The sequence below is a fragment of the Variovorax sp. 01T432 genome, assembly GCF_056398605.1.
Window position 1 is genome coordinate 1 of sequence record NZ_JBFTPS010000042.1, and the last position, 54940, is coordinate 54940.

Here is a 54940-nt window from a genome sequence, read left to right on the forward strand (position 1 = left end):
CTGCCGGCCGTCGATCAAGCCGATGATTTGTCCTGCACCTTGTGCTGCACTACGATTCATCTCGGACCCCCGATGGTGTTTGTGAAGACCTCGGTCTATCACGCATGGGCACTTCGATGCCGTATCCATTCGGGGGTCCACCTTGCCCGCCCGGCAAGGGGAGCTCCCAGAACAGTCACGCTACTCATCTCCGTGCTCCTGCTCTTCTTTCCCCGTAGGGAGGGAGGCATCCATTACATCTCCTTATGCAAAACGACAGCGTGGCCATGCCGGGATCGATCCTCGGGTAGTGGTTCGCTCTCTTGCACGTAGGCGAGCGTCGCATCCCGCCCCCTGAACATTTGCTGCACCGCACACCCCCAATAAATGGATGGAGTCCAGAGCGGCGTTGTCAGATAGACGGATAGATGCCGGCACCCATTTGATCAAGCAGGTCGATCACGAGATCCTCGTGATCCTGCAGTGGCTGCGAACTCTTGTCGTCCCAGACCTCGCTGGAATGGATGCGATTGCCGAACAGCACGATCACCTCGCAGCGGTTGTCCCGCTTGGACATCCAGTGCAGGCCTTGGGCATCCGGCATGTTCTGCCAGATCCACAGCGCCCACGTGCGGGTTCGGGGGTAGTCGTCCTTCTCGCCTTCAAGGAGGGCGGAGGGTGTCAGGCCGCTTGCCTTGAGGCCCCAGGTCGTCAGGTTGACGAGGTGCAACGGTGACGTACCGATGCGGCTCAAGCGCAGATCGTTACGGTAGTCGGCCTCCAGATCGTGCTGGTAGCCGACTGATGGCGTGGGCACGTCGTGCAGGACGACCTCTGAGATAGCGCCGCGCTTGTCGCTGGCTGCATAGATCGTTGGGATCGTCTTGTTCGTGGCCGGATCGACGAGGGGGCTGAAACGCGCGTTGCCGAGTCCCGATGCATTGAAGGCGGCCGGCGCGTACTTGCCCGGATGGACCCGATACCAGACTCCCGCTGGGTGCGGGAGAAGGCGAAACGGCTTGGGTGGCGGCGGAAGCAGTGCGGCTGGACTAGCCATGCACCGCACCCACCACGTGATCTTCTGCGGCGGCCACGACAGCTTCCGGGTCGCGCGCGATCACCTCACGTGGACGCTTGCCCTTCAGCGCTGAGCTGGTCGACTCAAACCAGGCCGCAACCCTGAAAGGTGAGTAGCCGTGCAGAATCTCCAAGACCTTCTTCACGGCCGGCAGGGGCTGCCAAGTCGGATCGAAGAGGTAGGAGGGGTAGATCTTCCTTCCGCGATGGTCGACGCCGAAGATTCTTCCGCTGTGCTGCCAGCGGTTTACCGTTGCATGCAGATTGGCCGCCTTCGGATCGAGTTGCCGGCCAATTTCGGCGGCCGTATGCCACTCGGTTCCTTGCAGAACGGCATCGATGGAGCGCTTCTCAAGCTCGACGCGCATGGCCGACGGGCGCCTGGGCTCGATCTGATCCACCAGGTCCTGCATCGACTGGCGCTCGAGTTCGTTGATCACCTCGCGCACTTCCATGGTGAGCTTGCGCTCCTTGGCTGCTGCAAGAGTCTCGGCGAGTTGGTCGATGATGAGGCGGCTTGCCGCACGCATGCCGTCGATACGGTTCAGGAGCGCCCGAATGGCATCATTGGGCTCTTTGGTGGCGGACCGGCTCATGGCTGTTTTTCTGTGAGATTAATGAGCCGATTTTACGCCTCACGTTTCTCACGCGCAAGCCAGCCCGCTGGCGGGTGAAAGGGTCTCAGCGACGCCCAGGGAGGGTCTGGCTGCTCTCTCAGTGACGAGGACGTTTGAGTGCAGGCCGGCCGTCGTTCGGAGAAACATGCGGCGCCCATCGAGGAGGACGCTGGAATCGCCCTGCGGGTCCGGTTGGGCTGGCGGCATGCCATGGGCGGCCAGCGCCTCGGCGCATCCGAGGCAGTCACCGCCCTTGACGGGCTCGTTGAGCGAAGCCCACGACAGGGTGCCGCTCACAGGCGTTGGACGGGAACTCGGGGTACCAACGCGCGAAGTCATCACGCAGCTGGCCGTCGACGACGCGGACTCGCACCTGCAGCAGCAGGTGTGCACTCTCTGGCTCCCATCGCATCTGCTGCGACTTGGACATGCGCTTGTCGATCAGCTGGTTGACCGCGGACTCCACAAACAGCCTGGAGATGCGCCGGCCCGCTCGATAGCGACGCCCATAGTCGGCAGCGAATCCGCGTTGTTGTTCAGGTAGGGCCACTATCCGAGTTCGAGGCTGGAGCCGTCGAGGCTGGAGCTGCATCGATGGCCCGTGCCCGCGGCGAACGGCGCTGCGGTGGCGCCGGGATCAGGGGAGGCCGACGTCTGTAGCAACGGTTGGCACCTTCAGTTCTACGCAATCCGATCCGCAGGGCCCCCGTTCGATCGGGTCGGGTCGGCGCGCGGGTCGATGCAGCACCGCTCGGCTCGGCGTGATCCGCAGCATTTCGCCGTCCGGGGCCGCTTGCCCGTCGACGATCAGGGAGTAATCGGACTCTTCCCGCGGCGGCCAGATGAGCCCGACGGCGGGCCGCTGGATCAGGTTGTCACGGGTGCGGCGGCCGATGCCGTCAATCACTAGTACGCTACCTTCGAGCATCGGCACCACTGCGACCGCATGCGGGGCGCCATGCGCGCTGGCCGTCAGCAGGTAGGCAAAGCGGTACCGCGTCATGACCTCCGCCAGGTTTGGCAATTCGACTGGAATGCTCATGTTTGTCACCATCGGTTGGGCGTTCGCGCCGAACGGCTCTTGCTTGCCGGCCTAGGCCCTGGGAGGCCCGATGGCGCGCACAAATGGACTGATTCGATTATCGGCCTAACGCCTCTGTCGACGCCTGGCTCCGCCCGCTTCGGCGTTGAACACCGGACATCTCCGGGCACATAGCGCCACTCAAGCTTTGTCGGACTTCTCCTTGCCCGAGTCCATCGTCCTTGCCACCGCACTCACCTGGGCGGCTCCAGTGCGGAAGTATCCCGCCACGGTATCCGTGCTCCGATGCCCCGTCATGGCCATCGTCTCCTGCAGCGGCATGTTCTGTCTCCCGGCCTCCGTGACGAACCCCGACCGTAGCGAGTGCACCGAGAAATCCTCCCCCAGCGCACAGCGCGCCTTCACGAGGTCCCGAACCGCTGTCCCCGAGAGCCCGTCGGCGCCCAGTTTCCCGTTCTTCAGGATGCGCCGGAAGAGCGGCCCCGAGGCAATGCCGCTCGCCTTGAGCCAGGCATCGATCGCCGCGGCCGCCGACCCGACCACCGGTTCGACGTCTTCTGGCTGCACCCTCCAGCCGGAAGTCAACGTGAGGTCTCCCTCGCGTTCAGCTACGCTTGTCCGTGGTGAACCATGAATCCGTCGCCTTGCGTTCCCATACGGCAAGCTGCTTCTCGGCTTCGTCTTTGGCCATGCCATAGCGCTCCTGGAGCTTACCGGCGAGCTGATCACGGCGGCCGGCGACAATGTCTAGATCGTCATCCGTAAGCTTGCCCCATTGCTCCTTGGCTTTCCCGGTGACTTGCTTCCAGTTGCCTTGAATTCGATCCCAGTTCATAAGGCTCTCCTTCGTTGTTGAATTAATTAATTGCCAGCTCGCGCTGCGTGTAAGGCTCAAGGGCGCACGGCAATCTCGTTCTTGACAGCCTTCACGCCGTTCACGCCGCGCGCGATGGTCTCGGCCGTGGACCTCTCGCCGGCGTTCTTGGCGAAGCCGGAAAGCATGACGGTGCCGTTGAGCGTCTCGACCTTGATGCTGGATGCATCGACAGCCTTGTTCTCGACATAACGACCTTTGATCGAGGTGGTGATGGCTGCGTCGTCGACATAAGCGCCCACGGACTCTTGCCCCCGTGTGACCGCACAGCCCGACGCAGTGAGCAACGCCACGGTGGCGATCGTGGTGGCGATGATGGTGCGAATGAACATTCTGAATCTCCATTAAGAATTGCTACCTGGCCCCTTAATCATTTGAGCATCGAGGTTTGCCATCGGCACATTTGTGCATCGGCAATGCCGCCGCGCAACAACATGTTTGACCGACGGCTAAATAATGAGATCGACCGCCATTCGTGATGTTGATCCACATCAAGCATCCCCGATGGGACGAGCACTACAACCATGTTGCCTGGAACCTGATTCCTATGACCCGAGGTATCAGGGCTACGGAACCGATTTGGCTTGGCTGCAACTGTTAGGAGAACGCCATGAGCTTAGGCACCATCTTGTTGATCGTTCTGATCTTGATACTGATCGGCGTCTTCCCCGCGTGGCCGCACAGCAGTAGCTGGGGATACGCACCAGCTGGTGGTGTGGGGCTGATCGTGATCATCCTGGTCGTGCTGTTGTTGATGGGACGACTGTGACAGGCCGTCCTCTCTGAACTTCGGCACGAATTCGACGTGAGTGAGCGTCCTGTCCTGCCTCCAGCCGCGCCGTCATCCGCCATGGCAGGCCTACATCGGGACCATGGCGTCCCACCCAAAGGAGATCAACGTGCCTGACGACAAGACTAATCGCGGCCCACAGGACCGCGCCCGCATCAATGTGAACGAGGACCACGAGGTCCGCTACTGGACGAGAGCTCTAGGCGTCACCGAAGAGCAGCTTCGAGCTGCCGTCGCCGCGGTCGGCGTCAGTGCGACAGCGGTGCGAGATCATCTAGGTTTGCCTCCCAAGAAGTAGCGTCGGCGGGCGCGCGGTCACAGGCCGCCTCGGAGTTCCCCCTTATGACTGACCGGGAGTAGGAGAACGCGCGCACGATGCTCAGTGCTCCGCTGAGGACCCTTTCGGCAGACGGCCGATACAGAACGGTGCCGCCTGCACCCATAGTGGTTGCACGGTCTCGGCAAACCCATCGAGGACTCCGGGACTGCGAAGGCCCTTCGTGCGGATGAAAGTCGACGGAGGGCCTTTTGTTAGGGCTGTGAGCGCCAGGGCCATGTCGCCGTCCTCACCTTCAACCGCCCGACGCGCCTGAATGCGATCGGCCGCAAGCTCAGGGAAGAGATACGGGGAGCGATGCATCGCGTGGAAGCCGACGCGAAGGTGCGCGCGATCGTGATCACGGGCGCGGGGGCGGCCTTTTGCGCGGGCGGCGACATCAAGGAAATCATCGAGGCCCAGGGCGCCGGTCGCCGCGCCTTGACGGAGAGGACGCAGTCGACGCGCGACGCCGCACTGCTTGCGATCTTCGAGGCGTGCAAGCCGGTGATCGCCGCCGTCAATGGCGTTGCGGCCGGCGCGGGCATGAACCTCGCGCTGGCCGCGGACATCCGAATCGCTTCCACGACCGCTCGCTTCCAACAGGTCCATGTCAAGCTCGGGCTGCCCCCCGACACCGGCGGTACCTGCCTGCTTCCTCGCGTCGTGGGTCTGGCCAAAGCCTGCTAACTGGCGTTCACGGGCGACGCCGTCGATGCCGATGAGGCTCTTCGCCTGGGCTTGGTGAGCCGCGTGGTGGCGCCGGAGGAATTGATCCCCGCGAGGAGCCTGGAACTGGCCAGGCGGATCGCCGAGGGGCCGCCTGTCGCAATCAACTTGTGCAAGCAATCCATCTATCGCGGGGTCGAGGGCAGCCTTCGCGGTGCCCTGGCGCGCGAGGCTGCCGCCTTCAACGCCTTCGCCGAAACGGAGGATGCGGAGGAAGGGCTGATGGCCTTCTTCGAGAAACGTCATCCCCGGCTCCAGGGACGCTGAACAGCCGCGCGGCAAAGCTCCAACGGCTCAAGTCGCCGAAGCCCTCTTCCGCTCTTCGAGAAATTTCCAGCGAGGTCCCGAGGGGACCGGGCGCCTATGCCTGAACAAGGCGTCGGCGAACGGAGATGAGACGGTGAGTCATGCCAACGATACAAACACTCACACCATTGTCCTATCGACCTTTCGTATATTTGCGTCGGATTTCGCCAGCAGTCGCATGGGTCTCGCAGCTGACGGTTCCGTCTAGGAGCAGCGGCCGAATCCCTTCTCGTAAGTCACCCAGCGCACTGATTGAGATCAGGCTTCGTTTGGCCGACCAAGTGGAGAACGTCGATCTGACCATTCTCGGATATTGGCATCCCAATACACCAGATCATCGCGAAAGGCTGGCCATCGCCGCTGAAATGGGAAATCGCATTTTCGGTCCCGATACCCATTGGATTGAAGAGCGCCAAGCATTCTCCCAAGGGATGCCCATCTGTGCGTCGGGCGTGGCCCATGAGGTTGGGGACATTGAAATGCTGTCCGCCCGTTGCAACGCGGTGCCTCGCGGCGTAACCTCGTATTTTTCGCGCTCTGCCAGTTGGAATCATCTATGCAGGACTTTCTGAGGTCGATCGCGTTGTTGATCGACGAGCCCGATCCTGGGTGCTTTTGCTGGGTTCTTTTGGAATCCAAAGGCAGCATCGAGCGATTTGAGGTGCTCGGCACAGGGCAAGTAGTGCGAGATAACTACGACGCGGCCCTTCGCGACGGTATCGCTGCCTTGCGTGCGTTGAGGGACGGCGTGCATGGGCCTCGCACGACCATCAGCGATACCGGTACAGGGAATCCCTCGGGGTGGACGCCTTTGGCATAGCTGACCGACTGCGGTACCTCACCGCGCTACCCCGCAGCGGTCCAGCAGATACTTCCCCCTGATCAAATCCCGGCCTCACCGCAGCATTCAGCAACGTCGTTGGTAGTCGAGCGGTTACCTGCCACGATTTCGCTGCACGACCTTGTATTCGGGCGCGTGTATGCGACGTACGGCGCCGTTACATCGGTGCGATCGTATGGCGCTGGACCGTAGACAGCGTGCGTCCGACTGCCTGGGATGCAGCTGGGGCGTTGGTCGCTATCGCGGGCATGGCCATCATCGTCTTACAGCCGCACTGAGTTCATCACGGCTGCAGCCACCATTGGCCCCTCGATGCTTTTGCCCAAGAAAGACGGCCCAAGCTATCCTAAGAAGCTCACCCCCCAACAACATGGGTTGCGTTCCTCGTCCAGGGAGAGCACTTTGCCGCGTTTGAGAGTGATGGCGATTCGACACGCAGAGAAGCCGACCCCCGACGGAGCGGTCCAAGGCGTGACCTTGAATGGTGTTTCGAATCCCGATGAACTCAGCGTCAGAGGATGGCAGCGAGCTGGGGCCTTGGTGTCTTTCTTCGCGTCATCATTCGGCGCGCCACGGCGCGGAATCGAAAGGCCGGAGTTCCTGGTCGCGCCCGGCACTACTCCCACCGAGACAAGCGTTCGATCTGCCCACACCCTCCAGCCGCTTGCCGAGTACCTTGGCCTGGCCGTCTCGACGCACTTTCTCAAGGGGCAGGAGGCTGAGCTGGCGACTGCAATCGACGAGTTCGTCGGCGGGGTGGTGCTCGTTGCTTGGGAGCACAAGGCCCTCTGCGATCTCGCCAACGCCATGATGGGCGGCGACGAGCGCACCCCCCAACGATGGCCGGACGATCGATTCGACGTGGTCTGGGTTTTCGAGCGCGATGACGCTTCTGGCGCATGGCAATTCAGCCAGGTGCCGCAGCTCCTGCTCGCAGGCGATAGCGATGAGCCCATCTGACCGCCGGAATGGCCAACTGTGAGCGGGCCATTCCGGTCATCGACGGCAGTGCACCGCAACGCACCTTCAGCTGTTCCTGTGACTTTGCTGGCCGGCCTTGACGTGCTGCTCGTCGGAGCCGCCGCGCGCGCCGGACCCGCTGCTGTCGCCCCTGCCCGTGTTCTCCTTGTTGCTTTCGGCAGGCTTGCCCCGTTGCTCGTGGGATCCGCCTCGGCTTCCCGAGCTTGAGCCCGAACCCGTGCCCTGGATGTGCTGGTTGTGCCCTTCCGGGTTGTTGCTAGACATCTCGACTTTCCCCTTGCTGGAAAAAAGCGCGAAGGCACCATTGCTCCGCGCATCGACCAATCTAGGTGGGAGCGTGCGCACCGCTGTAGGAATCGCGGCAGTGCTCAAGGCGGAATCGTCGTAAGCGACGCACTCTGGGTGTGGCCATGCTGTCGCTGAAAACCGGGACGCGAGCGCCCCCCATTCACCGGCCGGTCTTGCGCGCCTCGAGCACATGATGGTAGGCGGCCACATAGCCCGAGGCCATCGTCGTGGATGCGTACTGCAACGCGTTGGAAAGCCCGTGCCTGCGCAGTTCGCCGAAGCGGGGCGCAGCCTCCTCGATCTCTGCTGCAATCGCCGCAGGGTCGGTCGGGTCGATGTAGACCGCACCATCGCCGCCGATCTCGTTCATGGGCGCGAGGTCTGACGTGAAGACCGGGCAACCGCAGGCTTGCGCCTCGATGACAGGCCAGCCGAAGCCTTCGTGCAGGGAGGGGAAGAGCAAGGCGGTGGCGCACGAATAAAGAGCGCGCAGCTCCTCGTGGGAGATCTTCTGAACGGTGGTCACCCGGTCCGCCAGGCCGTGCCGAACTGCGATCTCTGCCAGATCAGGGGCGAGCTGGGGCCCGACGAAGAGAACTTTCTGGACCACCGCGGGTGTGCCGGTCTCGACCGCACGTCGATGCAGTGCGGCGAAAGCTTCCACGACCATGCGGCGATTCTTGCGTGGCAGGTCACCCCCTACGTGGATCAGGTACTTGTCTGCAGGCGTCAGGCCAAAACGGCGAAGGAGGGGCTCGGCCTCCCGCAGGGCAACAGGCGAGAAATCGTCATTCAGCCCATTGAGCACGGTATCGACCTTGCCTTCCTCGGCAAGGCCGAGGGCGAGGAGGGCGCGCTGGGTCAGGTGGGATGCGCAAGCCACCAGGTCGGCGCGGCCCAGGCCTCGTGAGATCAGGCGCTGAAAGAGCCTGCCCGTCCAACCGACATGCCAGCCCTCGATCATGCCCAGTGACGCCTGTACGGCAATGACATCATGGCAGGTAATGACGTTGGGCTTGTCTCGTACCCAGCGCACGTACATGCTGTTCGAGTGATCGCCAATATGCACCACATCGGCCCAGCGCACATGCGCTGCCAACGATGGGGTGAAGAGGATGAACTTGTCGACATAGCCCAGCCATTTCCACCAGCGGGATGTGCGCGCAACTCGAAGCACGCGTTGCGGCGGGATGACGACACGCAGTTCGCAACCGAGACGCGGAAGCTCGCGTTCGAGGACCCGCGTGAATGCCTGCATGCTGGTCTGATCGTCCGCGACGTAGTTTCCTATGAACAGCACTTTCATGGCGGGGAAGGCAGGGGTCGTGTCAATGGCTATGGCAGGTCCGTGTTGCTGCTCTCCCGATGTGGACTTCAGCGCCGGCGCGCCTTCATTGAATCACGGCGGCGCTGACGGCCGCCCATGCATCGACCTTCGCCTTGGCCAAGCATCGCAATCTGTTGCGCATTTCCGACGGCGCGCTGCGCCCGCTTCCGAGTGAAAGCCGTGCCTTGAACTGCTTGTCGGCGAAGAGGTCGGCGTGACCGAACACCCGGTCGACCGCGCGGTCGACCTTGATCGAGATGGAAACACCTCGATATTCGAAAGCGTCTGAACAGTCTGCTTGCATGATCCTGTCCTTCAGTTGCCACGAGGCCGATCGCTGACGGAGTCCAGTTTGGCTTTCCACCAGGACGCCGAGGTGAGCCGCATCGCAGGCACCTTACCTGGAAGGGTCCATCGGGCGAGCTCTTCACGTCCTTTCGCGGTAATCGCGAGCACCTGGGCTGCGTCGGCTTTGCCCGAGAGCGTCAGGGGGTCCGTTGGGGCGGGTGTAAGGGCGATCACCAGACCGGCAGCCCGCAGGAGCTTGACCTGGTCGATCTCGGCGGCGGTACGGAATGTGGCGGGCAGCCGCGTGCCGGCGAGCTGTCTGAGCATGTCCATGGCCATGACAGATCCTCCATTTCTCGATGACCAAACAGAAGCGACTTCGAGATAAGGCGCCGCCGGCCGAGTTTCAAGAGGGGAAAGCCCCCCAGGCGACCCCGCCAACGCTCAGGAATGGGCCCATCATCGGGCAGACCCCTCAAACAATGTTACCGGAAACGCCCGGTGTTGAGCTCGTCCCGAGCGTCCGGTGCCCCTCGCGGAAAAATTGATGAAAGCTCACAGCCGTCAGAGCTAAGACTTCACAACTGCTAGAAAAAGTACCGATGACAGAGCTTTTGGCCGATTGTTTGAGGTCCGATTTCAGCGTCTACTCGGGCGCGTAGGCGCTGCCAGAGAGTGTCAGGTTGACGCCGCCTTGCTTAAGACTGGAGCAGCGCTAGTTGAAGGAGGAAACACCATGAACCGGCAAACAGAACAGCTGGCGCGCAAGTCCGTCGCGCGCTCTACCCAGGAGTGGCAACGCGGGTTCGTCGTCGAGTGGCAACGGCTTGCGGAGGGTTGCGCCGACTTGGACGAGACCGCTGATCTTGCGCTTGAACTCTACGCCACCCACGGCCCGCGTGATCCTGCCGAGGTTGCACGCGAAGAGTGGGGCACGACGCCAGATTGAAAGGACCCGCAACCAGGACTGGGAGAAGTATCCAGTGCCCGTACGCTGGGCGGCGGGTTTAAGGTCAGACCGGCCTGCCGTCGGCCCATCCTCATGCCTTCGGGTCGATCCCACGGATGGGTGTCCGGGTCAAATCCTTTCCGATTTCCACGCGCTTCTTTTCGTTGGCCTCGTCGCGGAATTCACTGGGTTCCTTTTCAGTGGCCTTCTCCATGTTGCGCTTGACGGCTGCGCGCTCGTCATCATCGTGCTTTTCGTCATTCTGGCTTTTCATCGCGATCTTCCTTTCATGTGCTGACGCGCGCGATCCTTGATCGCATCACGGCCCGCCGGACGTCGTCTTGGGACTTGGTTCGGGACAGAGCGCTGCCCCGCAGTTGTCTTGCTCGCATTCGGCAAGCTCAGAAGCCGTAGAACTTATCGACGTTTGCTCGATAGTTGGGGTCGAAGTCCGGGACGTTGTCATTGGCGTACCGCGGCGCAGTCTCGAGCTGCGTCTTGTCCAGAGGAACAACGTACCCGTCCTGGGAGATGTCGTACTTCAACATCCTCCACGGGATGGGATATCGCTCAGTGCCCATTCCCAGAAAGCCGCCAAACTCCAAAACGGCATAGCGAACTTGGCCAGAGAGCTTATCGATCATCAGGTCATCGATGGTTCCGAGCTTGTCGCCAGCAGCGTTGTAGACCTTGCTTCCTTCGACGCGATCGGAAGAAATGACATCGGAAGTTGCCATTTAAATACTCCTCGTAAAACCGCCGGCGTCGCTGGGTGGGTGCGGCCAAGAGTGCAAAGCCCAGCAAAGTTCGGCATCCCACGAAGCCGCACACCCGAGCATCAGCCACATCGCCCACTTCATGTAGGTGCGGACACCAGAGCTGAAGCCCTGGTCTCGATATCGATCCGGAGCACCTCCGCGGGATGGGATGCGCGCGGCTGCATCGCTCCCAGCCCGTGGTCGCGCTCAGAGTTCAGGCGGCGCTAGTCTATAAAGCATCCGCAAGCTGAGCCTCCCTGCTCGACAAACAGGCAACCAGATCCGCAGCGCACTGAATGTGATGGACGGAGAGAAAGAGTCACACTCGCACTGCAGGAGCGGTCTCAACGACGCCCAAGCCTTAGGCCTGGGCGCCTCCCATTCATTGCTTCATTGCCTTGATGTCGGCCTTGCCTCGCTCCTCGTCGGCCTTGGCCTGCGCCACGCAAGCCTTCTTTGCATCGTCCTTCTGGTCGTCGCATCTCTCCTTCGCGACGTTGTAGGCGGCCTCGACCTTGGCTTCACGCACATTGCGCGCATTGGCATCGCTGGGCCTGCGTTTCTGTTCAAGCTCGGCCTTGGCAATCTTTTCCTTGCCCTTGGCTTCCTCGACACAGACGTCCTTGGCGTTCCCCTTCATGGCGTCGCAACGCGCCTTGTCGGCCTTGTAGTCGGCCGCGACCTTCTCGCTTGTGGCCTTGTAGTCTGCGTCGGACATGGTGGGCGTCGCAGGAGGCGCAGGGGTCGGGTTTGTCTGCCCGAGCGCTTGGCCCGCAGCCAAGCAGCAAGAGGCGACGGCGACCGACAATAGAAGCTTCTTCATGGTGATTTCTCCTTGCCGTTGAGTCGGATCTGAGTTCCGACATCGCTAGCAAATGTCGAGCGACTCATGCCCGGCGTAGGACGTGCCGTGGAGCGCTCGTAGGTACATTCCGAACGGGACTTTTCGAGGGTGGGATAGTCGGCGTCAATGCCGATGCGCTCCGCTCGGAAGACCGGCCTGTAGGCGTTCGGCCCATGGCGATCCAGCACCATGACCGACTAGACGAGAAGGGCTGGAGGCATATACCAACGTTAGGCAAAGCTCAACGAAGCTCGCCGGACAGGTTTGCGGCCATGGAACTCGAAGGACGTAGGGCATTGCGCCCCAAGCGCAGGCAGTCACGACGCCTTCCTTTGGAGGGCGATATGAACGACTTCCAGCTGATGCAGGAGGCGGTCACCTCGTATACGTACACGACGAAGCCCGGCGCCCCTATGCCCACGTCGTTTTCAATGGAAACCCACGATGGTGACGACTATGTCGTTCTTCGGGGCGTTTCCGCCGTGTTGGCTGTTTACCTCGTCCGCAAGGGCAAGATGCTCCGGAAAGTCCCCGACTGGAGGCAATCGACCAGATAGACGGAGGCGAGCTCAGCGCGCCGACAGCGTGGTGCCGTGCCAATAGGGCACAAGCCTGGTGCGCTCTTCGTCGAAGCGGGCGTTCAGCTGCTTTCTCTCTTCCGACTGGGCCCGCATCAGGCGGACCTGCGCCCGGAGGCTTCGCATGTTGTCTTCGAGTCTTCGGCGAACTGCGTCAGGCGCCCGCGCGATGTCCCTCTGATAGAACTCCAACTCGTCGTCGATCTTCTTGCGTTCCTCGATCAACTCGGCAGTCCGCGCTTTGGCGATGCGCGTGATCGCATCGGCCTGCGCCAAGGCTTCATCTCGTTCGTGCTCGAGGGTGCTCTCAGTGGGGTAACGCATTCGCAAGGCGAGTTCCCTGCGCCGCTCGTTCAGGCGCTCTGCGGCGTTCAAGCTCTCTTGCCGTTCATGAGCCTCACGTGCTGCGGCCTCGGCTTCGGAGTAGGTCGGGCCGAGCGTCCGCAAGACCCCTCCAGTGGAGCGCAGTTCACGCTGTTCGCGGTCGACGCAATCGGGAATGGGACGGTCGGAGGTCAGCATGTGTCCGCGGGCGTCCTTGCAAGAAAAGACATGCCCGCTTGACTGCTGCTGCGCACCGGCAAGGCCGCTGCCCAGCAGCCAGAGGACCACTGCTACGGCCATCGATCGACGATCTGTCTCGCGCCGCATGCTCACCACCCCGCCAACGACTTGAGGGACCAGGCGAAGGCGAACATCACTGCCACGACCAGGATGGAGTTGAGCCACACATGAGACGCGGCTTCGGAGGCCCTTGCGCTTCGCCTTTGGTCTGGGAACCATTGGCTTGTGCGAACGGGCTTTTCGGTCCACCAGCCCAGGTTGGTTTGGTAATCGTCGTTCATGCAGGCCAGTGTAGTTACGAGTACTACTAAAGGATGCACTCGATTAGCGACTGCGACGGCGGAAGTGTGAGGGATTTAGGGATTTCGCCTCCCGCGGGAGGTAAGGAGTGGCGGTGTATGTCCACACGGCGCGTGCTCGCCCCTCTGCGCTGATGGCGAGGTGCATCCTTAGGTCGCTATCTGCGCAATTCCCTACCCCCATACGACAAGGCGCTCGCGCATGCGCCCGCGGAGATGCGCCCTCTAGGCATGGGGGCTTCGGCGGTGCGCGCGTGAAAGGCGATTTGCTTTGCACATAACGGGCGCTGCCGAAGGTGACTAATGGCAATCGGCACATGTGAAATGTCGCCGCCTTCACCCACTGGAGGGCGCTTTCTTTGGCCTGCGAAGAAGCGATTGAGGCGTTACGGCTGCGCAAGCCAGGGGCGGCAGACGCTCTGATGAAGATATCGCGCGAGCTGCAAGTGCGAGGGCGCGATATCGAAAAACGCGCCGCAGCCAGCCGCCCGACGATTCAGGAGGCGGAAGGGGCATAGTCGCGCTCTCCAACATCCGAGACGTCACCGATGCCCGCCGCAACGACGGGTTTTCCGAAAGGGGCCAGGCCTTGGAGTACCCGCACCGCCGCCGCTCCGGCGATCAACGCTTGTGAATAATCGAATGCGGCCGTTGTTGCGGAGTCAACGGGCTGGTAGCTCAGGCATTCCTCGGATTCGGCGTCGACAGCTTCCATGACGACCCAGTAGAACTGTCCGTCTTCAAGTTCAAGGACTGTGAGGGCCAGGTCGCGTGTGGTCATATTCTTGTTCCGGACTCGATATGTTTCGGTCGACAAATTGTCGCGTCGAGCATCGGCAGTACCAAGGAAGTACTACACGCCGGCGACATGTATCGAGCGCCCGGACGGATCAGGTGGAGAGCATTCCGCTCTGCGCTGATCTGCCGATCCGCTGCTGCGCGGAGGGGCAGTCGGATCGATCGCCGGGTGGCGCACTCCGACGCTCCCGCGCAGCCTCATGAAGATCGATATGGCCCGGCAGCGGGGTCTCCGCCCTCGGGCAAGTGCTCCGCGGCCTCGGCCCACAACGGCACGATGGTCGGGAGGATCTTCAATAGCCCACGAGACGCGTTATCCGACGTGCGCCGCCGGGACTGGAGCAGGCGCAAGATCGCACAATCCAATTTTTCATGCCATGTGTTGAAGAGATTGACCTTCAACTGCGCCGCCCGCGCACGTTGCCGAGCGAGGAGCGCAGTTAGCAATTCCATCATAGCGGAGTGAGCGCCGTCGGAGCAGAAGCAGTTGCCGTCATTGACGGCTCCGACCGGACTTCCATGGTCTTGGGGGCACCTCGCATTCGAGTGTCTAAGCTATGCCACCAAGACTCCGCACGGAGTTCGAACTCGCGAAGATCACCGTGAATCAGCGATGCGACTCAGAGAATTGCGAAAGAAAACGACCGCTCAACGTCAGTACGAATGTGCTGAATGCGTTCCCTGTTAAGCCGCTCGGCGGCCTCCGGGTCGCCAGCCTCGATTGCCTTCATGAGCTTCTTGTGTTCAACGATCGCAGCCGCCATACGCCCGGGTATCAGGGCGGTGCGGTTGCCCATGAGACGGAGGCGATTCTCGATCGCCATCACGTATTGGATGAGCGTCTCGCTGCGAGAGCACTCGGCCAGCGTCCTTCGGAATTCGAGCGCGGCATCCAGGTACTTCGACACATCGTGGGCCTCTTCGGCCTTGGCCATGCGCTCCAGGATCTTTCGCAGGCGGGCTCGTTGTTCCGGCTTAATCTCCTTGGCCGCGCGCCGCGCCACGAGTCCTTCCAGAACCTCCCGGATGTCGAGCAGTTCGATGATCTCCGACGGCTTGAGCTGGGCGACGGTGACGCCGACGAAGCGTGTGCGGGAAACAAGCCGCTCCACCTCCAGTTGGCGAATGGCTTCCCTGATGGGCGTGCGGCTCACGAGGTATTCCGCCGCCAGATCCTGTTCGGTCAATTTTTCTCCAGGCTTGAGTTCGCCGGCCAGGATCGAACTTCGAATCCGGTCGCAGACTTGCTCGGCCGACAAGGTCGGCGTTTCTCGCTTTGCACGAGGTTGGGGCCTTGGCTCATTCATGCCCGAGGTTATACCCCAGGGGTCTGTCGTCGACTTCAGCATCTGGCCGTGCGCTCCTTCAGGTATTCGGGCGCTTTCGCGGGCATCTGAAGCAGCAGCACCTGCAGGCCCCGCGGCCCGGCTTCGATCAGGCCGCCCGGCTCTGCGGCCGCCACATGACGGCTCTCCCAACCGGTAAGCCACCTGCCTTCATGGCGCATGCTTCCGGAGATGACGAACTGGAACTGGCCTGAGGGTGCGGGCACCGGCGCCTCGATGTGTGAGTCTGAAGGCAGGTACCACACGCAAGCCTCCAGATGATCAGGCTGCGGAGAAATGAGGTGAGTCAGTCGGGGCTCCGCAAGCCGCCCGAGAACGTCAACCGGCAAGGCCTCGAGCGGTGGACTTTGCATATGACGCTTGGGGCCGCGAATCATCTTGTCCCGCGCGCTGTCGATGAAGTTCGCGCCGATCTCGTACACCGCGCGGATCGTGAAGTAGCTCAGGCCTTGCGGGCCCGCTACGACAGGACCATAGCCGGTGTACGCTCCGGCGTAGTGGACCGAGCCATGCCGCACGTGATGCGCGCCGAGCTTGCCCGAGCCAGCCATCACCACCTGGAACTGGTTCTGCGTGTGGAAGTGCGAGGCCAATACCGAGTCAGGCGACTGTTCCACGAGGAAGACGGTCGGAGACCACAACGGATCCTTTCCGCCGTCCATCCATTCGCTGCGATGGAATGAAAACCCGCCGGGAAGGGCGCGCGCGTGTCGCGACATCCGCGCGCGTTCCGAAGTGCCGATCAGCATCGCGCGTTACTCCAGCTTCGCGCCGGAGCGCTTGATCACGTCTGACCAGCGGTTCACTTCGGCCTGAAGGAAGCTCTTGAACTCACTCGCCGACGACGTGCGCGGTCGGCCACCGAGCATGACGATCTGCTTCGAGAAATCCTCGGAGCGAACGATCTTCGCGAGGTCGGCGCTGAGCTTGTCGACCTCGTCCTTTGGCGTTCCCGCGGGAGCGAGAAGACCGACCCATGGAACGAGGTCGAAGCCGTCGATGCCGCCTTCCGAAACGGTGGGCACATCCGGCAGCAGCGTGGAGCGTTCCTTCGAACTGATCGCGATGGCGCGGATCTTTCCGGCCGTGATCAGGGGCAGCGCGGGCGCAATCGTGTCGAACGACACCTGCACCTGGCCGCCGGCCAGATCCGACAGCGATCTCGAGGCGCCTTGATAGGGAATGTGTTCCATCTTTGTGCCACTGCGCCGCAACAGCTCCGCCATGGCCAGGTGCGAGACCGAGCCATTGCCGGGCGACGAGAAGCTGAGCTTCCCGGGGTTCGCGCGCAGATAGTCCAGCAACTCCGGCAGGGACTTGACGGGCAACGCGCTGTTGACCAGCAGCAGCAGCGGTGCTTCGTAGATCAGGCCGATGGGTTCGAAGTCCTTGATGGGGTCATAGCGCACGTTCGTGAAAAGGAACGGGTTGCCCGCCAGCGCCGCCGAGGCCGACAGCGTGAGCACGCTGCCGTCCGCCGGCAGCTTGGTCACGGCCGCCAGTGCGATGCTGCCCGATTGGCCCGGCATGTTCTCGACGATCCATGTGCGGTTTGTCATCTTTCCGAGCCGCTCGGCGAGCAGTCGGCCGACGCTGTCGACGGACTGGCCCGGCGGGTAACCCACGATGATCTTGCCGACCGGCGGGCCCGCGAATGCAGCCGAGCCATGCAGGGCTCCGAGGAGCACCAGAAACCTGAACATCGCAGTCAGTACGCTCTTCATCATTTGTCTCCATCATTTTTGAATGTCCTGAAGCGCAAGGATCGGCTAGCGTTTCCTCATCATCTGGATGACGGAAGAGAAGTCGAGCCGCCCTTGGCCTCCGTGGCAATGGATCGCATAAAGCGAGGCTGCGGCCGCACAGAGCAGCGCCGGCGAGTTGGAGGCCATCGCGGCTTGCTCGGCCAGGCGCAGATCCTTCAGCATCAGCTCGGAGGCAAAGCCGCCTTCGTAGTCGCGGTTCGACGGCGATGTGGGCACGAGTCCGCGCTCGGGCGAATAGCTCGTCAACGCCCAGCACTGGCCCGATGAGGTCGATGCGATGTCGAAGAACTTCTGCATGTCGAGTCCGAGGTTGCGCGCCAGGTTCAACGCCTCCGACACCGCCACCATCGAGATGCCCGTGATCATGTTGTTGCAGATCTTCGCAGCCTGCCCCGCCCCCGCCTTGCCCGCATGGATGATGTTCTTTCCCATCGCGCGCAGCACGGGCAGGCCCCTGGCGAAGGCGTCGTCCGAGCCGCCGACCATGAAGGTCAGCGTACCGGCGGCGGCACCGCCCACGCCGCCCGACACCGGGGCGTCGAGCGAGAGCACGCTGCGCTCCGCCAGCGCCTTGTGAAAGCCAGCGCACGAGGCGATGTCGATGGTCGAGCAGTCGATCGCCACGCAGTTGCGCGGATAGGCGATGCCTTCGTTCACCATCACCTCAAGCACGTGCTTGCCGCTTGGCAACATCGACACGACGAAGTCCGCAGCTTCGATGGTCGCGTCCACGCTCTGCTGCGGCTTCATGCCGTGCTCCGCCGCCTGGCGCAAGACGGCCTGGCTCATGTCGAAGCATTTAACCTCGTGGCCCGCGCTGCGCAGGTTCACGGCCATGGGCATGCCCATGTTGCCCAGTCCGATGAATCCGATCACTGACATGGTTTGTCTCCTTTCAGTTCGTGGGGTGGCGCTTCAGGTGAGGCTGAAGATCACGGTCTTCTTGTGCGTGAAGTGGTCCAGCATGGCTTCGAGCGACGCTTCGCGGCCCAGGCCCGACTGCTTTATGCCGCCATAGGACAGGCCCGGCTGCACGACAATGTTCTGGTTGATCTGCACGAAGCCCGCTTCCAGCCTGCGGCTGGCGTCCAGCGCGGTTTTGAGGTCGCGCGTCCAGATCGTGGCAGCGAGGCCGTAGTCGCTGTCGTTGGCCTGTGCCAACGCCTCCTCGTAGTCCGAGAACTTGATGACGCATGTGACGGGGCCGAAGATCTCTTCACGCGCCAGGCGGCTCTGGTTGTCCAGGCCGGTGAAGATCACGGGGCGCACGAAGAGACCGTCCTTCAGGTCGGCGTTCGTCGGCAGTGCCGAGCACTCGTGGCACGTCGCGCCTGGCGTGCTGCGGCCCACCTCGATGTACGACCTGACTTTGTCGTACTGGTCTTTGGAAATGATGGTGCCGATGTCGGTCGTCTCGTCAAGTGGGTCTCCCATCTTCATCGCGTCTACCTTCGCCTTGACCTTTTCGACGAAGGCGTCGTGCACGCTGTGGTGTACGAAGATGCGGCTGGCGGCCGTGCAGCTCTGGCCCTGTCGCGTGAAGCGCATTCCGGCCACGGCGCCCGCCACCGCCTTTTCGATGTCGGCGTCACCCATGACGATCATCGGGCTCTTGCCACCTAGCTCCAGAGTCACGGGAATGAGTTTTTCCCCCGCGGCCTTGGCAACGATCTTTCCGGTCTCGACCGACCCGGTGAAAGTGATCTTTCGCACTTTGGGGTGCGCGACGAGCGGCGCGCCGCAATCGGGCCCGAAGCCCGAGACGATGTTGAGCACGCCCGGCGGCAGCAACTGGTTGAGGATCTGGCACACGCGCAGTACGGCCAGCGGCGCTTCCTCGGCAGACTTCACGACCACGCTGTTGCCCGCGACCAGCGCCGGCGCAATCTTCAGCGCCATCAGCATCATGGGCGCGTTCCACGGAATGATCACGCCGACGACCCCGACAGGCTCACGCGTGGTCACCGTGAGCATGTCGGGGCTGAAAGGAACGGACTCGCCCTTCAGTTCCGACCCGAGTCCGCCGTAAAACTGCAGCGAGTCGGCTACGACGGAGGCCTCCACGCGACTCTCCGTCCTGAGTGCCTTGCCGGCTTCCAGCGCAACGAGACGTCCAAGTTCCTCGACGTGTTCGCTCAGCAGGCGCGCGCACTCCGCAACGAGGTTGCCGCGTTTGCGCGCGGCCATCGCGGCCCACGCGGGCTGAGCTGCGTGGGCGGCCTCGACGGCGCTGGCGATATCGCTCGCATCGCTCGCCGGCGCCGAACCGATCGTGCTGCCGGTGGCCGGATTGATCACGGGAAGTGTCTTTCCGGAGTGCGCCGGCACGAGCTTGCCGTTGATGAGGTTGACGCCGCTGAGTGTGCGCGCGAGACGCACGGGATCGACTTCGCGTTCGATGGTGTGTTCCATGGTATGTGTCTCCGATGTGGCGAGCGCTCAGCTCTTGATGTCGGCGACCACGGGCCAGCGCTTCTTCACCTTGATGATCCGCGCGCTGCCGCGCCGAACATAGCGCTTGGTGTCGTCGACGCTGGCTTGATAGTCCCATACCGGCTGGATCGCATCGGGCAGGTCCTTGATGAACTTGCGGCGCGCCTGGCTGTTCAGCACGCGCGATTTGATGTCGTCCGCATCCCAGCGCGACTGCACCTCGGCCTTCAGCGCGGCCAGGACGTCGGGGAGCTTTCCCGCCACGTTACGAAGTTCGTCGGGATCGGCTTTGAGGTCATAGAGCTGGTCGGGGTAGCCGTGCGTGTAGACGTATTTGTAGTGCCCCTTGCGCAGCATGCAGCACGGGCCGGTCACTCCCTCCGCCGTGTATTCCACGAAAGCGGCGGCGTCGCCGTGTTCGGCCGCGCCTTCGATGACGGGCTTGAGCGAGCGGCCGTCGATCGCCTCCACCCATTCTGAAGATTCCTTGCCGGTCGCGAAGGCCATCAAGGTCGGAAGCAGGTCGACATGCGACGCGGGCTCCGAGATTCGGCGCGGCGCGGTCGCGCCGGGCGGTTTGAACAGCAGCGGCACCTTGGCCGACCAATCGAAGAACACGCGCTTGAACCACATGCCTCGCTCGCCCAGCATGTCGCCGTGGTCCGAGGTGAAGACGACGATGGTGTTCTTGTCGAAGCCCGTGCGCTCGAGGGTCTTCAGTAGGTTGCCGACCTTGTCGTCGATGTAGCTGACCATCGCGTAGTAGGCGTGCCGCGCGCGCAGGATCTGCTCGTCGGTGGCCGTCTGCTTGTCCAGGCCGTGGGAGTACTGGATCCATTGGCTCAGCATGTCGCGCTCTTCCATGGGAATGTCGCGCACGTTGGGCAGGTTAATCTCGGCACGGTCGTAGCGGGCCAGGTACTCCGGCAGGATGTGAAAGGGCGGGTGCGGGTGGGTGTATGACACACACATGAAGAAGGGCTGCTCGTCGTCGCGAGCCAGGTCGTACAGACGCTGGATCGACTTGGTCTCGACCTCTTCGTCGTAGTCCAGTTGCAGGCTGCGAAAGCACTCGCCGCTCTCGTCGACGGTGCTCAGGTTGTGGCCCGGCGAATAGAAGCTGAACTCTCCCTCCTTCCAGTCCGCCGACCAGCCGAAGTCAGCCGGGTAGATGTCGGTGGTGAGGCGCTCCTGGAAGCCATGCTTCTGGTCCGGGCCCACGAAGTGCATCTTGCCGCTGAGGATGGTCTTGTAGCCCTCGCGGCCGAGGTAGTAGGGGAGTGTGGGCGTCGACGCCTCGAACTCGCACGCGTTATCGAAGGCGCCGATCTTGGTTGCGAACTGGCCGGCCAGCAACGAAAAACGCGCCGGCGCGCACAACGGGAAGTTGCAGTACGCGTTTTCGAACACGGCCGACTGTTCGGCCAGCGCTTGCAGGTGTGGCGTCTTCACCGCCGGGTTGCCGTGGAACGGCAGAACCGGCGCCGAGAGCTGGTCCGCCATGATCAAAAGAATGTTGGGTTTCTTCATCGATGTCTCCGTTGGTTGGTCCGATATTGCATAACCGTTGTATGCAATATATAGTCTGAAGCGTTGATGCACAAGTATTTTTTGGAGACAACCATGGCACATTCAGAGCTTCCACTGGCCGGCGTTCGGGTGCTCGACCTGACGCGCGCACTGGCCGGCCCCTTCTGCACAATGATCCTTGCGGACCTCGGCGCGGACGTCATCAAGGTCGAGCCCATCGGCGGCGACATGATCCGCAACTGGGGCCCTTTCGACCGCGGCACGAGCGCCTATTACCTCAGCGGCAATCGCAACAAGCGGGGTGTGGCGCTCAACTTCCGCGATCCGCGCGCGCTAGAACTGTTGGGACAACTTGCAAGGCAGTCCGATGTGGTCGCTGAGAATTTCCGTCCCGGTGCCATGGAGTCCATGGGGCTCGCCTATGAGAGCTTGACCGAAGCGAATGCGGGGCTGATCTACGCGAGCATCACCGGCTTTGGCCGCACCGGTCCGGCGGGTCAGCGCCCCGGCTTCGACCAGATTGCGCAGGGCTATTCGGGCCTGATGAGCGTCACCGGTTCGGAAGAGTCCGGCCCCATGCGCGTGGGCGTCGCCATCGGTGACCAGACCGCTGGCATGTGGTGCGCGATGGGCGTGCTCGCTGCGCTCAACGAACGCCAGCGCACGGGCAAGGGCCAGCGCGTGGAGACGTCGCTGCTGGCAGGGCTGGTCGGTCTGCTCAGCGTGCAGGGGCAGCGGTACCTGAGTCTCGGCGAAGTGCCAATGCTTGCCGGCAATACGCATCCGGTTATCTCGCCCTATGGCGTGTTCCAGACTGCCGACGGTCCGTTGAACATCGCACCTGCGACCACCGACATGTGGCGCAAGCTCTGCACCTTGCTGGATCTCGACGCGCTGGTGGACGATCCGCGGTTCGCCAGCAATGCAGCGAGGATCGAGCATCGCAACGAGTTGAAGATCCTCATCGAGGAGAAGCTCAAGGCCAACACGCGGGACGCATGGTCCCGCCTCCTCCTCGGTGCGGACATTCCCGCGGGTCCGATCAACAATCTGGCGGACGTGTTCGCCGACGAGCAGGTGCTGCACAGCGGCCTCGTCGAAGTGGTCGAGCATCCGGAGCTGGGCAGGCTGCGCCAGGTGGGATCTCCGATCAAGCTGGAGGCGATGAACGGTGCGTCCATCCGCAGGGCGCCGCCGCTTCTAGGCCAACACACCTTCGAGGTGTTGCGCGAGTATGGCTACAGCAACGTCGACATCGACGCCCTCGCCGCCGAAGGCGCCATTGCACAAGACGTCGGAAGGGTTTCGACATGATGACCTCCGGCAGGCCGGCATTGCAGATCGAAGGCAGCGTGGCAACCATCACACTGCGCCGTCCCGGCGAACACAATCGCATCGATCCGGATGACCCGCAGGTGGTGTTGCGCCATCTGGAGGAGATCGACAAGTCTCCAGAGGTGGCCGTCCTTGTCATCACCGGAGAAGGCGAGAAGACCTTCTGCTCCGGCTACACGCTGACGCAGATCAGTTCTCGGCTCGACCGCAGCTTCGAAAATATGCTGGACCACCTCGAACAATCAAAGGTGCCCACGATCTGCGCCATGAACGGAAGCGCCTATGGCGGCGGCACGGATCTGGCCATGTGCTGCGATTTCCGAATCGGGGTTCAGGGCAGCCGCATCTTCATGCCAGCGGCTAAGTTCGGCTTGCACTACTACCCCGGCGGTTTGCGGCGTTTCGTCACCCGCATCGGCCCCACAGCCACGAAGAAGATCTTCCTGACCACGCAATCGCTGAGCGCGGAAGAGCTGTTGCGCATCGGGTATCTCACCGATCTGGTGGCGCCCGACGCGCTCAAGACTCACGTTCAGGCCTATGTGGATGCCATCCTGCAGTGCGAACCCGAGGCGGTGAATTCCATGAAGCAGCACATCGACGCCTTGGCGCTCGGCACATGGTCTGAAGTTGCAGGGCGCGCCGCCTATGAAGACTCATTGGGTTCGCCGGCCACTGTCCAGCGCCTTGCCAATCTGAAGTGATCGGCGAGAGCCCAATGGCGGCAGGCGCCGCACGCTTCAGCTGCGGTACGAGGCCCCGCGTTCGCGCTCCAGCTTGCGAAGCAAGCCCGGCCACTCGACCTTGCCGCATTCCAGAAAGCCTCCAGCGCCCAGCATCTTGCGACCCTGGGCGCGCGTGTGCCGAATGGTTTCTTCCGAGAGTTCATGCGGCGTGGCATTGCCAGCCAGACCATCGATCTGGTATTTGCACGCCGTCTCCAGCCGATGCATCCAGCAGAACGCCTCGCCGACGCTGCGGCCCACTGTGAGAGCGCCGTGGTTGCGCAGGATCAGGACCCGACCAGCGGGACCCAGGTCGCGTACCAGCCGTTCGCGTTCGTCTTCATCCAACGCCGCGCCCTCATAGTCGTGGTAGCCGAGAAAGTCGAGCATCACGACCGCCTTCTGACTCAGCGGACGCAGACCCTCGACTTGCATCGCCACCGCATTGTTGGCCCGCGTGTGCGAATGCATGACGCAGACCAGATCAGTCTGCGCCATGTGGATCGCGCTGTGGATGATGAAGCCAGCCGGATTGAGCAGCGACGGGTCGCCATCGACCACCCGTCCGTCAATGTCTACCTTCAGCAGCGAGGATGCACTCATCTCGTCGAACAGAACGCCCAGCGGATTGACCAGGAAGTGATGCCCCGGCCCCGGCAGGCTGACCGAGATATGCGTCGATGCCAGGTCGGACATGCCGTACAGATCGGTCAATTGATAGCAGGCGGCGAGCTCGCATCGCAGCCGCCATTCCTCGGTGCTCATACCGGTGGGAGCGGGCTCCATGCCAAGGGGTGGGTGCGCTGCGCTCAATTCGACCTCCCGGAAGCAGCCTGAGCGCTGCCCAGCTCCTTCGACATGGCGATCCATTTGGCGAGGTCACTCTTGACGAATGCCAGCGTCTCGACGGGCGGCGCCGTTTGCACGAGCAGGCCGACCTCGGCGAGGCTGGCCTGCGTCTCCGGCGAGGCCAGCGTGTCGTTCAACGCCTTGGCCAGCGCCGCCACCACATCAGGCGGAAGATGGGCCGGGCCCAGCAAGGCGAACCAGTTGGAGATGTCGAGATCGGCCAGGCCCTGCTCGTAGACGGTAGGCACATCGGGGAGTGCCGCCAGACGCGCCTTCGAAGTCACCGCCAGCGCCCGCATCTTGCCGCTCAGCACATTCGGCAACACCAGCGGGGCCGTCACCGACGTGATGCCCAGATCGCCACGCATGAGATCCACCATCACATCGGGTTGTCCACGGTAGGCGACGTGGGTCAAGTCCACCTTCTGCTGGCGCTTGAACAGTTCCATCGTGAAGTACGGCGTGGTGCCAAGGCCGGGCGAGCCGTAGTTGACCTGTCCGTGCTTTGTTCTCGCGTAGGCGACGAACTCCTGCAAGGTGTGCGCGGGAACTTCGTTGTTCACCACGATGGCTTGCGGGATGGTGCCGATCATTCCGACCGCGCTGAAGCTCTTCAATGGGTCCCAGGTCAAGGGACCATCGTTCGGCGGTGTCATGGTCGTCGGTCCGCTCGCAAGGACCAGCGTATAGCCGTCGGCGGCGGAACGGGCGGCAAACGAATAACCGATGCTGCCGGCCGCGCCTGTCTTGTTCTCCACGATGAAGCTCTGCTTGAATCGATCGGCGAGACGCAGCGTAACCCGCCTAGCGATCACGTCCACGATGCCGCCCGGAGGAAAGGCGACCACGACCGTGACGGGCCGCTCCGGATAGGACCCGGCGGCCGCCTCCGTCGCGCAAAGCCACAGGCCCGCGCTGCAGACAAGGACCGCTTGCGCAATCCTGCGTCTGCGTTTCGTCGATGGAATGGGAACGGACAGGTTCAGCATGGCGCGTCTCCTTCGGAGTGGGATTGCGAATCGATCAGTCATCATTCTTGAAGCCCGACGCCTGCACGACCGGGCGCCAGAAAACGCGTTCGGCCTGGATCATCCTGGTGAGCTCGGCGCCGGGCAGTCCGGTCGCGTCGAGTCCGATGCGTGCGAGCTGCGCCAGGACCTGCGGCCGATGGACCGCTGCGATCAGAGCGCGCTCGAGATGCGCCACCACATCGGGCGGCGTGCCGGCAGGCACGTAGGCGCTGTACGAGGCATTGGCGTGGTCGAACGCATCGATACCGGACTCCTTGAGCGTGGGGACGTCCGGCAGTGCGCTGTTGCGCCGCAGGCCCGACACACCCAGGATGCGAAGCTGGCCGGATCGATGTAGCTCCAGCTGACTCGCCAACGCGTCCGTGCCGATGGGCACGTGGCCGCCGATGATGTCGGTGGCCAGCGGCGCGCCTCCCTTGTAGGCCACGGCATTCAGCGGCACGCCGATCGCCTTGGACATGCCCAGCACGGCGAAATGCAAGGCGCCGCCCAGCGAGGTCAGGCCGAAGCCGCCTTGGTCGGGATGCTGGCGGACCCAAGCCACATACTGCGGCAGCGTCCGATAGGGCTGGGCCGCGCCGCAGGCGACCACCGTCGGAACGTCCGCCAGAAGAGCGACCGGAATGAAGTCGCGGTCCAGGTCGTAACTCAGGCGTTTGTCGGTCATCGGGAACAGCACGAAGGGCGCACTGGATGCCAGCAGGATGGTCTTGCCATCGGGACTGGCCCGCTTGACGGTCTCGATGGCGATCCGCGTCGAAGCACCAGGCTTGTTCTCGACAATGACCGGCTCGCCCGTGGCCAGCCGCAGCTGCTCCGCAACGGCGCGCGCAAGCACATCCAACGCACCGCCGGGTGGGAACCCAATCACCAGCTTGACGGGTGCCGCGGTGGACGCTTGCGCGCGGACCGGTGACGTGGTGGCGGTGCCCGCCACGACCAGCGCCGCCAGAGACACCCTCAGAATTCCTGCAAGTCGATGGGTCATGCATCACCCCAGCTCGGGCCGATGAGACAGAAGCCCTTGCGAGGCCTCCAGCAAGCACGCCAGGCGCAGCAGGTCGCTGTCCCGTTTGAAACGGCCGACCAACTGGATGCCGATCGGCAATCCGCCCGAACCGAAGCCGCAAGGCAAGCTGATCGCAGGATGCCCCGTGAGGTTGAACGGCATGGTCCAGGGAAACCAGTTGGCGCGAACCTCGGGCAGGACCTCGCCGTCGATGTCGATGGCACCGAACAAGTCCTGTTCGATCGGCAGTGCGGTGCGCGAAAGGGTCGGCATGGCGATGAAGTCGTTGTCCCGCAGCAGGGTCTGGACATGGCGAAACAGCAGCGTGCGATCGAACATCGCCCGTTGGTAGTCGGCCCCGCTGACCTCGCTGGCCAGCGCCATCTGCTGCAGCAGAGAAGGGCTGAGCTGGTCCGGATGCTGCCGTGTCATCTCGCTGAACCGGGCGCGCCAGACGGTGTGGTTGATGGTGCGCCACAGAGGCTCGATGTTGAAATGCGTGCCCGGCATCTCGATCAGCTCTGCGCCCAGCGCCCGCAAATGCACGAGAGATGCTTCGAATGCTGCGGCAACCTCGGCTGCGATGGGGCGGCCTTCGGGCGCGGCGCAAAACAGGATCCGCTTGCCGCGCAAGTCGCCGCGCGCCTGCGCTGCGCTCTCGTAGTCCGGAACGGCGGTATCGATCGACCACGGGTCGGAGGCGTCCTCGCCACCCATGGCCTGCAGCATCAACGCCGTGTCGCCGACGTTCCGCGTCATCGGCGTCACATAGGTCAGGTTTCCGAACACATCCTCGACCTGACTGTGGGGCACGATGCCGCTGCTCTGCTTCAGGCCGACCACGCCGTTGCAGGAGGCCGGGATGCGTGTCGAGCCTCCGCCGTCCGTCGCCACGGCGATCGGCGCAATGCTGGCCGCCACGGCGACGGCCGCACCGCCGCTTGAACCTCCGCTGGTGTGGTGCGGACTCCAAGCATTGCGCGTGCGTCCGAACAGCGGGGCGTCGGTGAGGCACTTCGCGCCGAACTCGGACGTGGTGGTCTTGCCGATCAGGATGGCACCCTGGCGGCGCAGCCGCGCAACGGCTTCCGCATCCTCGCCAGGCACGTTGTGTTCAAACAGCCTGGAGCCGAAGGTGGTGCGCACGCCTTCCGTGTTGACAAGATCCTTGCACGTGAACGGAATGCCGTGCAGCAGGCCCGGGGCAGCGCCGCGCATGACGGCCTGCTCGGCGGCGCGCGCCTCCTGCATGGCCCGATCGCGGCAGAGAGTGATGAAGCAGTTGAGCTCGGGCTGGAGCCGCTCGGCACGGTCGAGCACGGCCCGTGTGATCTCCACCGGCGACAGATCGCGGTGGGCGATCTTCTCCCGCAATGCGGTCGCGGACATGAAACACAGCTCTTCACTCATGTGCAGTCATCCTTCGGTCTGCGGCAGTTCGCTTTTGATCTGCCTGGACGACAGCTTGGCGCACGAGCAAGGTCTGGTCCAATACTCGTTTACAACAAAGCCATACGAAATTAGTATGGGTCTATGGATCTAAGAAGCCTGCGTTATTTCGTCGCGGTGGCCGAAGCCCGCAGCGTTGGAAAGGCTGCGCTGCGCCTACACATGGCGCAGCCGCCGCTGTCGGTCCAGATACGCAATCTGGAGGCTCAGCTGGGCACGCCGTTGTTCCGGCGCGAGCCCGGCGGCATGCAGCTGACCGATGCCGGCGGTGCACTGCTGTCGCGCGCCAGGGAAGCGCTGACGCTCGCGCACGAAGGCTTCGAAGCGGCCCGTGCCGTCGCCGCCGGACGCCGCGGCCGGTTGACGGTGGGCTACATGTTCGCGCTCGGCTATGCGGTCCTGCCGCGGCTGGTGCCCGAGCTCCGGCGCGTCATGCCGGACGTGGACCTCCAGTTCGTCGAGATGAGTGCGGCAACCCACGAGGCCTTGATCGCCGACCTGAAGGTCACGGTGGGGCTGTGCATGCCGCCCGTCGCGCGCAAGGGTGTCGCCGCCGCCCTGCTGGGCACGCAAGCGCTGCGCGTGGCCATGCCGGCACGCTCGCCCCTGGCCAGGCTGACCGCCGTGCCGCTGTCGAAGCTCCAAGGCCGCAAGCTCATCGGCCTGCCGACATTCGAGGAAGCCGCAGACACTTCGCTGGTCGCGTCCCTACTCAGGAAGAATCACGTCACGATGCAGGTCACCCATCGGGTCGAGACGGTGCACTCGGCCCTGGGTCTGGTCATGGCCGGCGAAGGATTCGCCATCGTGCCGGCCTGTGCGGCGCTCGGCAGTCCGCCAGGATTGGCATTCAGGCCGCTGCTTGACGTGATGGAGGGTATGGACGTCGCTGTCTGCTGGCGTCGTGATCTGAACAGCCCGCTGATCAAGCCCTTCATCGCATGCGCCCGCGCGGCGATGGCTTGATTGGCTGCCGGGCTCAGGCCTTCTAGACGGAGAGCAGCCGGAAGGGTTCTGGTGCGAATTTTTCGCTCAGCCGGATGACTTTGCGAATGCGTTGCGCCGGTCGGGCCGAAAGCACCGACTTCCAGATTGCAGGCGCAGTTTGGCCTCGAAGGCGCAACCGGCCGAGATTGAACTGGCCCTTGCGGATGCGGTGCAGCAACTCCACGCCGGCAATCGTCACCGCCGCTTGGTCGAAGAGCTTGAAACCGAGCATGGGTTTGATGCGCGACTTCACGCTCCGATGGTCCTGCTCGGCTTGGTTATTCAGGTATTTCGACGATCGCAACCGCGTGTCCTTCCGTCTGGGGTTCTGGGCGGAAAACTCACCCACCGCGCGGTGCGAGGCGGCGTAGCCATCGAGCGTGATGCTCACAGGCACAAGGCCTTGAGTCGCCAGCGCCTTGCGAAAGAACTCCTTGGCCGCTCTGACGTCGCGGTCGGCACTCAGGCGGAAATCGACCGTCTGGCCTTCTCGATCGACGGCACGGTACAGGTAGGTCCATCGTCCGCGGATCTCCACGTAGGTCTCGTGGACGCGCCACGAGTGCCCAGCCTTGCGAGCGAATCGATTCCAGCGTTTCTCGAACACGGGCACGAGGCGCTGCACCCAGCGCATGATCGTCGTGTGGGCCAGCGCAATGCCGCGCTCGGTCATCATCTCCAACAGGTCGCACAAGCTCAGCTTGAATCGCAATTACCAGCGAACGCATAGAACGATGATTTCGCGCTCAAAGTGATGGCACTTGAACAGATCGTCCACGCTCTGAACCTTCTTCGCCATCAACCTGTGCGTGATTCACAAGAGAGGTAGCCTACCCCGATGCACGGTTTCCACCAGAACCCGGTCCAGTTCAATTGCAGCCGCCTCGACAGCATGCTGAAGACCCGAATTTCACATGAATCGCGCCACGCCTGAGATCGCGGCAGCGCTCTCGACAATGCTCGGCAGGATCGACGCGACGTTGCGCGAGAACTCCTACCAAGATGAACCATTGTCAACCTTGCGTCGCGCGGGCGTCATGGGTGACCGCGTCGTCGAACTTGTCCGGACGACAGGGTCCCGGCACGCAGTTCGTCCGAGATCGCCCCCGCCGTGTCACTCATGAACCTTGGGGCGGCGTAGCGTTTGAGGTAGTCGCCCGAACTCGCGCTTGAAGGCCCGGCCAAAATGCGACACGTCGCTGAAGCCCACACTGAAGGCCGCGTCCGTCACGTTGTCCACGCGGCCTTCCGACAGGAGCTTGTGGCTAACGGCCAGCCGCTGACGCCAGAGCCAACGCATCGGCGTCGTGCCTTCCATGACAAAGATGCGGCTCAGCGTTCTTGGCGCGATGTTCTGCGCCCGCGCAATGGCCTCAATATCGAGTCCTGCTTCGTGAAGGTGCTCAAGCATGTATCTCTGCACCTGAGGCAGAAGACGATGTCGCATCGAACGGGCCTGCACTTCGCCGCCCAGCTCGACGTCAAGCGCCGTCGAGACGATGTCCATCGTCGAATGTACTAGCCGCTCCTCGACAGCGGAGTGCGATGTTGCGCCGAACTCGACAATTTGACGTATGACGGAGCTGGCAAGTGCGCCCAGCTTTGAATCGCCCCCAATGCGTCGGCCGGTGAAGTGGTTGGCACCTGACAGTCGCGCAGCCAGTAGCGGTCGCGGAATATTCACCAGAACCGAACGATTGTTGCTGTAGAAGTTCATGCTGAACGGCATCGTCTGATCGTAAAGAAACATGTCTCCCGCGAAGGCGCTCGCCTGCCGATCGTCCTGCTCGATGTCGACCTGGCCGTTCAACACCAGATAAAGCATGAAGTGGTCTCGTGGGTCCTTACGGATCTGCGCCCGGCCGCGCGTCATGCGGATTGAACTGATGCCCCTGGATGATGCAGCGCTGAGTCCAAGGGATCCGAAAACGCGGCTGACGATCTGCGCGCGGAACTCCTGCGTAGACGCAGGCTTGCACTCGGAGAGCGAGAAGTTCCGGCATGTCACGAGATGCCAAAGATCGAATCCACCTTCGGCGCCGACGCCGGATGTGTTGTCCATCGACATCATTCCAGATCTCCTGTGGGTCGTCCCGATTATTGTACGCAGGCAAACCTGAGCCCGAGCCTCAAGGCCTGGGTGCACTGAGTAGGCGTAAGGCATTTCGGCCGAGCGGACACCGACCATCAGGCCCGTATGCGAATTGGCCCGGAGGGTCGGTTGAATGGCAGTCTTGATCGAGCGACCAGGTGAACGGACGCATAACGTATGCGCGTCTATCTCATACCCGGTATGCCATGCATTGCTGAAGCCCCAGGCGGCAAATACGCCATAGCTAGTAGCTAGTAGCTAGTAGCTAGGTGTGTCTTCGGCAGGCTGGTTCCACACATCGCCGTGTCTCGCCAACCCCCAACTGAAAGGCAGAAATCCTGATGTCCACAGATGATCCATCGAATGAACAATCTTCCGAAGCACCAGACATCCGGGAGTCGATCAGTCGGCGCCAGCTGTTGAGCGCCGCCGCCGCAGCGGCGCTGATGGGCGCCGGTCTGGCTCGTGCTCAGCCCGCCGCCGCTTCCGCCAGCGGCGTGCAGGATCTGGACCTGTCATCGGCTGCAACCGCGATTCGCACGGGTGCCATGACGTCCGAGAGTTATGTGAGCAAATTGCTCGATCGCGCTGCGAATCTCTCCGATCTGAATGCCTTCATCACAATAGACCGAGCCGGCGTACTGGAAGCGGCCAGAGCGGCGGACAAGGCTCGCGCCGCGGGCCATTCGGCGCCGCTGCTGGGTTTGCCGATCGGTGTGAAGGACAGCTACCTGACCCAAGGCTTGGCTTCGACCCTCGGCACTTCCGTTTTGAAGGACTTCAAGCCGCAACACGACGCCGCCGTGGTGGCGGCCCTGAAGGGCGCTGGCGGCATCGTGTTCGGCAAGAACAATCTTGCCGAAATGTCCTACGGCCTGACTGGCATCAACGATCACTATGGTCAAGTGAAGAATCCCTACAACCGCGACCACATCACCGGTGGCTCCTCGAGCGGTGCGGGGGCGTCGGTTGCCGCGCGCATCGTGCCCGCGGCACTGGGCGGCGACACGGTCGGCTCCATCCGTGTGCCGGCTTCACTGTGCGGTGTCGTCGGCTTCAAGCCGACGCCGGGGCGCTGGCCTTCGAAAGGCGTCGCGCCGATCTCCGGCACGCTCGACACGACTGGAGTGCTGGCTCGCAGCGTCGCGGACTGTCTGCTGCTTGACGCGGTCGTCACCCGCAGCGCGTCGCCCGGGCTGAAGACCCCGGCCGGATTGAAGGGATTGCGGTTTGCGTATGCGCCCCGGCAACATCTTGCCGGCGTCGATCCGGCCGTCGAGGCGGCATTCAGGGAGAGCTTGCGCAAGCTCGTCGACGCGGGCGCCGACATTGTCGAGATCGATCTTGGGTCCGATTTCAATGAGCTCACTGATCACGTCGCCTGGCCCATCTTCTTTCACGAGACGATGCCCGCCGTGCGGGAATTCGTCGCGGAAAACGGCATCCCGGTATCGTTCGAGCAAATCTACGAAGGATTGGGCAAGAGCTTCAAAGGCGCCTGGACTCAATTCGTCGTTCCGGGCGCGCCCAACTTCGTCTCGGATGAAGCCTACTGGGATGTCATGCAAACGCATCGTCCCGCACTGCAGCGCCGCTACAGCGCCATCGCATTCGCGCGAGCCGATTCACTGCTGTTTCCGACGACGCCGTGCGCGGCACCCACGATCGAGACTCAGTGGAAATTCCCTGTGGCGGGCCAGGAACGCAGTTACAGATTCCTGTCACGAAACACCTATCCAGCCAGCGGCGCCGGCCTGCCGGGCATCAGTATCCCCATGGGATTGTCGCCGGATGGGTTGCCTTTGGGCCTTGAGATGGATGGGCCTGCGGGCGGCGATGGAAAACTGCTGCTGGTGGCGGGTCGCGTCGAGCGGATTCTCGCGGTATCGACCGTGCCCGGACCCATTTGAAGTAAGGGCGCATATCCGAAAGCGCTGACGGAGCGTGCATCGCTGCTCCTTCTTCGATGTCGACGGCTATTCCTCTGGAGACATCCTGGCCGCCGATAGGCCAAGCACAGCCCGTCTCCCTCAACAGGTCAAAGGACCTGTTGCGACAACACCGTCGCCGGGCGTGGGCATGCCTGGTGACTGGCACTCATTTCGACGCCAGCATGAATTCGGCTGGGATCGTCCTCAACCTTTGGAGCTTGATTAGATGAAGACCTTTCTAGTGACAGCTGCTGCCGGCGATACCGGCGCGCATACAGTCCGCTTCTTGCGAGAGCAGGGCCACGAGGTGCGTGCCCTTGTTCGTCGAGATGACGAACGCGCCCAAAAGCTGCGTGATATCGGCGCCCACGTCATCGTGGCCGACATGCTTAGACTGAAGGAAGTCCGTCCGGCCGTCGACGGCGTGGACGGCGCTTACCTCTGCTATTCGCTGGCGGACGGCCTGGTCGAAGTGACCACCGTGTTCGCTCAAGCCGCTCGCGAAGCGAAGGTGGGCCATGTAGTCAACATGTCGCAAAAACAAGCTCGTCCCAACGCGCGCAGCCAGCAAACCCTGAATCATTGGCTGTCCGAGCAGGTCCTGGCCTGGTCGGGCGTTCCAGTGACACACCTGCGTGTGACCTTCTTTGCCGAATGGCTGCTCTATACGTCACATCTGATTCGAGAAGGCCGCTACGTCACGCCATTTGACGCAGACAGCCGCTTTGCACCGGTGGCCGGCATCGACATCGCGCACGTCGTCGGCGGCATTCTCGCGAACCCGACGATACATGTTGGCCAAACCTACCCGCTGCACGGCCCGGTCGAATATAGCCACTTCGAACTTTCCCAAGTCGTGGGAAGGGCGCTGGGCAAGGACATTCGCTTCGAACAAGTTGGTGTGGACCCATTCCTGAAGCTGCTGGGCGTCGAAGGCTACGCCCCGATGATCTCGCACTTCAACGCCGTGCGCGAAGACCAACGCGAAGGCCTGCTTCGCGGCCAAGACAGCTACGGGACCGAAATCACTGGTCGCCCGTTGACGACGGTCGAACAGTTCATTGAGATGAACCGCTCTCGCTTTGAATAGGCCTCGCTAGTGCAGTGCGCCACTCTGTTCTGTACTTATCCCGCAGTGGCCGCGAGAGCAGCCTTGGCCCGCGTGACCTTGGCCAGAATGTCGGAGGCGCGTGCGGTCCAGATGAACGCCTTCGGTTCGATGTTGTGATGGGCGACGTAAAGGTCGATGGCCAGTTCCAGTTCTGCCACGCTGGTGAAGCTGTCACGCCTGATGCGCTTGTCGGTGATGTCGCGGAAGAAGCGCTCGACCATGTTCAGCCACGATGCGCTGGTGGGTGTGAAGTGCATGACGAAGCGCGGGTGTCGCTCCAGCCACTTTTGCACGTCGGGGTGGCTGTGCGTGGCGTAGTTGTCCACGATCAGATGCAGGCTCAGGTGCTTGGGCGTGCTGCGCTCGATGAGGCGCAGGAACTTGAGCCACTCGCTGTGGCGGTGCCGCGGCTGGCACATCGAGATCACGCTGCCGTCCAGCGTGTTGAGCGCCGCAAACAACGTGGTCGTGCCATGGCGCTTGTAATCGTGGGTGACGGTGCCGGCACGCCCGCGCTTCATCGGCAGGCCCGGCTGCGTGCGGTTGAGCGCCTGGATCTGGCTCTTTTCGTCGCAACTGAGCACCAGGGCATGCTCGGGCGGGTTCAGGTACAAGCCCACCACGTCCAGCAACTTGTCCTCAAAGCGCGGGTCGCGCGAGAGCTTGAAGGTACGGCTCAGGTGCGGCTTCAGGCCGTTGCTGCGCCATACACGGCGGATGGTCGTGGCACCCAGGCCCAGGTGCTCGGCCAGCGTGCGGGTACTCCAGTGGGTGGCGTTGATCGGCTTGTCGTGCAGTGTGGCATGCACGATCCGCGACTCCACTTCGGCCGTGACCGTGGCCGGCCGGCCCGTGCGCGGCGCGTCCTTGCGAAGCGCATCAATGCCGCCGTCCAGGAAGCGCTGACGCCACAGTGCCACTTGGCGGCGATCGAGACCAGCCTCGACAGCGATGTCCTTGTTCTGCAGGCCCTGGGCGGCCAGCAAGACCACGAGCGCGCGCTGTTGAAGCCGAACCTCCACTCGCCGGCGCTTGGCCAGTACCCGAAGCTCCCGCTCGGTGTTCTCATCCAACTCAATCGTATTGGCAACCCGCATCGCTCCAACCTCCTGGGCGATTGGAGTATGCCGGGGCAATTAAGTTCTATTACTTCACGCGCACCGCACTAGTTGCCTTGCCCCTGGGTGTGGCCAAGAAGGGCACCGCAGCATCGCCGCGGCTCTTCTTATCACGATAGCAATATTCCAATATTCGTCGCCTAAACTGGATCGCATGAATGTTCGGATGAACAGAGCAGGGCAGTCCGTTGGGAAGGCCGATTTCCCCGGCCCCTCGCAACTGGCGGCCCTTCGGGCTTGGTACGCGAGCCTGCCGGCGCGCACGTCAGTGATGCAGTACCTCGGCCAGGCCGAAGCGACTGGGCAGTCTTCACGGGCCATGCTGGGTGCCATTCGACGCCAACTGGCCAATTTCGCGCGAGCGTACCCACAGGCTCAGAGCGACTGCTGCGTCGCTGGGCGTCGGGTTCGATGTCATCCAGCAAGCTGCAGTTCGGCAAGTAGAGGCCATAAGCCCGTACCGCCAGCACTCCGGAGGTCTTCGAGCTCGCTGCGTCAGATATCAGCAAGCAGCCCTGAAGCCAGCAGCCGAACGCGCGAAGCGACGAGTCGGGCGCCTTCCGACAGCGGCCGTTGCCGCGTCAGGCTCAGCGCGATCGTCCGCCGGATGCCCGGGCTTGTCACGCGGCAGGCCGACAGCAAGCCCAGCGCGATCTCCTGCGTCACCGCGGTGATGGGCAACAGCGTGAAGGCGTGCCCGCTCGCTGCGACGTCCTTCATTGCCGTGGCCGTATCGACATCCATGACGATGTCCAGCGCGACGCTGTGGCGCCGCGAGAGCACATCCAGCGTGGTGCGCAGTCCGTTCGGCGCCGCGGGCAACACCAGCGGGAGGCCGCCCAAGGCGCGAAACGCAATGGTCTTGGCTTGCAGTTCCGGGCGGCCCGTCTTGCCGATCAGGAAGGTCTCGACCTTGCCGAGCACGTCCTCGCCGCGCAGCGCCGACGAGCCGTAACGGTTTACGACGATCATGTCGAGCCGACCGGATGCGAGCTGCTCGTCGAGCGTGCCGCTGAACCCCTCCATCACGTGCAGGTGCAGGGCCGGCGCCCGTTCGCGCACGTCGGCCAACAACATCGGCAGCAACTGGCGCGACAAGGACGGCAACACGCCCACGTGCACCGTTCCGGTCAGCACGCCGGCCGCTTCGGTCGCCGCGGAATCCAGATGGCGCACCTGCTCGACGACGCGCTGGACGTCCGGATAGATACGCCGGCCGAAGTCGGACAGCGCCATGCCGCGACCGGTGCGGTCGAACAGTCGCCGTCCCCACTCAGCTTCGAGCATGGCGATCTGCCGGCTTACCAGAGACTGCGCCATGTCCGAGGCGAGTGCCGCGCGCGAGAGCGATTTCATGTCGGCCACCAGCAGGAAGGTGTTCAGTTGCTTGAGCTTCATGACTTCACTTTAATGGAAAGCAGAAATCCATAACTTGCCCTTTCTGGAAATCACAGCGCGGCCTAACCTCGGGCTGCACCCACCCAAAAGGAGACAACCTTGAAGATCAAGCACCCGATCGCGTTCGCGATGGCGGCCGCCTCGCTGCTGGCCGCGCCCCTGCTCCACGCCCAGGAAGCCGCCTATCCTAGGCAGGCCGTCACGCTGGTCGTTCCGTTCCCCGCCGGGGGTCCGACCGATGCCATGGCGCGCCTGCTGGCCCAGAAGCTCGGCGATCGGCTCGGCCAGCAGGTGATCATCGACAACCGCGGCGGCGCCGGCGGCGGCATCGCGGCCGAACTCGTGGCGCGTGCCCCGGCCGACGGCCACACGCTGTTCTTTGGTACCACCGGCACGATGGCGATCAATCCGAGCCTCTACGCCAAGCTGCGCTACGACCCGGTGAAGGACTTTGCGCCAGTGAGCCTGATGGCCACGACGATGAACGTGCTCGTCACGAGCTCCGACACCCCCGCCAAGAACCTGGCCGATCTGATCGTGCTGGCCAAGGCCAGGCCGGGTGAACTGACCTACGGCTCGGCCGGCAACGGGAGCTCGAATCATCTCTCGGGAGAACTGTTCCGCAGCACTGCCAGCATCCAAATCACGCACGTGCCCTACAAGGGCTCCGCACCGGCCATGGTGGACCTGCTGGGCGGTCGGCTGTCGATGATGTTCGACACGATCGCGCAGCAGACCCAAAACATCGCCGCCGGCAAGGTGCGCGCGCTGGCAGTGACCGGGCCGAAGCGCTCGCCGCTGCTGCCGACCGTGCCGACCGTCCAGGAAGCCGGCCTCAAGGGCTTCGACGTGACGATCTGGTACGGCGTGCTGGCGCCCAGGGGGACACCCGCTCCGGTGGTCGAGCGTCTGAACCGAGAAATGGTCGCGGTCATGGCCACCGACGAGATGAAGAAGCGCATGGAGGCCGACGGCGCCGATGCCCGCACGACTACGCCGGCCGAATTCGCCGCGCTCATCAAGAGCGACACCGCTAAGTGGGCGCCTGTGGTGAAAGCCTCCGGCGCCAGCCTCGACTGAGCGGCACCATGAAGGACCTCCTAGATCCCCGGCTACAACGCGCTTTCGCGCCTCGACGCATCGCCGTCGTCGGCGCGACAGAAGACCGCAACAAGGTCGGTGGGCGCCCCCTGCACTACCTTCGACGATTCGGGTTCCAGGGCACGGTCTACCCGATCAATCCCAAGCGCGCGACGGTTCAAGGCCTGGCTGCCTACCCTTCGCTCGGGGCGACGCCGGAGGCGCCCGACGTCGCGATCATCGCGGTCGGCCGGGATGCGGTCGCCAGCGTGATCGACCAGTGCGCAGCGCGCGGCATCGGCGCCGCCATCGTCATGAGTTCGGGCTTCGGCGAAACTGGCACCGAGGGCCTCGCGCGCCAGCAGGAACTGGTGGCGCAGGCACGGCCTCTCGGCATTCGCCTGATCGGGCCGAACGCGCAAGGCGTGGCCAACTTCCAGACCGGCGCGGTGATGAACTTCAGCACCATGTTCATGGAAGTCGAGCCCGAGGACGGCCCGGTGGCCATCGTGAGCCAGAGCGGCGCGGCCAGCGTGATGCCGTACGCGATGCTGCGTGAGCGCGGCGTCGGCGTGCGCTACCTGGTCGCATCGGGCAACGACGCCGACGCCTCGGTGTGCGAGCTGGCGCTGACGGCGGCGGCGGATCCCGGGATCCGCGTCGTCCTGATGTACATCGAGTCCCTGAGCGATCCCGTCATGCTCGCGGAGGTCGCACGGCTCGCTTCGGCGCGCGGTGCCGCGGTGATCGCGCTCAAGTCGGGCCGCAGCGCGCGCGGCGCCAAGGCGGCCGCCTCGCACACCGGCGCCATCGTGAACGACGACGTCGTGGTCGACGCCTTTTTCGAGCGCCATGGGATCTGGCGTGCCAACGACGTGCACGGGCTGGTCAACGCCGTCGAGCTCTATCTCGCCACGCCGCCCAGAGCCGCAGAACGCCTGGTCGTCATGAGCCACAGCGGCGCCGTCGGCGTCCTCTGCGCCGATGCAGCCGCAACGCTCGGACTGCCGCTGGCCGAACTCGGCAAACCCGTCATCGATGCCCTCGCCGACATCATGCCGAGCTTTGCGACGGCCCAGAATCCCGTTGACCTCACGGCCTCGCTTATGACGCAGGGCGGCATGTACGCCGACACGCTGGGCGCCCTGGCAGCCGACCCGCAGGCCGACATGTTCCTGATCGGCGTGCCTGTCGCCGGAGAAGGCTACGACGTGCCAGGTATGGCGCGCGACACCGCGCGCTTCGCCGCAGCGCGCAACAAGCCGACCGTGGTGTCCGCGCCCCAGGCCTCGGTGCGGCAGGCCTTCCGCGATGCCGGTGTTCCGGCGTTCTCCCACGAGACGGACGCCATCAACGCGCTGCACCAGTGGAGCCGGCACGGACTGCTGATGCAGCAGTCGGCCGCGCGCCACGCGCTGCGGGCGCCTTCACGGGTTGCGCATCTCCTGCCGGACGGCGATGCCCCGCTGCTGAGCGAGGCGGACAGCCTCGCCTTGCTGGGTGCCTTCGGCATCCCCACGGTCCCCTACCGCCTGTGCCGAAGTGCGGACGAGGCGATGGGCGCGTGGCAGGCCCTGGGGCCGCAGGTCGTGGTCAAGGCGTGTTCTGCGCGGATTCCCCACAAGTCGGAGCATGGCCTAGTCTTCGTTGACGTGCAGTCCGCGGACCAGGTTCGAGACGCCTGGACCGCGTGCGCCGAACGCGTCGCCGCGATGGGTCTGCCCTTGGACGGCGTCATCGTCGCGCAAAGGGTACGCGGGCGCCGCGAATTCGCACTCGGCGTGCGCCAGGACCCGCTGTTCGGAGCCGTGGTGATGGTCAGCGATGGCGGCAAGTACGTCGAAGCCCTGCGCGACTTGGTGGTGCTGCTCCACCCCTTCTCCGAAGCGGACGTGATTGCCAAGCTCGCCCAGTTGCGCATCGCGCCGATCCTCGCCGGCGTCCGAGGCGAAGCGCCCATCGACCTCGGCGTGGTTGCGCGCACTGCGGTGGCGCTCGGCGCGCTCGCGGCGGCGCATCCCTTCGACATCGCGTCGATCGACCTCAACCCACTGATCGTCGGTGACGCGGGCCAAGGCGGGTGGGCAGTCGACGCCGTCGTCGAACGCCAAGGAGCGTCGCATGCAGCGCGCTGACACCGTGCAGGTCGCTGTTGAAGACGGCATGGCCGTGGTTCGGCTCAACCGGCCTGCCGTGATGAACGCAGTGAATGCAGACCTGCGCGCCGCCCTCGGCGAGCAACTGCCGGCCCTCGACGCCGATCCAGCGGTCCAGGCGATCGTGCTGACCGGCAGCGGCGAGCGCGCTTTCTGCGGCGGACAGGACCTGGACGAGTCGGCAACGATCGACACCGACACCGTGGCTGACTGGCTCAACCGCCAGCACGCGTTGTACCAGGCCGTGCGCGACGTGTCCAAGCCGATCGTCGCCGCACTCAACGGCACCGCGGTCGGCGCGGGCTTCCAGATGGCTCTGATGTGCGACCTGCGCGTGGCACATCCGACGATGCGGATGGGGCAGCCCGAAGTCAAGGCCGGGCTTGCCAGCATCGTGGGCTCCTACCTGATGTCGCTGCAGATCGGCCATTCGCTCAACCAGCAACTTTCGCTCACCGGCGAACTGATCACCGGCGAACGCGCGCATGCGCTGGGGCTGGTCAACGACCTGGTCGCTCCCGAACAGGTACTGCCGCGGGCGCTCGAGCGTGCGCGCGCCCTGGCCGTCCTTCCCGGTGCGGCGCTGCGCACCACCAAGCAACGCTTTCGCGAACTCACCCAAGCGGGCTTCGACGACGCCTGCAGCGCAGGAATCCGCTACCAGCTCGAGTGCTATTCCACTGGAGAACCCCAGCGGGTCATGCGCGAGTTTCTGGCCAGACGCGACGCCCCGAAGACTTCGAACCCCTCCAAGGATTGACCCCAGATGACCCGTTTTAACCAGATCTTCATCGGTGGCGCCATGTCTCCCGCGCACGGCGCGGAGGACCTGCCGGTCACGGACAGCTTCACCGAGGAAGCATTCGCTTTCTATCGCACCGCCTCGGCGGCCGACGTCGATGCCGCGGTGACAGCCGCTCGTTGCGCCTTTGCAGGCTGGGCCGCCACGCCTCCCGCCGAGCGTATCGCCGCCGTACGCCGGATCGCCGCAGCGCTGCGTGAACAGGCCGACGCGCTGGCCACCGCCATCTCGCGGGAAGTCGGCATGCCGCGCAAGCTGGCCGCGCGCATCCAGGTCGGCGCGCCCCTCGCCGCATGGGACATGTACGCGGAGCTCGCCGCCGATTTCGAATGGGATTCGCGCGTCGGCCATTCGCTCGTGCAGCAAGTGCCGACCGGCGTCGTGGCCTGCATCACCCCCTGGAACTATCCCCTGCACCAGATCACCGGAAAGATTGCTCCCGCGCTGCTGGCCGGTTGCACGGTCGTGCTCAAGCCTTCAGAACTGGCTCCGACCAGCGCCTTCCTTCTCGCCGAGGCAGTACTCCGGGCCGGATTACCGGCAGGCGTGTTCAACCTCGTCCACGGCAGCGGACCGGACGTCGGCGAGGCACTGGTGCGGCATCCCGATGTGGACATGGTGTCGTTCACCGGCTCCACCCGCGCGGGACGCCACATCGCGGCCATCGCCGGCGAAGGCATCAAGCGACTGGCGCTCGAACTCGGTGGAAAGTCGGCGGCACTGGTGCTCCCCGGTGCGGATCTGGCGGCCGCAGTCAAGACCACGCTGGCGGGCTGCATGCTCAATTCGGGCCAGACCTGTTCGGCAACGACAAGGCTGCTGGTGCCACGGTCCTTGCTGGCCGCTGCCGAAGCGGCGGCCGTCGACCTCCTGCCCACCTACCGCATGGGCGACCCGGCCGATGCCGCGACACGGCTCGGGCCGCTGATCTCCAAGGCGCAGCAGCAGAAGGTCGAAGGGCTGATCGCGCAGGCTTTGGACGCTGGCGCACGCAAGCTCGGGAGCCCCGTCGAATTGCCTTCGCACGGCCATTTCGTGGCGCCCACCGTGCTGGCCGACGTGACGCCCGAAATGCCGGTGGCACGTGACGAGGTCTTCGGTCCGGTGCTGGTCCTGATCGGCTACGACGAGGTGGAGGAGGGCATCGCCCTGGCCAACGGCACCGACTACGGCCTCGCAGCCGCCGTATGGGGGCCGGTCGACGCAGCAACGCTCGCCGTCGCACGCCGGCTGCGCGCCGGTCAGGTCGACATCAACGGCGCGCCCTTCAACCCCGCGGCGCCTTTCGGGGGCTTCAAGAAATCAGGCATCGGGCGCGAGAACGGACGCTATGGCATCGAAGAGTTCGTCGAACCCGTGTCCATCCAGTTGCCCGCCGCATTCATCGAGAACGCCCTCCACTGAACCTCTCAGCATGACCTTCGAACAAATTCTCTACACGGTCGACGGACACGTCGCGACGATCACGCTGAACCGGCCGGAGCGCATGAATGCGCTGACGCGGATCCTCGAGGCCGAACTGCGCACGGCCATCGAACAGGCCGGTCGCGACGAGGCGGTGCGGGCCATCGTCCTGACTGGCGCAGGCCGGGCCTTCTGTGCAGGCATGGACATGGAAGAGCTCGAAGTGCTGCCGCCGGAGGACATCCGCGCCGAGCAGTGGATGCGACCGTTCGACATGAACCGAAGGGCCGATTACCAGACGCGCTATTCGTACTTCCCCGCCGCCCCCAAGCCCGTGATCTGCGCCGTCAACGGCGCCGCTGCCGGGCTCGGCCTGGTGATGGCGCTCTACAGCGATTTCCGAATCGCTTCCGACAAGGCAGTATTCGCCACGGCATTCGCCAAGCGTGGCCTGATCGCCGAACATGGCATCTCATGGATGCTGCCGCGCATCGTCGGCCACGCGCATGCCACGGACCTGTTGCTGACTGCGCGCAAGGTCGACGCGCAGGAAGCGCTCGGCATGGGACTCGTGAACCGGGTCGTCCCGGCAGATCGATTGCTCGCCGAGGCGCAAGCGCTCGCCGGGACGCTCTCTGCCGACGTGTCGCCGCGCTCGGTGCGCGTCATGAAGCGGCAGCTCTGGGAGGGGCCCTACCAGTCGCTAGGCGAGGCCGTGACGCTGGCCAATGCCGAGATGGTCGAGAGCATCCGGAGCGAGGATTTCACCGAGGGGGTCGCGCATTTCGTGGAACGGCGGCCCGCACGTTTCACGGGACGCTGATTCCGTCGAGCTGCACCGCGGTGTGCTGAATCCATCGAGGGGCGATCACGTCCGAAAGACTTTCGCGGTCAGCGGATGAAGTGCGTAAGGCTGCCAGAGCGCCACGCCAAAAGTCGGGTTCGGCCTGGTCAATATTTAACATAATCCTTTCCAAATGGCGCTCCAACTGTGAGGCTGGCGTTCGAGGCCGGGGGTGGATGATCGGCGGGGTCGCAGTACCAGTGGGTTGACAAGCCAATGCGATGTAGATACATTTGTATCTACACACAACGCGTCCGGAGTCCGCCATGCAGCAGTCCACCGCCAAACTCTTCGCCACCGRCGGCAGCCAGGCTGTACGCCTGCCGGCCGAGTTCCGCTTCGAGGGCGCCGCCGAGGTCTACATTCGCCGGGATGAAATCACCGGCGACGTCATCCTGTCGGCACGCTCGCCGGTGGACTGGAGATCGTTCATGCAGCTGCGCGAGCAGCTGGGTCCGGTGCCCTATGACTTCCTGACCGAGCGCGAGCAGGGCGAGCAACGGCGTGATCCCTTCGAGGGCTGGAAGGAATGACCCTCTACATGCTGGACACCAACGCGGCGAGCGAGGCGATGCGCGGCCATCCCGCGTTCGATGCGAAATTGCAGGCGTTGCCGCCGGGCCAGTGGTGTATCTCGGCCGTGACTTGCTCGGAGATTCGCTATGGCGTGGCCAAGCGGCCCGAGGCCGTGCGGCTGCATAGGATCGTGGACGAGTTCCTGCGCATCGTGCCCATCCTATCCTGGGACGCCAAGGCGGCGACCCGCCATGGCGATCTGCGCGCCGATCTGAAGGCGCGCGGCATGCCCATCGGCGACTTCGACGAGATGATCGCCGCGCACGCCCTGGCCCTTGGCGCCGTGGTGGTCACGGACAACACCCAACACTTTGCGCGCGTGCCGGGTCTTGTGATCGAGAACTGGTTACGGCCGGCGGGTCACTGAGGCAGCGACGACAGGAGATCGAATGGAGCGACAAGCATTGCATCAGGACGCCGTCGCCGCGTGGGAGGACTTCGAGAAGGCCGGCCCGCACGTGACCGGCAATGATTGGCCTGGCTGGAAACCTGGGAACCGAGAAGGAGTTGCCAGCCCCTGCATGGCAGCACCCCTGTACGACATCCATCGCGCGGCCGACGCGCCGGCGTTGATGCGGATCGTGACGCGCAAGGTGCTCGAACGCGAGGCCGAGATCGCCTCCTCCAACACTGCGACCTGGATCTCGCCCTTGTCCAGATGCTTCTGGAAGAAGAGCTCGCCCGTGATGCCCTGCGGCGCGCGCACGAGGGACACAGGACGGCCTTTCAGATACCCGGAACCTTGCCGGCAGGGTGTTGCTGAACCGCGGTGCCGGCAGCCGGCCGAAGGTGCAGCGGCACCTCGCGCACCACCGCTCTGGCGGGCTTGTCGTCGCGCAGGCCATGAAAGACGGGGTGCCGGACGTGGCCGCTTTTCGTCCACTCGGCGAAGCTCACCTCGACCACGAGCTCAGGCCGGACCCACTGGGCCCCGCGCGCGGCGGCATCGGTCGCGCCCTTGAACGGGCTTTTCGCTGCGGCCAGCGGCCCCAGCCTCTGCTGGAGAAGCGCCACCAGCTTGCCGCTGATTCCTGAGCCGGCGCTGCCGGCATAGACCAGGTCGCCGGCATCGTCGTGCACGCCCAGGAGAAGGGCGCCGACGCCCGCCTTGGTGCCACGCTGGTACGTCCATCCACCGACGACGAACTCCTGGCGCTGTCGACACTTGAGCTTGATCCAGTCGGGGGACCGACTCGAGGTGTACGGGCTGTCCTTTCGCTTGCCGATGATGCCTTCCAGGCCCAGCTTGCAGGCCGACTGGACGACGTCCAGCGGCGCGCCGGCGAAGGCCTCGCTGAATCGCAGGAAGTCGGGCGCGTCCGTCATGAGCTGCTTCAGGCGTGCGCGCCGCTCGATCAGCGCGACTTGGCGCAGATCCAGCCCATCGTGATGCATCAGGTCGAAGAGGAAGTACGTGATCTCCTTCGTCCGGGCGCTATCGAACGCACTCTGCAACGCGCCGAAGTCGGGCAGCCCTGCTCGTTGAGGATCACGATCTCGCCATCGAGCCAGCACGGCGCCATCTTGATGGCCGCCAAGTCGCGCGCCAGGTGCGGGAGCCTTTTCGTCCAGTCATCACCGTTGCGCGTGAAAAGGCGCACGCCCTCCGCGTCCACCAGCGCCAGCATCCGGTACCCGTCGAACTCGATCTCCAGGATCCAGTCATCGCCCGTGCTGGGAGGGCCGTCGACGAGGGTGGCGAGCACGGGCGCAATTGTGCCGGGGAGGGCGCTCTTCTTCACGCCGACAAGGTCACGAGTGGATTCGGTGGGGGCGGCCGCGCCGGCGGGCGGCGGCAGGCCCGCCACGCTGTCCGGCATCTAGTCGACCACGCTGAACTCGCTGGCCGGCCGCACGAATTGATCGCGCTCCTTGATAAGCAGCCACGCGTCCTGCTTTTCGTCCTTGCTTTTGATCCGCACAAGCACCCATTTGCCCCGCAGCTTGTGGCCATAGAGCTCGATCGCCGTCCTTGAGCGCCTTGCGCGGATCGCCGACTGGCACCCAGATGCCCTTGTCCCAGATCACAACCTTGCCGGCCCCGTACTGCTTCGGTGGAATCGTGCCCTCAAAGGCGTTGTAGTTGATGGGGTGGCCCTCGTCGTGCACCGCCATGCGCTTGTCGGCGGTGTCGTAGCTCGGGCCCTTTGGCGCGGCCCAGCTGAGCATCACGCCGTCGAGCTCGAGCCGGAAGTCGTAGTGCAGCGCTCGCCCAGTGCTTCTGGACGACGAACAGGCCTGCCGGCGCGGATTCGCCGCCCTCGGCCGGCTCGGGCGTGACGGCGAAGTTGCGCTTCGCCTTGTGCTTTGCCAGCGGGGGTGCCGTTGCCATTCCGCAAATGTAGGGGACGCAGCCGATGAACGGGTGGCGGCGATCGGAAGGAACGCCGGAAATTCAATCAGCAATGGAACCGGAAATGACAGGATCTGTCCGTCGACCTAACCCATTGATTTATAAGCGTTATTTACGTATTCTTGAGGAAACGAAACCGGAATTCATGTCGGAAAAACCCGAGGTATTCGCGGTCTATGACCAACCCCATCAGTTTGAGCCCCCTTCTTCCGGCTCAGGACCTCGATGGGCTGGTTGAAGCCATGCGCCGGGTCTTCAAAAAAAGTCCGCGCAGTTGGGAGCTTCGGCAAGCGAAGCAAGGGAGGCACTGCGTGCGATTGTGCGCTCGATGAACTCGTACTACTCGAACAGCATCGAGGGCCAGGGCATGCACCCGGCGAACATCGGGCGCGCGCTCAAACACGACTTTTCCGAGAAGCCGGACGTGGCCATGCAACAGCGGCTCGCCGTCGCTCACATCGAAGCGGAACAGGAACTTGAACGCCTGGTGACGACAGGGGCGGCCGCCCAGACATGGGCATGCGCCGGGCCAAGGAAATGGCGGCCAAATAATTCGGGACGGACATGGCGACCCCGGAACGCAGTAGCCTCGGAAGCATACGAAGAGGCCCGGAGTAGGCCATTACCGGTCTTTGGGCCGCGCCAATCGGGCGGCAGTTCAAGACTTGGGAGCTGTCATTCAACGGCGCCGGGCAGACTACCGACTTCCGACTCTTGGCGGTTCGATGCCGACAAGATACTGACCGTCGATGCTCGGCATGCGAGCGCTTCGCCGCGCTGGGCACGGAAGCGGCAGATCGTATCCATGCAGGTTCGAGCAGACAGCAGAGCTTGCAGCCGGTATCGAGACGGCCGACACTGGGTCAAGTAGCACACGAAACGCAACTTGGGCTCCTGGTTCCCAAGGAAAATCAAGGGGTGCTTACGAACCGTCGTGAGGTTCTCGAATGTCAGACATCAGCTCGTGGCTCCAAGGTCTTGGCCTTGAGAGGTATTGCGAAGTCTTCGCCAGCAACGACATCGACGTGACGATCGTGCCGGAACTGACTGAGCAAGACCTGGAAGAGCTTGGATTGTCGCTGGGCCATCGCCGCAAGTTTCTCGCCGCAGCGTCCCAGCTACGGCAAAGCGCCGCCATCCCTGTCGGCCGCGTTGCGCCTGCTCCGGCCGCCAAGGAGGTCGAACGCCGCCAGGTCACCGTGGTGTTCACGGACCTAGTGGGCTCGACCGCGATCGCCAGCCAACTCGATCCCGAGGACCTCGACCAGTTGTTGCGCAGGTATCGCGATGCCTGCGCGCGCGTGATTGAGAGCTTCGACGGCCATATCGCCCAATACCTGGGAGACGGCGTACTGGCCTACTTCGGCTATCCGCAGGCCCAGGAAGAGGCGACCGAACGCGCGATCAGATCGGCACTCGAGATGGTGATGGCGGTCGCTCGTCTGCAGCGCCCCGATGGCCAGGCGCTGCAGGCCCGCGTCGGCGTCGCGACGGGCCTGGTCGTCGGGCACGCTGCCGGTGACGGACGCGAACACACGGTGGTCGGTGACACGCCGAATTTGGCAGCCCGTCTGCAGGCGCTTGCTGCACCCGGTAGCGTGCTGGTGAGCCCGATGACACGGCAACTCAGTGGCGACTTCTTCGAGTATGTGTCCGCTGGCGAACACGCGCTGAAGGGCTTTGACAAGCCTGTCCTGGTCTGGAGAGTGGTGCGCGAACGCAGCGTCGAGAGTCGGTTCGCCGCGTCGCGCGGCAGGCTTGCCGGGCCGATCGTTGCGCGCGAGCGCGAACAGGTCTTTCTTCTCGATTCATGGCAACGCGCTGTCCAGGGAAATGGGCATCTTGTATTGCTCGGCGGCGATGCCGGAATGGGGAAGTCGCGGCTCGTCGAGGCGCTCGCCGAGCGAGTGCGCGATACGCCGCATCGGCTGTTGCGCTGCCAATGCTCTCCCTATCACCGAAACAGCGCGTTGTACCCGCTGACCCAGTTGCTGCGGCATGAAGCCGTCATTCAGCCCGAACGAGCGATCGAAGAGAATCTGAGCAAGCTCGAGGCCCTGCTGCCGCGCATCGGCAGGACATCGCGCCGGGACCTCCTGTTGATCGCAGAGTTGCTCGAACTTCCAACACCCGACCGCTTGTCGCCGATGGAGATGACCACCGCGCAGCGCAACCAGGAAATACTCGCCATCCTCGAAGACTTCGTGTTGGCCACACCTGATGAAGAGCCGGTACTCCTGCTGTTGGAGGACGCGCACTGGAGCGATCCCACGACGCAAACCCTGGTGGAACGGCTGTTGTCGCGCATCGGATCGTGCAGGGTGCTCGCCCTTGTCAGCCACCGGCCAGAATTCCGCAAGCCCTGGGGCGAGCACATGAACGCAACGGCCATTTTATGCAAGCCGCTGAGCCACGACCAAAGTGCCGCGGTGGCCCGGCGCGCTGCTGGCACCTGGCCGATCGAACAGGCGTTGGTCCGGCAGATCGTGGAGCGCAGCGACGGAGTGCCGCTGTATGTCGAAGAACTCACCAAGGCGGTGATTGACATGCAGGCTGCGCACGCCGTTGTCGTGCCTTCGACGCTGCAGGATTCCCTGATGTCCCGGCTGGATCGTCTGGGCGAAGCCGAGGACATCGCGCTGGTAGCCTCCGTGATCGGGCGCCATTTCTCCTATCCGCTCCTCGCCGCCATTGCCGGCGTGCAGGAGGCCACGCTGCGCGAGGGCTTGGACCGGTTGCTCGGCGCGGGCCTCGTATTCGCCAACGAGGACCTGCAGCAGGGTGGCTACAGCTTCAACCATTCGCTGGTGCAGGAGGCGGCGTACCAAAGCCTGTCGCGCAGCCGTCGCCAGGCCTTGCACCGGAGAATTGCCGAACTGCTGGCATCGCAGCAGGACACCTCGGCCGTCGGCGCTCCTGAGATTGTTGCCCACCATTTCGACCGCGCGGCGCAGCCGGAGCGATCGTGCGCGTATTGGATGCTCGCCGCGGAAAGGGCGGGGTGGCGCTCGGCCCATGCCGAGGCCATAGCCAACCTGAACGCCGCGCTCGCGCAAGCAGAGCAAATCACCGACGCAGCGATGCGCGCGCGCTGCACGATCGAAGCGCAGCTCAAGCTGGGTGCAACCTTCAACATCCAGGCCGGCCCGCTGAGCCGTGACATGGCAGTTGTGCTGACGCAGGCCTATGCGCTGGCCAAAGAGGCCACCTCCGAACGGCAACTATTCCAGGCGACATGGGGGCTGTACATCACCAAGGCCAACTCGCGCCAGTTCGACGGTGCCCGCATGTTGGGCGAGGAACTTTTGGAGATCAGCCGCAAGCTGGGCGACGACGATCTGCAGATGGAAGGCCTGCATCACCGCTGGGGCTTCTGGTACTTCACGGGCCAGACCGGGAAGATGCTGGAGGTGACGCGCGAGGGCATTCGCCGCTACGATGCGCAGCGCCATCACAGCCTTTCCCAAGTGTATGCCGGCCATGATCCGGGTGTCTGCGCACATTGCTGCACCGCCATCGGGTTGGGCCTCGCGGGTCTGGCGCAGGATGCCGCCGTCAGCCTCGACGCTGCGCTCGCGCTCGCTGAATCGGTGCAGCACCCATTCAGCCTGGCATTCGCCCTCGGCAACGGCAGCGTCGCCATGCAGTTGGCCGGCGACATCGAAGCCTGTCAGAACATGGCTGGGCGCGAGATGCAGGTGGCAAAGAAATACGACTTGCCGCTGCAACACGGGCTCGGGCAATTCATGTTCGGCCTGGCGCGCGCACGGCAAGGGGACATCGCCGCCGGACTGGTCATGATGGAAGCGAACTACGACACGGCGATCAGGCACAGCTTCCTCGGCGTGTATCCGCATCTGTGCATGGTCGAAGCGCTGAGGCGCGCCGGTCGCGGCAAGGAGGCGTTCGCACTCGTGACGCGCACTTTCAACACGCTGATTTCGCCGGAAGTAGGCATCCATGTTTCGGAGCTATGGCGGTTGCGTGCAGAGCTCGCTCTGGCGGACTCGGCGGCGAACGCGACACTCGCCGAAGGCTGGCTGCGTACCGCCGTGCGCATCGCCTCGGAGCAGGGTGCGACGGTCTACCAGGCAAGAGCTGAGTCGGCGCTAGCTCAGTTGGTCGATTGAAGGCAACTCGGTCCGCGCGTTTGCAGGCGAGCGGGTTGCGAGGTCTGGAGCGATCACCTGTTCGCACGAAGCAGTCGCTCCGCACTGCATATCTGCCGTTGAGCGATCGAGGGCGACGGAGCGTGTTCCGGCTCCTGAAGGGCTACGCGCGGGCTTCCGATTTCGGTCCTCAACCGGATCTGCCGGCTGAGATCGAGCGCGCGCTGTTGCTCCGCGGTGGGGAAGCGTGCTAAAAAGTCGCCTTCTCCCGATCAGTTCCGCCATGCCGTTGCCATCCCAGAGCGCACAGGTCGGTCCGCCCACGGTGCGCATCGTTAGCCTGAGTGCGGTCACGCTGGCCACGCATGACATGGCGCGGGCGCTACGCTTCTATCTGGCCCTGGGCTTTTCGATGCGCTACGGCGGCGAGCGGGCATCCTTCAGTAGCCTGGATGCCGGCAACGTCCGCTTGAACCTCACCACCGAGGGCAGCGATCGCCATTGGTCATGGTGGGGCCGGCTGATCTTCTATGTCTCGGACGTTGACGCCATGCACCGGCAGGTGCTCGCCCGCGGGCTGCGGCCGGACAGCGCCCCCCGCAACGCCTCCTGGGAAGAACGCTATTTCCACATCACCGACCCGGACGGCCACGAACTGAGCTTCGCCGTTCCGCTGCACGACAGCACGCGGCGGGGCGGCGTCTCCTGACGCGTCCCGTCGCGCCAGCAATCCCTCCTGATCCCTCTCTACCCCCATCGATGAAGGAGAGCGCCATGACAGACCAGATCGTCTCCGCCCTGCAGCAAGGCTTGCGGGGTCGCGTCATCGGGCGAGGCGACGCCGACTACGACGCTGTGCGTGCCCTCTACAACGGCATGATCGACAAGAAGCCGGGCGCGATCGCCCGCTGCGTCGACGTAGCGGACGTCATCGCCGCAGTCAACCAGGGGCGCGACCGGGGCCTGCTGATCGCGATCCGCGGCGGCGGACACAACGGCCCGGGGCTCGGCAGCTGCGACGATGGCCTGATGATCGACCTGTCGTTGATGAAAAGCGTGCGCGTGGATCCGCAGACGAAGACAGTGCGGGTTGACGCGGGTTGCACGTCGGGCGACGTGGACCACGCCACCCACGCGTTCGGGCTCGCGGTGCCGTTCGGCATCGTCTCGAGCACGGGCGTGGCCGGGCTGACGCTCGGCGGCGGCATCGGCTACCTCACGCGCAAGTATGGCCTGACGATCGACAACCTGCTCGAAGTCGACGTGGTGCTTGCCGACGGCAGCTTCGTGACGGCCAGCAAGCGCGAGCACCCAGACCTGTTCTGGGCAGTGCGCGGAGGCGGCGGCAACTTCGGCGTCGTGACGAGCTTCCTGTTCGAGGCGCATCCGGTCCGCATGGTCTATGCAGGGCCGATCTTCTGGGAGGCCACCCACGCGAAGGCCGTGATGAGCGCCTATCGCGACTTCTTGCCCACGATGCCGGAAGAACTCGGCGCGTTCGTCGGGCTGAAGACGGTGCCCCCGGTGGATCCGTTCCCGAAGGACTACTGGGGGCGGCGCGCTTGCGCCGTGATCGGGAGCTACAACGGCAGCGCGGCCGACGGCGAGAAGATCATGGCCCGGCTCCTCGACGGCCTACCGCCACCGATCTTCAATTGGATGGGCGAGATGCCGTTCACGACGATTCAGTCGCTGTTCGATCCGTTCTTCCCTAAGGGCCTTCAGTGGTATTGGAAGGGCGACTTCGTCAAGGCGCTGCCCGACACTGCGATCGAGGCGCACATAGTGCAGGCCGCCAAGGCGCCGAGCGATTTGTGCCTCATGCACCTCTACCCGATCGACGGCGCCGCGCAGCGCGTCGCGAGGGACGCGACGGCGTGGAGCACGCGCGATGCGACCTGGTCGATGGTCATCGCGGGGATCGATCCGGACCCGAAGAAGGCGGACGCGCTGAAGGCCTGGGGGCGCGCCTACTGGAAGGCCGTCCATCCGTTCAACCTCGAGGGTGTGTACGTCAACTTCATGATGGACGACGAAGCGGAGGGCCGCTTGCAGGCGGCCTATGGCGACAACTACGCCCGTCTCGCGGCCATCAAGGCGCAGTACGACCCGAACAACCTCTTCCGCGTGAACCAGAACATTCGACCGGTCGCTGCCTGAAGACGCCCCGCCGGCGGTGGGACCGCAGCTCGAGCAGGCCATCAAAGATCTGCGGCCAGTACGCACTATCTTCCATGCACTGCCGGCGAGCATTCCGAAGCTCCGTAGCAGCCGTTGCCCGATGTCCGATGTCCGATGTCCGATGTCCGATGTCCGATGTCCGATGTCCGGAATTGGCTGGGACTGTGAATTCCCCAAGGTTGCCGAAATCTGCCCTTGGCCGGCGAGGCAGACCCGAGCGACCCTGCCGCGATCGCAGCAAAGGTTCATGGGCGCGAGGTCGGATGTGAAGACCGGGCAACCGCAGGCTTGCGCTTCGATGACGGGCCAGCCGAAGCCTTCGTGAAGGGAGGGGAAAAGCAACGCGTTGGCGCAGAAATAGAGTGCGCGCAATTCCTAGTGGGAAACGTTCTGAACGATCGTCACCCGATCCGCAATGCCGGGACGTCGCCGAACTGCTCGCCTTGTATGCCGCGCTGCTCGCGCACGGCACCGACATCGATGCCAAGAGCGTGGCGGCGATGATCCCCGGCGTCGACACGGCGCGGGTGTCCGTCGCCATGCGTGCGTTGGAAACCCACGGCCGGCTGCGACGTGCCAACGAGCGCGTGGTTGAGTTCCAGGGCCGGGTTCCGATGGCGGCACACTGGGGCGATGGCGACAAGGCTTCGGCCGACATGATGTCGCTGGAGGCATCTCGCCACCTCTGGAGCGCACGCACCGATCCGCGCCGCCGCACCTATGCTGCTGGCATCTACACCCATGTCCTGGACCGCTGGGGCATCGTGTATGACCAGCCGATCGTGCTCAACGAGCGCCAGGCCGGCCTGGCGATCGAGGGGGGTCGAGCAACAGAACCGCGGCGACGATCGCATCCGGCTTTCGCTGCTCGCCGTGGACACGCACGGGTACACGAACCCGGCCATGTCGGTGGCCAAGCTGCTCGGCTTCGACCTGTGCCCGCGCCTGCGGGATCTGGCCGAACGCAAGCTGTATCTGCCGCCGGGTTTCCTCGTGCCGGAAGGCATCGAGCGCGCAACCATCAAGCGGCTGTCGCGCAAGGCGATCCGCTCAGGATGGGACGAACTGTTGCGCGTGGTGGCATCGATCCGGATCGGCAAGATCGGCGCCGAGCTCGCGCTGCGCCTGCTTGGCAGTGCCGCGCAAGGGGACCCGGCATACCGGGCGGCCGAGCATCTGGGCCGACTGCTGCGCAGCATTTTTCTGTGCGACTACATCGCCATCCCCGACTTCCGGCGCGAGATCCATACGCTGCTGAGCCGCGGCGAATCAGTGCACCAGTTGCAGCGCGCTGTGTACACCGGCAAGGTCGCCCCGGAGCGGGGGCGCCGGCGTGACGAGATGAAGGCGATTTCCGGCTCCCACGCCTTGCTGACGAATATCGTGCTGGCCTGGAACACCAGTCACATGAACGAGCTTGTGGAGCGCTTTCGCAAGGACAGCATGAACGTCGAGGACGCGTTCCTGCGCCGCATGGGGCCGGTGCATTTCGGGCACATCAATTTCCGTGGCGCCTTCCGGTTCGGGATCGAGAAGTACGCGCAGGCGCTGCTGCGGAAATCAGCCACGACGGAGAAAATGCGCTCCGAAGCTTGATTTCCATCGGCAGCTCGACATTCTATGAGGAGACTTCATACCAAACCGCAAAGCACGATGCCATGGAATATGACAAGGACAGGATCGAAGAGGTGCTTCTGGCGCTACTCGGCGTCTTCGAATTCGAGAACGGGCGCGTATGGAAGCGCTACGACTTTGCCACGATGGATGCCCTGCACGCCAAAGGCCTCATCTCTGAACCGCACGGGCGGCAGGAGTCGATCCACTTGACCGACAAGGGCATGCGCCTGGCCAAGGAAATGGCGGCCAAATACTTCGGGCCCCGCCGCAGCGGCGAGCAATGCTGATCTACAGGGGCCAGCAATGCCTCCGGTCGGCCAACCTCGGAAGTCCGAGCCGCTGCCGTCGAAGACCGCTCAGGGCCTGCAAGCAGTCGCAGACTGCGAAAACCGGTGCGCTCTGTACAACATTGGTCTACTTGCGAGCCAGCAGCGGCTCCACGACCCGCTGAAGTTGCTCCTGGGTCCAGACGGGGTCTTCGTCGTCCCAGCCGTTGTTGGCAAGCCGACCCTCGCGGTCGATCACAAAGCTCACAGGCAGGCGCCAGATGCGGCCGTAGCCGCCGACCCAGGGGCTTCCCACGAGGCCCACCGGAAAGCTTAACGCCGCGGCCACGGCACGCACCTTTGGCAATTGGTCCGGCCCGTCGAGGCTGAAGCCCAGCACCTGGAGGCCTTGCGCCGCATGGCGTTCGGCAAAGGCCGAGAGCAAAGGCAACTCCTCGCGGCAAGGCGCACACCAGGTCGCCCAGAAGGTGGCGATGACCACTTGGCCCTTCAGATCGCGCGTGGCGATGCTGCGGCCGTCGAGCGTGTTCAACACCAGCGGCGGGGCCGGTTGGCCCAGCTTGAGGTCGTTCGCCCGCGCCGGCAAGGCGGCCAGCCCGGCGGCACTTGCAAGGGCCAGTCCTGTGCCTGCCTTCAGCAGGGCGCGGCGGCTCTTGCGGACTGGCACCGGACGAGACTGCTTCGTTGAGTTGCGGCTGAAATCGTGCGCCATGGCGCTTGCTCCCGTTTCCTTGTGGTTCGATTGGACTGGGCGCCGCTGCGAAAGCTCCCCGGCTTCGACACGGCTCCCCATGCTCAGAATGCGTGCGTGATGCCGACGGATGCGGCGTAGCGCGGAGACAGCTGGTAGCCCTGCAAGTTTCTGTAGACAGGCAACTGCACGAAGGCATAGACGTTGGTGCCGTGGCCGACATTGACCGTGACGCCCGGGCTCAGGTAGACCGCCGTGCCCGCCGAGTTGGCGGTGTCGGCGAGGGCGCCCTGGTCATGCCCCTTGCGCGTGATGTTCACCTGCAGTTGCGGCACGACGTCGGAGTTGGCCTCGTAACGCGCGCCGAAGCTCACGGTGGCCAGGTTGCCGGGGCGGAAGTCGGCGCCCGTCTGGTTCAGCTTCTGACTCACCGCGGCCTGGAATTGGCCGTTGATGAAGACGTCGAAATTCTCGCTCACGGCCTG

General features: G+C 63.9%; 58 protein-coding genes and 4 pseudogenes (1 of these 62 cut by a window edge). 25 read left to right on the forward strand and 37 right to left on the reverse strand.

Annotated elements, in window-relative coordinates; translation table 11 throughout:
- Nucleotides 1-391 precede the first annotated feature (391 nt).
- From AC1DNF_RS25625 to AC1DNF_RS25650, 6 genes are all read right to left on the reverse strand, one after another.
- Nucleotides 392-1036: an RES family NAD+ phosphorylase gene (locus tag AC1DNF_RS25625; RefSeq protein WP_478151463.1), complete on the reverse strand. Its 645-nt coding sequence runs from the start codon at nt 1034-1036 to the stop codon at nt 392-394.
- The gene (locus tag AC1DNF_RS25630; RefSeq protein WP_478151464.1) at nt 1029-1652 is read right to left on the reverse strand and encodes a hypothetical protein; all 624 of its coding nucleotides are present in this window, start codon (nt 1650-1652) and stop codon (nt 1029-1031) included. The genes AC1DNF_RS25625 and AC1DNF_RS25630 overlap by 8 nt, the downstream gene beginning before the upstream one ends.
- 658 nt (nt 1653-2310) lie before the next feature.
- Complete coding sequence (locus tag AC1DNF_RS25635) at nt 2311-2715, reverse strand: hypothetical protein (protein WP_478151465.1); 405 nt, start codon at nt 2713-2715, stop codon at nt 2311-2313.
- 180 nt (nt 2716-2895) lie between these two features.
- Entirely contained in the window at nt 2896-3300 is a 405-nt protein-coding gene (locus AC1DNF_RS25640; RefSeq protein WP_478151466.1) for a site-specific integrase, read from the reverse strand.
- A gap of 19 nt (nt 3301-3319) precedes the next feature.
- Nucleotides 3320-3550, reverse strand: a complete 231-nt coding sequence (locus AC1DNF_RS25645) for a CsbD family protein (RefSeq protein WP_478151467.1) — start codon at nt 3548-3550, stop codon at nt 3320-3322.
- Nucleotides 3551-3606: 56 nt separating this feature from the next.
- Nucleotides 3607-3921, reverse strand: a complete 315-nt coding sequence (locus tag AC1DNF_RS25650; RefSeq protein WP_478151468.1) for a BON domain-containing protein — start codon at nt 3919-3921, stop codon at nt 3607-3609.
- Nucleotides 3922-4199: 278 nt separating this feature from the next.
- On the opposite strand from AC1DNF_RS25650, the gene AC1DNF_RS25655 reads away from it, so the two are divergent.
- From AC1DNF_RS25655 to AC1DNF_RS25680, 6 genes and pseudogenes are all read left to right on the forward strand, one after another.
- Nucleotides 4200-4358, forward strand: coding sequence for a DUF3309 family protein (locus AC1DNF_RS25655; RefSeq protein WP_478151469.1), 159 nt, complete (start codon nt 4200-4202; stop codon nt 4356-4358).
- Between the two features lie 130 nt (nt 4359-4488).
- Nucleotides 4489-4677, forward strand: a complete 189-nt coding sequence (locus tag AC1DNF_RS25660) for a DUF3606 domain-containing protein (protein ID WP_478151470.1) — start codon at nt 4489-4491, stop codon at nt 4675-4677.
- 258 nt (nt 4678-4935) lie between these two features.
- A pseudogene (locus AC1DNF_RS25665) lies at nt 4936-5691 on the forward strand (enoyl-CoA hydratase/isomerase family protein); the annotation flags it as partial.
- Between the two features lie 308 nt (nt 5692-5999).
- Nucleotides 6000-6302 (forward strand): hypothetical protein, encoded by a 303-nt coding sequence (locus AC1DNF_RS25670; RefSeq protein ID WP_478151471.1) that lies wholly within the window; start codon nt 6000-6002, stop codon nt 6300-6302.
- Nucleotides 6303-6768: 466 nt separating this feature from the next.
- Complete coding sequence (locus AC1DNF_RS25675) at nt 6769-6849, forward strand: hypothetical protein (protein ID WP_478151525.1); 81 nt, start codon at nt 6769-6771, stop codon at nt 6847-6849.
- A 34-nt stretch (nt 6850-6883) separates the two neighbouring features.
- The gene (locus AC1DNF_RS25680) at nt 6884-7531 is read left to right on the forward strand and encodes a hypothetical protein (protein WP_478151472.1); all 648 of its coding nucleotides are present in this window, start codon (nt 6884-6886) and stop codon (nt 7529-7531) included.
- 66 nt (nt 7532-7597) lie between these two features.
- Here AC1DNF_RS25680 and AC1DNF_RS25685 read toward each other — a convergent pair whose 3' ends face one another.
- From AC1DNF_RS25685 to AC1DNF_RS25700, 4 genes are all read right to left on the reverse strand, one after another.
- A complete protein-coding gene (locus AC1DNF_RS25685; protein ID WP_478151473.1) occupies nt 7598-7924 on the reverse strand; it encodes a hypothetical protein in 327 nt (108 codons plus the stop codon).
- A 76-nt stretch (nt 7925-8000) separates the two neighbouring features.
- Nucleotides 8001-9146 carry a glycosyltransferase family 4 protein gene (locus AC1DNF_RS25690; protein WP_478151474.1) on the reverse strand — a complete coding sequence of 382 codons (1146 nt, stop codon included), beginning with the start codon at nt 9144-9146 and terminating at the stop codon, nt 8001-8003.
- An 85-nt stretch (nt 9147-9231) separates the two neighbouring features.
- Nucleotides 9232-9471: a hypothetical protein gene (locus AC1DNF_RS25695; RefSeq protein WP_478151475.1), complete on the reverse strand. Its 240-nt coding sequence runs from the start codon at nt 9469-9471 to the stop codon at nt 9232-9234.
- Between the two features lie 11 nt (nt 9472-9482).
- Nucleotides 9483-9794 carry a hypothetical protein gene (locus AC1DNF_RS25700; protein WP_478151476.1) on the reverse strand — a complete coding sequence of 104 codons (312 nt, stop codon included), beginning with the start codon at nt 9792-9794 and terminating at the stop codon, nt 9483-9485.
- 397 nt (nt 9795-10191) lie between these two features.
- Here AC1DNF_RS25700 and AC1DNF_RS25705 point away from each other — a divergent pair, with 397 nt between their 5' ends.
- Complete coding sequence (locus AC1DNF_RS25705; RefSeq protein ID WP_478151477.1) at nt 10192-10404, forward strand: hypothetical protein; 213 nt, start codon at nt 10192-10194, stop codon at nt 10402-10404.
- Between the two features lie 91 nt (nt 10405-10495).
- Here AC1DNF_RS25705 and AC1DNF_RS25710 read toward each other — a convergent pair whose 3' ends face one another.
- The 3 genes from AC1DNF_RS25710 to AC1DNF_RS25720 form a co-directional block, all read right to left on the reverse strand.
- Nucleotides 10496-10678 (reverse strand): hypothetical protein, encoded by a 183-nt coding sequence (locus tag AC1DNF_RS25710; RefSeq protein WP_478151478.1) that lies wholly within the window; start codon nt 10676-10678, stop codon nt 10496-10498.
- Nucleotides 10679-10805: 127 nt separating this feature from the next.
- Complete coding sequence (locus AC1DNF_RS25715; RefSeq protein ID WP_478151479.1) at nt 10806-11141, reverse strand: PRC-barrel domain-containing protein; 336 nt, start codon at nt 11139-11141, stop codon at nt 10806-10808.
- Nucleotides 11142-11544: 403 nt separating this feature from the next.
- A complete protein-coding gene (locus AC1DNF_RS25720; protein ID WP_478151480.1) occupies nt 11545-11880 on the reverse strand; it encodes a hypothetical protein in 336 nt (111 codons plus the stop codon).
- Nucleotides 11881-12350: 470 nt separating this feature from the next.
- Between AC1DNF_RS25720 and AC1DNF_RS25725 the strand changes: the two genes are divergently transcribed.
- Entirely contained in the window at nt 12351-12563 is a 213-nt protein-coding gene (locus tag AC1DNF_RS25725) for a hypothetical protein (RefSeq protein WP_478151481.1), read from the forward strand.
- A gap of 12 nt (nt 12564-12575) precedes the next feature.
- Here AC1DNF_RS25725 and AC1DNF_RS25730 read toward each other — a convergent pair whose 3' ends face one another.
- From AC1DNF_RS25730 to betC, 9 genes are all read right to left on the reverse strand, one after another.
- Nucleotides 12576-13106, reverse strand: coding sequence for an OmpH/Skp family outer membrane protein (locus AC1DNF_RS25730; protein ID WP_478151482.1), 531 nt, complete (start codon nt 13104-13106; stop codon nt 12576-12578).
- Nucleotides 13107-13237: 131 nt separating this feature from the next.
- Nucleotides 13238-13429 carry a hypothetical protein gene (locus AC1DNF_RS25735; protein WP_478151483.1) on the reverse strand — a complete coding sequence of 64 codons (192 nt, stop codon included), beginning with the start codon at nt 13427-13429 and terminating at the stop codon, nt 13238-13240.
- 514 nt (nt 13430-13943) lie between these two features.
- Complete coding sequence (locus tag AC1DNF_RS25740; RefSeq protein ID WP_478151484.1) at nt 13944-14228, reverse strand: hypothetical protein; 285 nt, start codon at nt 14226-14228, stop codon at nt 13944-13946.
- A gap of 637 nt (nt 14229-14865) precedes the next feature.
- A complete protein-coding gene (locus AC1DNF_RS25745) occupies nt 14866-15504 on the reverse strand; it encodes a GntR family transcriptional regulator (RefSeq protein WP_478151485.1) in 639 nt (212 codons plus the stop codon).
- A gap of 83 nt (nt 15505-15587) precedes the next feature.
- Nucleotides 15588-16340 carry a hypothetical protein gene (locus AC1DNF_RS25750; protein WP_478151486.1) on the reverse strand — a complete coding sequence of 251 codons (753 nt, stop codon included), beginning with the start codon at nt 16338-16340 and terminating at the stop codon, nt 15588-15590.
- Nucleotides 16341-16346: 6 nt separating this feature from the next.
- Nucleotides 16347-17315 (reverse strand): Bug family tripartite tricarboxylate transporter substrate binding protein, encoded by a 969-nt coding sequence (locus tag AC1DNF_RS25755; protein WP_478151487.1) that lies wholly within the window; start codon nt 17313-17315, stop codon nt 16347-16349.
- A gap of 45 nt (nt 17316-17360) precedes the next feature.
- Nucleotides 17361-18239, reverse strand: coding sequence for a 3-hydroxyisobutyrate dehydrogenase (gene mmsB, locus AC1DNF_RS25760; protein WP_478151488.1), 879 nt, complete (start codon nt 18237-18239; stop codon nt 17361-17363).
- A gap of 33 nt (nt 18240-18272) precedes the next feature.
- Entirely contained in the window at nt 18273-19769 is a 1497-nt protein-coding gene (locus AC1DNF_RS25765; RefSeq protein ID WP_478151489.1) for an aldehyde dehydrogenase family protein, read from the reverse strand.
- Between the two features lie 27 nt (nt 19770-19796).
- Entirely contained in the window at nt 19797-21320 is a 1524-nt protein-coding gene (gene betC / locus AC1DNF_RS25770; protein WP_478151490.1) for a choline-sulfatase, read from the reverse strand.
- 66 nt (nt 21321-21386) lie between these two features.
- Here betC and AC1DNF_RS25775 point away from each other — a divergent pair, with 66 nt between their 5' ends.
- On the forward strand, nt 21387-22634 hold the full coding sequence (locus AC1DNF_RS25775; protein WP_478151491.1) for a CaiB/BaiF CoA transferase family protein: 1248 nt from the start codon (nt 21387-21389) through the stop codon (nt 22632-22634).
- Nucleotides 22631-23359 carry an enoyl-CoA hydratase/isomerase family protein gene (locus tag AC1DNF_RS25780; protein WP_478151492.1) on the forward strand — a complete coding sequence of 243 codons (729 nt, stop codon included), beginning with the start codon at nt 22631-22633 and terminating at the stop codon, nt 23357-23359. The genes AC1DNF_RS25775 and AC1DNF_RS25780 overlap by 4 nt, the downstream gene beginning before the upstream one ends.
- A gap of 36 nt (nt 23360-23395) precedes the next feature.
- On the opposite strand, the gene AC1DNF_RS25785 is transcribed toward AC1DNF_RS25780, so the two are convergent.
- The 4 genes from AC1DNF_RS25785 to AC1DNF_RS25800 are packed head-to-tail and all read right to left on the reverse strand — an operon-like array spanning nt 23396 to nt 27679.
- Nucleotides 23396-24145, reverse strand: coding sequence for a class II aldolase/adducin family protein (locus AC1DNF_RS25785; protein ID WP_478151493.1), 750 nt, complete (start codon nt 24143-24145; stop codon nt 23396-23398).
- Nucleotides 24146-24189: 44 nt separating this feature from the next.
- Entirely contained in the window at nt 24190-25218 is a 1029-nt protein-coding gene (locus tag AC1DNF_RS25790) for a Bug family tripartite tricarboxylate transporter substrate binding protein (RefSeq protein ID WP_478151494.1), read from the reverse strand.
- A gap of 34 nt (nt 25219-25252) precedes the next feature.
- Nucleotides 25253-26248, reverse strand: a complete 996-nt coding sequence (locus AC1DNF_RS25795; RefSeq protein ID WP_478151495.1) for a tripartite tricarboxylate transporter substrate-binding protein — start codon at nt 26246-26248, stop codon at nt 25253-25255.
- A 3-nt stretch (nt 26249-26251) separates the two neighbouring features.
- Complete coding sequence (locus AC1DNF_RS25800; protein ID WP_478151496.1) at nt 26252-27679, reverse strand: amidase; 1428 nt, start codon at nt 27677-27679, stop codon at nt 26252-26254.
- A 123-nt stretch (nt 27680-27802) separates the two neighbouring features.
- On the opposite strand from AC1DNF_RS25800, the gene AC1DNF_RS25805 reads away from it, so the two are divergent.
- Nucleotides 27803-28684, forward strand: a complete 882-nt coding sequence (locus AC1DNF_RS25805) for a LysR family transcriptional regulator (RefSeq protein WP_478151497.1) — start codon at nt 27803-27805, stop codon at nt 28682-28684.
- Between the two features lie 169 nt (nt 28685-28853).
- Here AC1DNF_RS25805 and AC1DNF_RS25810 read toward each other — a convergent pair.
- Together AC1DNF_RS25810 and AC1DNF_RS25815 are read right to left on the reverse strand one after the other, a co-directional pair.
- Nucleotides 28854-29504: pseudogene (locus AC1DNF_RS25810) on the reverse strand (IS6 family transposase); the annotation flags it as partial.
- A 315-nt stretch (nt 29505-29819) separates the two neighbouring features.
- Nucleotides 29820-30767, reverse strand: coding sequence for a helix-turn-helix domain-containing protein (locus tag AC1DNF_RS25815; protein WP_478151498.1), 948 nt, complete (start codon nt 30765-30767; stop codon nt 29820-29822).
- Nucleotides 30768-31138: 371 nt separating this feature from the next.
- Between AC1DNF_RS25815 and AC1DNF_RS25820 the strand changes: the two genes are divergently transcribed.
- Nucleotides 31139-32707, forward strand: coding sequence for an amidase family protein (locus AC1DNF_RS25820; RefSeq protein WP_478151499.1), 1569 nt, complete (start codon nt 31139-31141; stop codon nt 32705-32707).
- Nucleotides 32708-32954: 247 nt separating this feature from the next.
- Nucleotides 32955-33818, forward strand: coding sequence for an NmrA family NAD(P)-binding protein (locus AC1DNF_RS25825; RefSeq protein ID WP_478151500.1), 864 nt, complete (start codon nt 32955-32957; stop codon nt 33816-33818).
- Between the two features lie 35 nt (nt 33819-33853).
- Here the strand turns inward: AC1DNF_RS25825 and AC1DNF_RS25830 are convergent, their stop codons facing one another.
- Nucleotides 33854-34936 (reverse strand): IS630 family transposase, encoded by a 1083-nt coding sequence (locus tag AC1DNF_RS25830; protein WP_478151501.1) that lies wholly within the window; start codon nt 34934-34936, stop codon nt 33854-33856.
- A gap of 516 nt (nt 34937-35452) precedes the next feature.
- Entirely contained in the window at nt 35453-36355 is a 903-nt protein-coding gene (locus tag AC1DNF_RS25835) for a LysR family transcriptional regulator (protein WP_478151502.1), read from the reverse strand.
- A 129-nt stretch (nt 36356-36484) separates the two neighbouring features.
- Here AC1DNF_RS25835 and AC1DNF_RS25840 point away from each other — a divergent pair, with 129 nt between their 5' ends.
- The 7 genes from AC1DNF_RS25840 (at nt 36485) to AC1DNF_RS25870 (ending at nt 43584) form a co-directional block, all read left to right on the forward strand.
- Nucleotides 36485-37435 (forward strand): tripartite tricarboxylate transporter substrate binding protein, encoded by a 951-nt coding sequence (locus AC1DNF_RS25840; protein ID WP_478151526.1) that lies wholly within the window; start codon nt 36485-36487, stop codon nt 37433-37435.
- Nucleotides 37436-37443: 8 nt separating this feature from the next.
- On the forward strand, nt 37444-39570 hold the full coding sequence (locus tag AC1DNF_RS25845) for an acetate--CoA ligase family protein (RefSeq protein ID WP_478151503.1): 2127 nt from the start codon (nt 37444-37446) through the stop codon (nt 39568-39570).
- The gene (locus AC1DNF_RS25850) at nt 39557-40351 is read left to right on the forward strand and encodes an enoyl-CoA hydratase/isomerase family protein (RefSeq protein WP_478151504.1); all 795 of its coding nucleotides are present in this window, start codon (nt 39557-39559) and stop codon (nt 40349-40351) included. Before AC1DNF_RS25845 ends, AC1DNF_RS25850 begins: the two co-directional genes overlap by 14 nt.
- Before the next feature lie 6 nt (nt 40352-40357).
- Entirely contained in the window at nt 40358-41797 is a 1440-nt protein-coding gene (locus tag AC1DNF_RS25855) for an aldehyde dehydrogenase family protein (RefSeq protein ID WP_478151505.1), read from the forward strand.
- 10 nt (nt 41798-41807) lie between these two features.
- The gene (locus AC1DNF_RS25860) at nt 41808-42620 is read left to right on the forward strand and encodes an enoyl-CoA hydratase (protein WP_478151506.1); all 813 of its coding nucleotides are present in this window, start codon (nt 41808-41810) and stop codon (nt 42618-42620) included.
- Nucleotides 42621-42907: 287 nt separating this feature from the next.
- A complete protein-coding gene (locus AC1DNF_RS25865; protein WP_478151507.1) occupies nt 42908-43174 on the forward strand; it encodes an antitoxin in 267 nt (88 codons plus the stop codon).
- Complete coding sequence (locus tag AC1DNF_RS25870; RefSeq protein WP_478151508.1) at nt 43171-43584, forward strand: PIN domain-containing protein; 414 nt, start codon at nt 43171-43173, stop codon at nt 43582-43584. Before AC1DNF_RS25865 ends, AC1DNF_RS25870 begins: the two co-directional genes overlap by 4 nt.
- A gap of 42 nt (nt 43585-43626) precedes the next feature.
- Here the strand turns inward: AC1DNF_RS25870 and AC1DNF_RS25875 are convergent, their stop codons facing one another.
- The 4 genes from AC1DNF_RS25875 to AC1DNF_RS25890 are packed head-to-tail and all read right to left on the reverse strand — an operon-like array spanning nt 43627 to nt 45386.
- Entirely contained in the window at nt 43627-43932 is a 306-nt protein-coding gene (locus tag AC1DNF_RS25875) for a hypothetical protein (RefSeq protein WP_478151509.1), read from the reverse strand.
- 11 nt (nt 43933-43943) lie between these two features.
- On the reverse strand, nt 43944-44672 hold the full coding sequence (gene ligD, locus AC1DNF_RS25880) for a non-homologous end-joining DNA ligase (RefSeq protein ID WP_478151510.1): 729 nt from the start codon (nt 44670-44672) through the stop codon (nt 43944-43946).
- Nucleotides 44612-45037: an ATP-dependent DNA ligase gene (locus tag AC1DNF_RS25885; protein ID WP_478151511.1), complete on the reverse strand. Its 426-nt coding sequence runs from the start codon at nt 45035-45037 to the stop codon at nt 44612-44614. The genes ligD and AC1DNF_RS25885 overlap by 61 nt, the downstream gene beginning before the upstream one ends.
- The gene (locus AC1DNF_RS25890) at nt 44970-45386 is read right to left on the reverse strand and encodes a DNA polymerase ligase N-terminal domain-containing protein (RefSeq protein WP_478151527.1); all 417 of its coding nucleotides are present in this window, start codon (nt 45384-45386) and stop codon (nt 44970-44972) included. The genes AC1DNF_RS25885 and AC1DNF_RS25890 overlap by 68 nt, the downstream gene beginning before the upstream one ends.
- A 1131-nt stretch (nt 45387-46517) precedes the next feature.
- Between AC1DNF_RS25890 and AC1DNF_RS25895 the strand changes: the two genes are divergently transcribed.
- From AC1DNF_RS25895 to AC1DNF_RS25905, 3 genes are all read left to right on the forward strand, one after another.
- Nucleotides 46518-49700, forward strand: a complete 3183-nt coding sequence (locus AC1DNF_RS25895) for an ATP-binding protein (protein WP_478151512.1) — start codon at nt 46518-46520, stop codon at nt 49698-49700.
- Between the two features lie 262 nt (nt 49701-49962).
- A complete protein-coding gene (locus AC1DNF_RS25900) occupies nt 49963-50388 on the forward strand; it encodes a VOC family protein (RefSeq protein ID WP_478151513.1) in 426 nt (141 codons plus the stop codon).
- Nucleotides 50389-50453: 65 nt separating this feature from the next.
- On the forward strand, nt 50454-51839 hold the full coding sequence (locus tag AC1DNF_RS25905) for an FAD-binding oxidoreductase (protein ID WP_478151514.1): 1386 nt from the start codon (nt 50454-50456) through the stop codon (nt 51837-51839).
- Nucleotides 51840-52118: 279 nt separating this feature from the next.
- On the opposite strand, the pseudogene AC1DNF_RS25910 reads toward AC1DNF_RS25905, so the two are convergent.
- Nucleotides 52119-52232, reverse strand: a pseudogene (locus AC1DNF_RS25910) (glycosyltransferase); the annotation flags it as partial.
- Nucleotides 52233-52285: 53 nt separating this feature from the next.
- Between AC1DNF_RS25910 and AC1DNF_RS25915 the strand changes: the two are divergent.
- Nucleotides 52286-53456, forward strand: a pseudogene (locus AC1DNF_RS25915) (transposase); the annotation flags it as partial.
- Entirely contained in the window at nt 53453-53764 is a 312-nt protein-coding gene (locus AC1DNF_RS25920; RefSeq protein ID WP_478151515.1) for a DUF6429 family protein, read from the forward strand. The pseudogene AC1DNF_RS25915 and the gene AC1DNF_RS25920, both read left to right, overlap by 4 nt.
- Before the next feature lie 127 nt (nt 53765-53891).
- Here AC1DNF_RS25920 and AC1DNF_RS25925 read toward each other — a convergent pair whose 3' ends face one another.
- Together AC1DNF_RS25925 and AC1DNF_RS25930 are read right to left on the reverse strand one after the other, a co-directional pair.
- On the reverse strand, nt 53892-54476 hold the full coding sequence (locus AC1DNF_RS25925; protein ID WP_478151516.1) for a TlpA disulfide reductase family protein: 585 nt from the start codon (nt 54474-54476) through the stop codon (nt 53892-53894).
- Between the two features lie 83 nt (nt 54477-54559).
- A protein-coding gene (locus AC1DNF_RS25930) for a transporter (RefSeq protein WP_478151517.1) crosses the window boundary here: on the reverse strand, nt 54560-54940 show its 3' portion. The gene runs 669 nt beyond the window's last position; only the last 381 of its 1050 coding nucleotides appear in the window; its start codon lies beyond the right edge, outside the window — the gene reads right to left on this strand; it ends in the stop codon at nt 54560-54562.

What these genes read in the sequence shown, in the direction of transcription:
- AC1DNF_RS25890 (WP_478151527.1), bottom strand. Translation starts at nt 45,386, where the DNA reads ATGCTCAGCTGGGCCGCGCCAAAGGGCCCGAGCTACGACACCGCCGAC.
- mmsB (WP_478151488.1), bottom strand. Translation starts at nt 18,239, where the DNA reads ATGTCAGTGATCGGATTCATCGGACTGGGCAACATGGGCATGCCCATG.
- AC1DNF_RS25830 (WP_478151501.1), bottom strand. Translation starts at nt 34,936, where the DNA reads ATGCGGGTTGCCAATACGATTGAGTTGGATGAGAACACCGAGCGGGAG.
- AC1DNF_RS25850 (WP_478151504.1), top strand. Translation starts at nt 39,557, where the DNA reads ATGCAGCGCGCTGACACCGTGCAGGTCGCTGTTGAAGACGGCATGGCC.
- AC1DNF_RS25820 (WP_478151499.1), top strand. Translation starts at nt 31,139, where the DNA reads ATGTCCACAGATGATCCATCGAATGAACAATCTTCCGAAGCACCAGAC.
- AC1DNF_RS25625 (WP_478151463.1), bottom strand. Translation starts at nt 1,036, where the DNA reads ATGGCTAGTCCAGCCGCACTGCTTCCGCCGCCACCCAAGCCGTTTCGC.
- AC1DNF_RS25710 (WP_478151478.1), bottom strand. Translation starts at nt 10,678, where the DNA reads ATGAAAAGCCAGAATGACGAAAAGCACGATGATGACGAGCGCGCAGCC.
- AC1DNF_RS25925 (WP_478151516.1), bottom strand. Translation starts at nt 54,476, where the DNA reads ATGGCGCACGATTTCAGCCGCAACTCAACGAAGCAGTCTCGTCCGGTG.
- AC1DNF_RS25840 (WP_478151526.1), top strand. Translation starts at nt 36,485, where the DNA reads ATGGCGGCCGCCTCGCTGCTGGCCGCGCCCCTGCTCCACGCCCAGGAA.
- AC1DNF_RS25825 (WP_478151500.1), top strand. Translation starts at nt 32,955, where the DNA reads ATGAAGACCTTTCTAGTGACAGCTGCTGCCGGCGATACCGGCGCGCAT.
- AC1DNF_RS25755 (WP_478151487.1), bottom strand. Translation starts at nt 17,315, where the DNA reads ATGAAGAGCGTACTGACTGCGATGTTCAGGTTTCTGGTGCTCCTCGGA.
- AC1DNF_RS25905 (WP_478151514.1), top strand. Translation starts at nt 50,454, where the DNA reads ATGACAGACCAGATCGTCTCCGCCCTGCAGCAAGGCTTGCGGGGTCGC.
- AC1DNF_RS25885 (WP_478151511.1), bottom strand. Translation starts at nt 45,037, where the DNA reads ATGCCGGACAGCGTGGCGGGCCTGCCGCCGCCCGCCGGCGCGGCCGCC.
- AC1DNF_RS25735 (WP_478151483.1), bottom strand. Translation starts at nt 13,429, where the DNA reads ATGAACGACGATTACCAAACCAACCTGGGCTGGTGGACCGAAAAGCCC.
- AC1DNF_RS25835 (WP_478151502.1), bottom strand. Translation starts at nt 36,355, where the DNA reads ATGAAGCTCAAGCAACTGAACACCTTCCTGCTGGTGGCCGACATGAAA.
- AC1DNF_RS25705 (WP_478151477.1), top strand. Translation starts at nt 10,192, where the DNA reads ATGAACCGGCAAACAGAACAGCTGGCGCGCAAGTCCGTCGCGCGCTCT.
- AC1DNF_RS25900 (WP_478151513.1), top strand. Translation starts at nt 49,963, where the DNA reads ATGCCGTTGCCATCCCAGAGCGCACAGGTCGGTCCGCCCACGGTGCGC.
- AC1DNF_RS25795 (WP_478151495.1), bottom strand. Translation starts at nt 26,248, where the DNA reads ATGACCCATCGACTTGCAGGAATTCTGAGGGTGTCTCTGGCGGCGCTG.
- AC1DNF_RS25800 (WP_478151496.1), bottom strand. Translation starts at nt 27,679, where the DNA reads ATGAGTGAAGAGCTGTGTTTCATGTCCGCGACCGCATTGCGGGAGAAG.
- AC1DNF_RS25695 (WP_478151475.1), bottom strand. Translation starts at nt 9,471, where the DNA reads ATGCAAGCAGACTGTTCAGACGCTTTCGAATATCGAGGTGTTTCCATC.
- AC1DNF_RS25690 (WP_478151474.1), bottom strand. Translation starts at nt 9,146, where the DNA reads ATGAAAGTGCTGTTCATAGGAAACTACGTCGCGGACGATCAGACCAGC.
- AC1DNF_RS25870 (WP_478151508.1), top strand. Translation starts at nt 43,171, where the DNA reads ATGACCCTCTACATGCTGGACACCAACGCGGCGAGCGAGGCGATGCGC.
- AC1DNF_RS25805 (WP_478151497.1), top strand. Translation starts at nt 27,803, where the DNA reads ATGGATCTAAGAAGCCTGCGTTATTTCGTCGCGGTGGCCGAAGCCCGC.
- AC1DNF_RS25635 (WP_478151465.1), bottom strand. Translation starts at nt 2,715, where the DNA reads ATGAGCATTCCAGTCGAATTGCCAAACCTGGCGGAGGTCATGACGCGG.
- AC1DNF_RS25855 (WP_478151505.1), top strand. Translation starts at nt 40,358, where the DNA reads ATGACCCGTTTTAACCAGATCTTCATCGGTGGCGCCATGTCTCCCGCG.
- AC1DNF_RS25815 (WP_478151498.1), bottom strand. Translation starts at nt 30,767, where the DNA reads ATGGACAACACATCCGGCGTCGGCGCCGAAGGTGGATTCGATCTTTGG.
- AC1DNF_RS25790 (WP_478151494.1), bottom strand. Translation starts at nt 25,218, where the DNA reads ATGCTGAACCTGTCCGTTCCCATTCCATCGACGAAACGCAGACGCAGG.
- AC1DNF_RS25700 (WP_478151476.1), bottom strand. Translation starts at nt 9,794, where the DNA reads ATGGCCATGGACATGCTCAGACAGCTCGCCGGCACGCGGCTGCCCGCC.
- AC1DNF_RS25720 (WP_478151480.1), bottom strand. Translation starts at nt 11,880, where the DNA reads ATGTCCGACGCAGACTACAAGGCCACAAGCGAGAAGGTCGCGGCCGAC.
- AC1DNF_RS25730 (WP_478151482.1), bottom strand. Translation starts at nt 13,106, where the DNA reads ATGCTGACCTCCGACCGTCCCATTCCCGATTGCGTCGACCGCGAACAG.
- AC1DNF_RS25775 (WP_478151491.1), top strand. Translation starts at nt 21,387, where the DNA reads ATGCACAAGTATTTTTTGGAGACAACCATGGCACATTCAGAGCTTCCA.
- AC1DNF_RS25655 (WP_478151469.1), top strand. Translation starts at nt 4,200, where the DNA reads ATGAGCTTAGGCACCATCTTGTTGATCGTTCTGATCTTGATACTGATC.
- AC1DNF_RS25785 (WP_478151493.1), bottom strand. Translation starts at nt 24,145, where the DNA reads ATGAGCACCGAGGAATGGCGGCTGCGATGCGAGCTCGCCGCCTGCTAT.
- betC (WP_478151490.1), bottom strand. Translation starts at nt 21,320, where the DNA reads ATGAAGAAACCCAACATTCTTTTGATCATGGCGGACCAGCTCTCGGCG.
- AC1DNF_RS25715 (WP_478151479.1), bottom strand. Translation starts at nt 11,141, where the DNA reads ATGGCAACTTCCGATGTCATTTCTTCCGATCGCGTCGAAGGAAGCAAG.
- AC1DNF_RS25645 (WP_478151467.1), bottom strand. Translation starts at nt 3,550, where the DNA reads ATGAACTGGGATCGAATTCAAGGCAACTGGAAGCAAGTCACCGGGAAA.
- AC1DNF_RS25895 (WP_478151512.1), top strand. Translation starts at nt 46,518, where the DNA reads ATGTCAGACATCAGCTCGTGGCTCCAAGGTCTTGGCCTTGAGAGGTAT.
- AC1DNF_RS25845 (WP_478151503.1), top strand. Translation starts at nt 37,444, where the DNA reads ATGAAGGACCTCCTAGATCCCCGGCTACAACGCGCTTTCGCGCCTCGA.
- AC1DNF_RS25765 (WP_478151489.1), bottom strand. Translation starts at nt 19,769, where the DNA reads ATGGAACACACCATCGAACGCGAAGTCGATCCCGTGCGTCTCGCGCGC.
- AC1DNF_RS25750 (WP_478151486.1), bottom strand. Translation starts at nt 16,340, where the DNA reads ATGCTGATCGGCACTTCGGAACGCGCGCGGATGTCGCGACACGCGCGC.
- AC1DNF_RS25780 (WP_478151492.1), top strand. Translation starts at nt 22,631, where the DNA reads ATGATGACCTCCGGCAGGCCGGCATTGCAGATCGAAGGCAGCGTGGCA.
- AC1DNF_RS25725 (WP_478151481.1), top strand. Translation starts at nt 12,351, where the DNA reads ATGAACGACTTCCAGCTGATGCAGGAGGCGGTCACCTCGTATACGTAC.
- AC1DNF_RS25680 (WP_478151472.1), top strand. Translation starts at nt 6,884, where the DNA reads ATGCTTTTGCCCAAGAAAGACGGCCCAAGCTATCCTAAGAAGCTCACC.
- AC1DNF_RS25630 (WP_478151464.1), bottom strand. Translation starts at nt 1,652, where the DNA reads ATGAGCCGGTCCGCCACCAAAGAGCCCAATGATGCCATTCGGGCGCTC.
- AC1DNF_RS25650 (WP_478151468.1), bottom strand. Translation starts at nt 3,921, where the DNA reads ATGTTCATTCGCACCATCATCGCCACCACGATCGCCACCGTGGCGTTG.
- AC1DNF_RS25740 (WP_478151484.1), bottom strand. Translation starts at nt 14,228, where the DNA reads ATGACCACACGCGACCTGGCCCTCACAGTCCTTGAACTTGAAGACGGA.
- AC1DNF_RS25860 (WP_478151506.1), top strand. Translation starts at nt 41,808, where the DNA reads ATGACCTTCGAACAAATTCTCTACACGGTCGACGGACACGTCGCGACG.